This window comes from Bradyrhizobium sp. WYCCWR 12699, assembly GCF_032144035.1.
Taxonomy (GTDB): domain Bacteria; phylum Pseudomonadota; class Alphaproteobacteria; order Rhizobiales; family Xanthobacteraceae; genus Bradyrhizobium.
Genome location: NZ_JAVTJN010000036.1, coordinates 388347 through 443759, shown reverse-complemented (window position 1 = coordinate 443759; position 55413 = coordinate 388347). Strand labels below are relative to the sequence as shown.

The 55413-nt window shown below is 64.7% G+C and carries 60 protein-coding genes (2 of these 60 running past the window's edge); 30 read left to right on the top strand and 30 right to left on the bottom strand.

All coding sequences use genetic code 11. The features are described from left to right. From RPS27_RS26960 to RPS27_RS26950, 3 genes are all read right to left on the bottom strand, one after another. Positions 1-1720: the 5' portion of an RNA degradosome polyphosphate kinase gene (locus RPS27_RS26960; protein WP_212066630.1), read on the bottom strand. The gene continues 473 nt to the left of window position 1, outside the view; 1720 of the gene's 2193 nt are visible here — the first part of the coding sequence; the start codon lies at positions 1718-1720; the stop codon falls past the left edge of the window. A 157-nt stretch (positions 1721-1877) separates the two neighbouring features. After that, on the bottom strand, positions 1878-2555 hold the full coding sequence (locus RPS27_RS26955; protein WP_212066142.1) for a DnaA ATPase domain-containing protein: 678 nt from the start codon (positions 2553-2555) through the stop codon (positions 1878-1880). Between the two features lie 133 nt (positions 2556-2688). Then, positions 2689-3231: a CDP-alcohol phosphatidyltransferase family protein gene (locus tag RPS27_RS26950; RefSeq protein WP_025035876.1), complete on the bottom strand. Its 543-nt coding sequence runs from the start codon at positions 3229-3231 to the stop codon at positions 2689-2691. A gap of 157 nt (positions 3232-3388) precedes the next feature. Here RPS27_RS26950 and purM point away from each other — a divergent pair, with 157 nt between their 5' ends. After that, the gene (gene purM, locus RPS27_RS26945; protein ID WP_211417335.1) at positions 3389-4462 is read left to right on the top strand and encodes a phosphoribosylformylglycinamidine cyclo-ligase; all 1074 of its coding nucleotides are present in this window, start codon (positions 3389-3391) and stop codon (positions 4460-4462) included. Between the two features lie 14 nt (positions 4463-4476). Beyond that, positions 4477-5130 (top strand): phosphoribosylglycinamide formyltransferase, encoded by a 654-nt coding sequence (gene purN, locus RPS27_RS26940; RefSeq protein WP_194402425.1) that lies wholly within the window; start codon positions 4477-4479, stop codon positions 5128-5130. Between the two features lie 93 nt (positions 5131-5223). On the opposite strand, the gene RPS27_RS26935 is transcribed toward purN, so the two are convergent. Further along, entirely contained in the window at positions 5224-5430 is a 207-nt protein-coding gene (locus RPS27_RS26935) for a cold-shock protein (protein WP_018645416.1), read from the bottom strand. A gap of 370 nt (positions 5431-5800) precedes the next feature. Between RPS27_RS26935 and RPS27_RS26930 the strand changes: the two genes are divergently transcribed. Continuing rightward, positions 5801-6958: an autotransporter outer membrane beta-barrel domain-containing protein gene (locus RPS27_RS26930; protein WP_212066143.1), complete on the top strand. Its 1158-nt coding sequence runs from the start codon at positions 5801-5803 to the stop codon at positions 6956-6958. A 21-nt stretch (positions 6959-6979) separates the two neighbouring features. On the opposite strand, the gene RPS27_RS26925 is transcribed toward RPS27_RS26930, so the two are convergent. After that, entirely contained in the window at positions 6980-8020 is a 1041-nt protein-coding gene (locus RPS27_RS26925) for a LysR family transcriptional regulator (protein ID WP_212066145.1), read from the bottom strand. Positions 8021-8090: 70 nt separating this feature from the next. Between RPS27_RS26925 and RPS27_RS26920 the strand changes: the two genes are divergently transcribed. The 5 genes from RPS27_RS26920 (at position 8091) to RPS27_RS26900 (ending at position 11703) form a co-directional block, all read left to right on the top strand. Next, on the top strand, positions 8091-8708 hold the full coding sequence (locus tag RPS27_RS26920) for a hypothetical protein (protein WP_212066147.1): 618 nt from the start codon (positions 8091-8093) through the stop codon (positions 8706-8708). Next, complete coding sequence (locus tag RPS27_RS26915) at positions 8695-9315, top strand: GNAT family N-acetyltransferase (protein WP_212066149.1); 621 nt, start codon at positions 8695-8697, stop codon at positions 9313-9315. Before RPS27_RS26920 ends, RPS27_RS26915 begins: the two co-directional genes overlap by 14 nt. Before the next feature lie 25 nt (positions 9316-9340). Further along, the gene (locus RPS27_RS26910; RefSeq protein WP_211417330.1) at positions 9341-9904 is read left to right on the top strand and encodes an isochorismatase family protein; all 564 of its coding nucleotides are present in this window, start codon (positions 9341-9343) and stop codon (positions 9902-9904) included. 30 nt (positions 9905-9934) lie between these two features. After that, complete coding sequence (locus RPS27_RS26905; RefSeq protein WP_164718707.1) at positions 9935-10105, top strand: hypothetical protein; 171 nt, start codon at positions 9935-9937, stop codon at positions 10103-10105. Positions 10106-10320: 215 nt separating this feature from the next. Then, positions 10321-11703, top strand: a complete 1383-nt coding sequence (locus RPS27_RS26900; protein WP_194402419.1) for an aspartate aminotransferase family protein — start codon at positions 10321-10323, stop codon at positions 11701-11703. A gap of 133 nt (positions 11704-11836) precedes the next feature. Here the strand turns inward: RPS27_RS26900 and rnd are convergent, their stop codons facing one another. Next, the gene (gene rnd, locus RPS27_RS26895; RefSeq protein ID WP_211417328.1) at positions 11837-12985 is read right to left on the bottom strand and encodes a ribonuclease D; all 1149 of its coding nucleotides are present in this window, start codon (positions 12983-12985) and stop codon (positions 11837-11839) included. 353 nt (positions 12986-13338) lie between these two features. Continuing rightward, positions 13339-14238, bottom strand: coding sequence for a LysR family transcriptional regulator (locus RPS27_RS26890; RefSeq protein ID WP_212066153.1), 900 nt, complete (start codon positions 14236-14238; stop codon positions 13339-13341). Positions 14239-14341: 103 nt separating this feature from the next. Between RPS27_RS26890 and RPS27_RS26885 the strand changes: the two genes are divergently transcribed. Then, positions 14342-15331, top strand: coding sequence for a zinc-dependent alcohol dehydrogenase family protein (locus RPS27_RS26885; RefSeq protein ID WP_212066155.1), 990 nt, complete (start codon positions 14342-14344; stop codon positions 15329-15331). Between the two features lie 74 nt (positions 15332-15405). Here RPS27_RS26885 and RPS27_RS26880 read toward each other — a convergent pair whose 3' ends face one another. The 5 genes from RPS27_RS26880 to RPS27_RS26860 all read right to left on the bottom strand — a co-directional run bounded on the left by RPS27_RS26880 (position 15406) and on the right by RPS27_RS26860 (position 21101). Then, entirely contained in the window at positions 15406-16740 is a 1335-nt protein-coding gene (locus RPS27_RS26880; RefSeq protein WP_212066157.1) for an ABC transporter substrate-binding protein, read from the bottom strand. An 11-nt stretch (positions 16741-16751) separates the two neighbouring features. Beyond that, a complete protein-coding gene (locus RPS27_RS26875) occupies positions 16752-17621 on the bottom strand; it encodes a carbohydrate ABC transporter permease (RefSeq protein ID WP_212066159.1) in 870 nt (289 codons plus the stop codon). Next, positions 17618-18568, bottom strand: coding sequence for a sugar ABC transporter permease (locus RPS27_RS26870; protein WP_313754715.1), 951 nt, complete (start codon positions 18566-18568; stop codon positions 17618-17620). The genes RPS27_RS26875 and RPS27_RS26870 overlap by 4 nt, the downstream gene beginning before the upstream one ends. Position 18569: 1 nt before the next feature. Beyond that, complete coding sequence (locus tag RPS27_RS26865) at positions 18570-19421, bottom strand: phosphodiesterase (RefSeq protein ID WP_212066162.1); 852 nt, start codon at positions 19419-19421, stop codon at positions 18570-18572. A gap of 207 nt (positions 19422-19628) precedes the next feature. Next, on the bottom strand, positions 19629-21101 hold the full coding sequence (locus RPS27_RS26860; protein ID WP_212066164.1) for a protein adenylyltransferase SelO: 1473 nt from the start codon (positions 21099-21101) through the stop codon (positions 19629-19631). A 196-nt stretch (positions 21102-21297) separates the two neighbouring features. Between RPS27_RS26860 and aspS the strand changes: the two genes are divergently transcribed. Beyond that, positions 21298-23070 (top strand): aspartate--tRNA ligase, encoded by a 1773-nt coding sequence (gene aspS, locus RPS27_RS26855; protein ID WP_194402409.1) that lies wholly within the window; start codon positions 21298-21300, stop codon positions 23068-23070. A gap of 154 nt (positions 23071-23224) precedes the next feature. Here the strand turns inward: aspS and RPS27_RS26850 are convergent, their stop codons facing one another. Further along, the gene (locus RPS27_RS26850) at positions 23225-25192 is read right to left on the bottom strand and encodes a hypothetical protein (protein WP_212066167.1); all 1968 of its coding nucleotides are present in this window, start codon (positions 25190-25192) and stop codon (positions 23225-23227) included. A gap of 246 nt (positions 25193-25438) precedes the next feature. Between RPS27_RS26850 and RPS27_RS26845 the strand changes: the two genes are divergently transcribed. Together RPS27_RS26845 and RPS27_RS26840 are read left to right on the top strand one after the other, a co-directional pair. Next, positions 25439-27748, top strand: coding sequence for an NADP-dependent malic enzyme (locus tag RPS27_RS26845; RefSeq protein ID WP_211417318.1), 2310 nt, complete (start codon positions 25439-25441; stop codon positions 27746-27748). A gap of 296 nt (positions 27749-28044) precedes the next feature. Continuing rightward, a complete protein-coding gene (locus RPS27_RS26840) occupies positions 28045-28497 on the top strand; it encodes a DoxX family protein (protein ID WP_212066169.1) in 453 nt (150 codons plus the stop codon). A 122-nt stretch (positions 28498-28619) separates the two neighbouring features. Here the strand turns inward: RPS27_RS26840 and RPS27_RS26835 are convergent, their stop codons facing one another. The 4 genes from RPS27_RS26835 to RPS27_RS26820 all read right to left on the bottom strand — a co-directional run bounded on the left by RPS27_RS26835 (position 28620) and on the right by RPS27_RS26820 (position 32641). Then, positions 28620-29177, bottom strand: a complete 558-nt coding sequence (locus RPS27_RS26835) for a dihydrofolate reductase (protein WP_212066171.1) — start codon at positions 29175-29177, stop codon at positions 28620-28622. A gap of 7 nt (positions 29178-29184) precedes the next feature. Beyond that, positions 29185-30207, bottom strand: coding sequence for a polysaccharide deacetylase family protein (locus tag RPS27_RS26830; protein ID WP_212066632.1), 1023 nt, complete (start codon positions 30205-30207; stop codon positions 29185-29187). Between the two features lie 164 nt (positions 30208-30371). Then, positions 30372-30941: a glutathione peroxidase gene (locus RPS27_RS26825; RefSeq protein ID WP_194402404.1), complete on the bottom strand. Its 570-nt coding sequence runs from the start codon at positions 30939-30941 to the stop codon at positions 30372-30374. A 92-nt stretch (positions 30942-31033) separates the two neighbouring features. Further along, positions 31034-32641, bottom strand: coding sequence for a L,D-transpeptidase (locus tag RPS27_RS26820; RefSeq protein WP_212066172.1), 1608 nt, complete (start codon positions 32639-32641; stop codon positions 31034-31036). 208 nt (positions 32642-32849) lie between these two features. On the opposite strand from RPS27_RS26820, the gene RPS27_RS26815 reads away from it, so the two are divergent. Beyond that, a complete protein-coding gene (locus tag RPS27_RS26815; RefSeq protein WP_212066174.1) occupies positions 32850-33398 on the top strand; it encodes a CreA family protein in 549 nt (182 codons plus the stop codon). Here the strand turns inward: RPS27_RS26815 and RPS27_RS26810 are convergent. Further along, complete coding sequence (locus RPS27_RS26810) at positions 33388-33573, bottom strand: hypothetical protein (RefSeq protein ID WP_211417312.1); 186 nt, start codon at positions 33571-33573, stop codon at positions 33388-33390. The genes RPS27_RS26815 and RPS27_RS26810 overlap by 11 nt on opposite strands. A gap of 188 nt (positions 33574-33761) precedes the next feature. Here RPS27_RS26810 and RPS27_RS26805 point away from each other — a divergent pair, with 188 nt between their 5' ends. After that, positions 33762-34157, top strand: a complete 396-nt coding sequence (locus RPS27_RS26805; RefSeq protein ID WP_212066674.1) for a hypothetical protein — start codon at positions 33762-33764, stop codon at positions 34155-34157. Positions 34158-34191: 34 nt separating this feature from the next. Further along, positions 34192-34557, top strand: a complete 366-nt coding sequence (locus RPS27_RS26800) for a hypothetical protein (protein WP_313754714.1) — start codon at positions 34192-34194, stop codon at positions 34555-34557. On the opposite strand, the gene RPS27_RS26795 is transcribed toward RPS27_RS26800, so the two are convergent. Together RPS27_RS26795 and RPS27_RS26790 are read right to left on the bottom strand one after the other, a co-directional pair. After that, positions 34558-34803 (bottom strand): DUF6719 family protein, encoded by a 246-nt coding sequence (locus tag RPS27_RS26795; protein ID WP_212066178.1) that lies wholly within the window; start codon positions 34801-34803, stop codon positions 34558-34560. 67 nt (positions 34804-34870) lie between these two features. After that, entirely contained in the window at positions 34871-36343 is a 1473-nt protein-coding gene (locus tag RPS27_RS26790; RefSeq protein WP_212066180.1) for a PLP-dependent aminotransferase family protein, read from the bottom strand. A 73-nt stretch (positions 36344-36416) separates the two neighbouring features. Between RPS27_RS26790 and RPS27_RS26785 the strand changes: the two genes are divergently transcribed. The 5 genes from RPS27_RS26785 to kynU all read left to right on the top strand — a co-directional run bounded on the left by RPS27_RS26785 (position 36417) and on the right by kynU (position 41634). After that, complete coding sequence (locus tag RPS27_RS26785) at positions 36417-37142, top strand: pyridoxamine 5'-phosphate oxidase family protein (RefSeq protein ID WP_211417309.1); 726 nt, start codon at positions 36417-36419, stop codon at positions 37140-37142. A gap of 53 nt (positions 37143-37195) precedes the next feature. Continuing rightward, entirely contained in the window at positions 37196-38473 is a 1278-nt protein-coding gene (locus tag RPS27_RS26780; RefSeq protein ID WP_212066181.1) for an ArgE/DapE family deacylase, read from the top strand. A 252-nt stretch (positions 38474-38725) separates the two neighbouring features. Continuing rightward, positions 38726-39535 carry an alpha/beta hydrolase gene (locus tag RPS27_RS26775; RefSeq protein ID WP_212066183.1) on the top strand — a complete coding sequence of 270 codons (810 nt, stop codon included), beginning with the start codon at positions 38726-38728 and terminating at the stop codon, positions 39533-39535. Positions 39536-39571: 36 nt separating this feature from the next. Beyond that, a complete protein-coding gene (gene kynA / locus RPS27_RS26770) occupies positions 39572-40411 on the top strand; it encodes a tryptophan 2,3-dioxygenase (RefSeq protein ID WP_194402394.1) in 840 nt (279 codons plus the stop codon). A gap of 20 nt (positions 40412-40431) precedes the next feature. Then, positions 40432-41634 (top strand): kynureninase, encoded by a 1203-nt coding sequence (kynU, locus tag RPS27_RS26765; RefSeq protein ID WP_212066185.1) that lies wholly within the window; start codon positions 40432-40434, stop codon positions 41632-41634. Positions 41635-41723: 89 nt separating this feature from the next. Here the strand turns inward: kynU and RPS27_RS26760 are convergent, their stop codons facing one another. After that, a complete protein-coding gene (locus tag RPS27_RS26760; RefSeq protein WP_212066634.1) occupies positions 41724-42503 on the bottom strand; it encodes a cobalamin-binding protein in 780 nt (259 codons plus the stop codon). Between the two features lie 119 nt (positions 42504-42622). Here RPS27_RS26760 and RPS27_RS26755 point away from each other — a divergent pair, with 119 nt between their 5' ends. Beyond that, the gene (locus RPS27_RS26755; protein ID WP_194402392.1) at positions 42623-43021 is read left to right on the top strand and encodes a PaaI family thioesterase; all 399 of its coding nucleotides are present in this window, start codon (positions 42623-42625) and stop codon (positions 43019-43021) included. A 152-nt stretch (positions 43022-43173) separates the two neighbouring features. Then, complete coding sequence (locus RPS27_RS26750) at positions 43174-43779, top strand: GNAT family N-acetyltransferase (RefSeq protein ID WP_194402391.1); 606 nt, start codon at positions 43174-43176, stop codon at positions 43777-43779. An 84-nt stretch (positions 43780-43863) separates the two neighbouring features. Here the strand turns inward: RPS27_RS26750 and RPS27_RS26745 are convergent, their stop codons facing one another. Both RPS27_RS26745 and RPS27_RS26740 read right to left on the bottom strand, forming a co-directional pair. Continuing rightward, on the bottom strand, positions 43864-44163 hold the full coding sequence (locus tag RPS27_RS26745; RefSeq protein WP_063194198.1) for a hypothetical protein: 300 nt from the start codon (positions 44161-44163) through the stop codon (positions 43864-43866). 77 nt (positions 44164-44240) lie between these two features. Continuing rightward, positions 44241-44945, bottom strand: coding sequence for a DUF2161 domain-containing phosphodiesterase (locus RPS27_RS26740; RefSeq protein ID WP_212066186.1), 705 nt, complete (start codon positions 44943-44945; stop codon positions 44241-44243). 129 nt (positions 44946-45074) lie between these two features. Between RPS27_RS26740 and RPS27_RS26735 the strand changes: the two genes are divergently transcribed. Further along, entirely contained in the window at positions 45075-45422 is a 348-nt protein-coding gene (locus RPS27_RS26735) for a GrlR family regulatory protein (protein ID WP_212066188.1), read from the top strand. On the opposite strand, the gene RPS27_RS26730 is transcribed toward RPS27_RS26735, so the two are convergent. Both RPS27_RS26730 and RPS27_RS26725 read right to left on the bottom strand, forming a co-directional pair. Next, a complete protein-coding gene (locus RPS27_RS26730; protein ID WP_212066190.1) occupies positions 45423-46103 on the bottom strand; it encodes an SDR family oxidoreductase in 681 nt (226 codons plus the stop codon). A 23-nt stretch (positions 46104-46126) separates the two neighbouring features. Then, positions 46127-46870: a tyrosine-protein phosphatase gene (locus RPS27_RS26725; RefSeq protein ID WP_212066635.1), complete on the bottom strand. Its 744-nt coding sequence runs from the start codon at positions 46868-46870 to the stop codon at positions 46127-46129. A gap of 86 nt (positions 46871-46956) precedes the next feature. On the opposite strand from RPS27_RS26725, the gene RPS27_RS26720 reads away from it, so the two are divergent. Continuing rightward, entirely contained in the window at positions 46957-47283 is a 327-nt protein-coding gene (locus RPS27_RS26720; RefSeq protein WP_212066192.1) for an MliC family protein, read from the top strand. A gap of 110 nt (positions 47284-47393) precedes the next feature. Here the strand turns inward: RPS27_RS26720 and RPS27_RS26715 are convergent, their stop codons facing one another. Next, a complete protein-coding gene (locus RPS27_RS26715; protein WP_212066194.1) occupies positions 47394-47597 on the bottom strand; it encodes a DUF2735 domain-containing protein in 204 nt (67 codons plus the stop codon). Positions 47598-48137: 540 nt separating this feature from the next. On the opposite strand from RPS27_RS26715, the gene RPS27_RS26710 reads away from it, so the two are divergent. The 3 genes from RPS27_RS26710 (at position 48138) to RPS27_RS26700 (ending at position 50774) form a co-directional block, all read left to right on the top strand. Beyond that, entirely contained in the window at positions 48138-49172 is a 1035-nt protein-coding gene (locus RPS27_RS26710; RefSeq protein ID WP_211417298.1) for a glutamine synthetase beta-grasp domain-containing protein, read from the top strand. Positions 49173-49370: 198 nt separating this feature from the next. Then, complete coding sequence (locus RPS27_RS26705; RefSeq protein ID WP_211417297.1) at positions 49371-50072, top strand: GrlR family regulatory protein; 702 nt, start codon at positions 49371-49373, stop codon at positions 50070-50072. A gap of 18 nt (positions 50073-50090) precedes the next feature. Further along, positions 50091-50774, top strand: a complete 684-nt coding sequence (locus RPS27_RS26700) for a substrate-binding domain-containing protein (protein ID WP_212066197.1) — start codon at positions 50091-50093, stop codon at positions 50772-50774. Positions 50775-50813: 39 nt separating this feature from the next. On the opposite strand, the gene RPS27_RS26695 is transcribed toward RPS27_RS26700, so the two are convergent. After that, a complete protein-coding gene (locus RPS27_RS26695; RefSeq protein WP_212066198.1) occupies positions 50814-51272 on the bottom strand; it encodes a hypothetical protein in 459 nt (152 codons plus the stop codon). 100 nt (positions 51273-51372) lie between these two features. On the opposite strand from RPS27_RS26695, the gene RPS27_RS26690 reads away from it, so the two are divergent. Together RPS27_RS26690 and RPS27_RS26685 are read left to right on the top strand one after the other, a co-directional pair. Further along, positions 51373-51522: a hypothetical protein gene (locus RPS27_RS26690; RefSeq protein WP_194402381.1), complete on the top strand. Its 150-nt coding sequence runs from the start codon at positions 51373-51375 to the stop codon at positions 51520-51522. Between the two features lie 284 nt (positions 51523-51806). After that, positions 51807-52511 (top strand): hypothetical protein, encoded by a 705-nt coding sequence (locus RPS27_RS26685; RefSeq protein WP_212066200.1) that lies wholly within the window; start codon positions 51807-51809, stop codon positions 52509-52511. A 103-nt stretch (positions 52512-52614) separates the two neighbouring features. Here RPS27_RS26685 and RPS27_RS26680 read toward each other — a convergent pair whose 3' ends face one another. Continuing rightward, entirely contained in the window at positions 52615-53346 is a 732-nt protein-coding gene (locus RPS27_RS26680) for a DUF3750 domain-containing protein (RefSeq protein ID WP_211417293.1), read from the bottom strand. Between the two features lie 148 nt (positions 53347-53494). On the opposite strand from RPS27_RS26680, the gene RPS27_RS26675 reads away from it, so the two are divergent. Continuing rightward, complete coding sequence (locus RPS27_RS26675; RefSeq protein ID WP_212066202.1) at positions 53495-53749, top strand: hypothetical protein; 255 nt, start codon at positions 53495-53497, stop codon at positions 53747-53749. A 564-nt stretch (positions 53750-54313) separates the two neighbouring features. On the opposite strand, the gene RPS27_RS26670 is transcribed toward RPS27_RS26675, so the two are convergent. Both RPS27_RS26670 and RPS27_RS26665 read right to left on the bottom strand, forming a co-directional pair. Then, positions 54314-55207: an SMP-30/gluconolactonase/LRE family protein gene (locus tag RPS27_RS26670; RefSeq protein ID WP_212066203.1), complete on the bottom strand. Its 894-nt coding sequence runs from the start codon at positions 55205-55207 to the stop codon at positions 54314-54316. Continuing rightward, positions 55204-55413, bottom strand: partial view of a Xaa-Pro peptidase family protein gene (locus RPS27_RS26665; protein WP_212066205.1) — the end only. It continues 957 nt past the right edge of the window; the window shows 210 of its 1167 coding nt (coding positions 958-1167); its start codon lies off the right edge, out of view — the gene reads right to left on this strand; the stop codon is at positions 55204-55206. The genes RPS27_RS26670 and RPS27_RS26665 overlap by 4 nt, the downstream gene beginning before the upstream one ends.

Here is a 55413-nt window from a genome sequence, read left to right as displayed (position 1 = left end):
GCACGCCGGCCTGGGAGGCCTCGTAGAGCGCGTCGATGATGTCGGGATCGACCAGCGCATTCATCTTCATCCAGACCGCACCGTGGCGGCCGTGCCGCGCATGCGCGGTCTCGCCCTGGATGTGCTCGATGATGCGCTTGCGCAGGGTGAGCGGCGACACCGCCATCTTTTCCAGATCGCTCGGCGCGGCATAGCCGGTGATGAAATTGAACACGCGCGCGGCATCGCGGCCGATGGTCGGATCGGAGGTGAAGTAGGAGAGATCGGTGTAGATGCGCGCGGTGACGGGGTGATAGTTGCCGGTGCCGGTATGGACATAGGTGGTGAGGCTGCCGCCCTCGCGGCGCACCACCATCGAGAGCTTGGCGTGCGTCTTCAGCTCGAGGAAGCCGTAAACGACCTGCACGCCGGCGCGTTCGAGGTCGCGCGCCCAGCGGATGTTGGCTTCCTCGTCGAAGCGCGCCTTCAGCTCGATCAGCGCCGTGACCGATTTTCCGGCCTCGGCGGCTTCGGCGAGCGTGCGCACGATCGGCGAGTTGTTGGAGGTGCGGTAGAGCGTCTGCTTGATCGCGACGACGTCGGGGTCGCGCGCGGCCTGCTGCAGGAACTGCACCACGACGTCGAAGGATTCGTAGGGGTGATGGACGACGAGGTCCTTCTGACGGATCGCGGCAAAGATGTCGCCGCCATGCTCGCGCACGCGCTCGGGATGTCGCGGCACGTAAGGGGTGAATTCGAGGTCGGGGCGGTCGAGGCGGGTGAGCTGCGAGAGCTCGTTCATCGCCTGCACGCCGTCGACCAGGAAGACCTCGTCGTCGGCGGCCGAGAGTGCGTGCTGGACGAAGCTGCGCAGCTGCTCCGGCATCTTGGCGTCGATCTCGAGCCGGATCACCGACCCGCGGCGGCGGCGCTTCAGCGCGGTCTCGAACAGGCGGACGAGGTCTTCCGCCTCTTCCTCGATTTCGAGTTCGGAGTCGCGGATGATCCGGAAGGCGCCCTGGCCGTGCAGATTGTAGCCGGGGAACAGGCGGTTGATGAACAGGGCGGTGGCCTGCTCCAGCGAGATCAGCCGAACGGTCTTGCCCTCGGCCGGCAGGCGGATGAAGCGGTCGATCTTGCCGGGCATGCGGATCAGCGCGTTCATCTGCCTGCCGTCGGCGGCGCGCGTGAGCTGGAGCGCGATGGTGAAGCCGAGGCTCGGGATGAACGGGAAGGGGTGCGCCGGGTCGATCGCCAGCGGCGTCAGCAGCGGGAACACGTTGTTGAGGAAGTAGTCCTCGATCCAGGTCCGTTCCGCCTTGGTGACGTCCTTGCCGTCCACCAGCACGATGCCGACATCGGCCAGCGTGCCGCGCAGGTCGCGCCAGATCGCCTGCTGGTCGGAGGCGAGTTCGGAGACGGTGCGATTGATCAGGGCGAGCTGCTCGGATGGCGTCAGGCCGTCGGGGCTGCGTTCGGCGATGCCCTCGCGGATCTGCGCCTTGATGCCGGCGACCCGGACCATGAAGAACTCGTCGAGATTATTCGCGGAAATCGACAGGAATCGCACCCGCTCGAGCATGGGGTGGCTGGGATTGACCGATTCCTCCAGGACGCGGCGGTTGAAATGCAGCCAGGAGAGCTCGCGATTAATGAACCGTTCGGGGCTCGATGCGATCGCCGGCGGGCCTTCGGCTTCCGGGGCTTTTTCTTTAGTTTCAATAGCTTGCGCAGAGTCCATCAGAAGCCGGTCCATCCTGTCTCGCCTCACTTTGCGATCTATGCGCAAAACCTGCGGGAGCATGTGTTAGAGCGATGACGTTTCGATGACATTGATGTTCCGCCGCTTGGCGGCGTCAAGCGGGCTTCGTCCGGCCGTGGTGCGGGGTAGACCGGGGTCAGGCGTCCCGGAGCAGCTCGGCGGCCAGCGCCCTGGTGACGGGGCGGCCGAGCCGCAGGGCCTCGCTGTCGAGCAGTTCCACGGCCTGGCGGGCCGCGGCCGAGGACCGCTCCAGGCGGGTGGCGAGGTAGCCGACCACGCTCTCGTCCACATTGAGCTGGCGGTCGGCGCAGAATTTGACGATCAGGCCGCGGAAGAGCTGGTCGTCGGGGGGCAGCAGCGTGACAACAGGCACCGCGCGCAGGCGCGAGCGCAGGTCGCGAAGCTCGATCTCCAGCGCCGCCGGCACCTCGCGTCCGGTGAACAGCACATAGGCGCCGTCCTCGCGGGCGAGGTTCATCAGGTGGAAGAGGGCGCGTTCGTCGAAGTCCTTGGCCCTGTTATCCTCGACCACCAGCGCGCCGGTGGCGAGCGCGCCCGGAACGCCTGCGGCCGTCAGGGCGTTGGCGACGGTCGAGCGTGCCCCCGACATTTCGGCCCAGATCGCCGCGAGGTGGCTCTTGCCGCTGCCTTCCGGGCCGGCCAGCCACATGATCCGGTTCGGCCATTCCGGCCAGCGTTCGATCAGGGCCAGACCAGCCGCGTTGGCGGGGCCTTCAAGGAAATTGTCCCGGCTGAGGCTCTCCGCATGCGGAAGCGAAAACGCCAATTGTCGGGGATGGACGCGGCCTGCCACGCTTGCTTTGCTCCATGCCGGCGTGCCGGCCCGTTTGAAGAATGCGACTTGATCGAGCGGAGTTGGCCTTTTGCGCGGCCGCTTCTCCTCTCACTTGGTCTGCTCTTACTTGGCCACTCTTACTTGGCCACTCTTACTTGGCCTCGATCGTGCTCATGTGCCGCAGCCACTCGACGAGATAGAGCGACACCGAGGAGAGCGTGAAGACCGTGACGAGGCCCATCAGGATGATATCATAAGGGGCCGGCTTGAAGCCGAAGGCAAGCGCCGCCAGCACCAGCGCCGCGAACGCCACTTGCGCAACGGTGTTGAGCTTGGACACTTTCGACGGCTTCATCTCGACGGGCCGGTCGAACAGCCAGGACACGATCACGGCGGCGACGATCATGATGTCGCGCGAGACCACCAGGATCACGATCCAGCGCGGAATCGCCCCCCAGATCCCCAGCGCCATGTAGATCGAGACCAGCAGGGCCTTGTCCGCGAGCGGATCGAGCAGGGCGCCGAGTTCGCTCGTCATGTTGAAGCGCTTGGCCAGGAAGCCGTCCACGGCATCGCTGATACCGGCGATCAGGAAGACGGCGAACGCGACCTCCATTTGGCTCGACACGATGGCCCAGACGATGATCGGGACCAGCATGATGCGGCCCAGGGTAATGATGTTCGGAATACTCACGAAAGCGCTTCCCGGCACCCGGTCTGACCTCGAATCCGGCCTCTCGGGAGGCTGAACCGGTTGATATCTCTACATAGTATATGGCGGTGCGCCATGCGAGCCATTGCGCGTCCCCGGAATTCGACGTAACCAGCCGCAAACCCACTGGAAATCGGGCATGACCGACCGCAAAAACGGCCTCACTTACGCCGATTCAGGCGTCGATATCGACGCGGGCAACCGCCTGGTCGATCTGATCAAGCCGATGGTGCGCGCCACGGCGCGGCCCGGCGCCGACGCCGAGATCGGCGGCTTCGGCGGGCTGTTCGACCTCAAGGCGGCCGGTTTCAAGGACCCCGTCCTGGTGGCCGCGACCGACGGTGTCGGCACCAAGGTCAAGATCGCCATCGAGACCGGGCTGCATGGCGGGATCGGCATCGACCTCGTCGCCATGAGCGTCAACGACCTCGTGGTGCAGGGCGCCGAGCCGCTGTTCTTCCTGGACTATTTCGCCTGCGGCAAGCTCGACCCCGAGGCCACGGCCTCGATCGTCGCGGGCGTCGCGGAAGGCTGCCGCGAATCCGGCTGCGCGCTGATCGGCGGCGAGACCGCCGAGATGCCAGGCCTCTACAAGGACGGCGATTACGATCTCGGCGGCTTTGCCGTCGGTGCCGCCGAGCGTGGTACGCTGTTGCCGCGCAAGGACATCGCGGCGGGCGATGCGGTGATCGGCCTCGCCTCGTCGGGTGTGCATTCCAACGGCTTCTCACTGGTCCGCAAGATCGTGGAACAATCGGGCCTCGGCTTTGCCGCACCGGCGCCGTTCGCCCCGGTCATGACGCTCGGCGGCGCGCTGCTGACGCCGACCAAGCTCTACGTCAAATCCTGCCTGCGGGCGATCCGCGAGACCGGCGCGGTGAAGGGCCTTGCCCACATCACCGGCGGCGGTTTTACCGACAACATCCCGCGGGTGCTGCCGAACGGCCTCGGCGTCGGCATTGATCTGGCGCGCCTGCCGGTGCTGCCGGTGTTCAAATGGCTGGCAGCGCAGGCCGGCATCGCCGAGCTGGAGATGCTGCGCACCTTTAATTGCGGCATCGGCATGATCGCGATCGTCGAGCCCGACAAGGTCGAGCAGGTCATGCAGGTCTTTACCGAGGCCGGCGAGACGGTGGCGCAACTCGGCACGGTGATCCCGGCCGACGGCGAGCACCGCGTCGTCTATAACGGCCATCTCGACATGGCATTGTGATGACTGGCGCTGTGATGAAGCGCCGCGTCGCCATCCTGATCTCCGGCCGCGGTTCCAACATGGCCGCGCTGATCAAGGCCGCAAGCGCGGCGGATTTCCCGGCCGAGATCTCGCTTGTCATCTCGAACAAGGCCGATGCGCTCGGGCTCGAACGTGCCAAAGCGGCCGGCGTGAATACGCTGGTGATCGAGAGCAAGCCGTTCGGCAAGGACCGCGCCGGCTTCGAGAAGGTGTTGCAGGCCGCCCTCGACCAGCACGGCATCGAGCTGATTTGCCTCGGCGGCTTCATGCGCCTGTTCACGGCCGAGTTCACGAGGGCCTGGTACGGGCGGATGCTCAACATCCATCCCTCGCTGCTGCCGTCCTTCCCCGGCCTCGATCCACACGGCCAGGCCTTGCGCGCCGGCGTCAAGCTGTCTGGCGCGACGGTGCACTTCGTGATCCCCGAGACCGATGCCGGCCCGATCGTGATGCAGGGCGCGGTTCCCGTCAGCGACCACGACACGGGGGATACGCTGTCCGAGCGCATCCTCGAAGTCGAACACCGCATCTACCCTGAGGCGCTGCGGCTGCTTGCGACCGGCAAGGTCCGGATCGAGGGCGATGTGTGCAGGACGGAAGGAAGCGGGCCGTCGGAGAATTTTCTGGTTGCGCCGGTGGTGCGCTGAAGCGCTGTCCTCGCGGCGGTTCTTTCCAAACGAAATCCCCCGGCGGAGCCGGGGGCAACGTCATGATCTCTCGCATGTCGGTCTTGAGAGAAATCAGGAGACCTTGAGGTTCTCCGCGGAGGCTTTGCCGCGGTTCTCCACGAGGTCGTATTCAACCACCTGGTTTTCGTTGAGGGTGGAGAGTCCGGCACGCTCGACGGCGGAGATGTGGACGAAGACGTCCTTGTCGCCGCCATTCGGCTTGATGAACCCATAGCCCTTGGTCGGGTTGAACCATTTGACGGTGCCCTTTTGCGGCATCGCTAGTCTCCTCCACTAGGTATAAAAAAGACGCGGCCGCTGTTTCGCGTGCCACGCCACAAACGGGCTTCCGAAGTCTGTTCGAGTCTCAACGTCGCGAAACGCACAGCGAGCGGCCAATTCCGATTGTGTCCAATATTGCAACATGAAAATCGCGCGTTAGCAAGCAGTGCGCGAATTTCAAGGGCGGGCAGGGCGTGCCGCCCTGCAATTTCCGACCTGTGGCCGCGGAACCACAATCGAGGCAATAGCCTCGGTGACAGCGTGCTCAGCGGTTGACCCTCCGCAGCAGTTCGGCACAAATCGCGACATGCGCGCGCCGCGCGTGTTGCATTTTTGCGCGCCGCCTTTTGCTTCGGGATTTGTCGTCATGTGCTGCACATCGCAGCCCTCCGGGACACGGCAGACGATCGGGCTGGACCGCGTCCGCAGGGTCGCGGCCGCGATCGCGGTGGCGTTTGCGCTTGTCCTGATGATGTCGGCGACCGCGCCGGTCTTCGCGCAAAGCCCGACGCCGACGCCGACCCCGACACCCACGCCGTCACCGACCCCGATGCCGTCACCGACGGCGACCAATTACGACCAGTCGGTCGGCAACAGCGCGCTCAATCTCGGCTCCAACTTCCTGGAGCGGCTCGGCAACCAGGCTTCGGGCGGTTTCAACCGGGCGTCCCGCACCAATCCCGGCGGCGGCGGCGCGTCGGCGAGCACGGAAGATCCGCGCTATCGCACCTGGTTCGAGGGCTACGGCATCTCTGTGCGCTCCGACGCACAAGGCGACTTTGTCGGCGACAAGCGCAAGACGGCCGGCGGCGTCGCCGGCTTCGGCGCGCGCGTGGCACCGGGTGTCAATCTCGGCTTCTCCGTCGACCAGAGCCATACCGACATCGACGTGCCGCTGGCGCTGCAGTCGGCGACGCTCGACCTGACGCAAATCGGCATCAACGGTTCGGTCGACAAGGGCCCGTGGACCTGGGCCTTTGCCGTGGTGCACGGCTTCGGCAAGGTCCGCTCCAGCCGCGACACCGGCGTCGGCCTTGCGACTGCGGGCTATCGCGCCGCGATCGACGGCGCACTGACCGAGATCAGCTATTACTGGACCAAGGACCAGATGCGTATCGTGCCGAAGGGGGCGCTGGAATATGTGCGCGCCACCAGTGCGGCGTTCCAGGAGACCGGCGGCCTCGACCCGCTGAACGTCGGCTCGACCGCGCTCTCACGCGCGCGCGTGATGATCGGGGCCGAGATCGGCCGCTACTTCATCATCGACCAGAAGATCCTCGACCTGTCCGCCTACGGCAAATTCGTCGACAATTTCCATCAGGATCTCGGATCGATCCAGGTCAGCCTGGGAACCCAGAGCATCGTCGTTCCCGGCATCGGCGAGAGCCGCTACGGCGCGGATGCCGGAGCCTCGGCTTCGCTCAGCCTGACCAACGTGGCGCGGCTCTACGTCAATTACGACGGCAAGTTTCGCAGCTTGCTGACGTCGCACCAGGGCACGTTCGGTTTCGAATACAAATGGTGAGCGGAAAGCTCGCCTGGCTGTTCAGGCCGGCGTCGCCGCGACATATCCCGTCAGGCCAAAACCCTCCCGCGCGGCCGTCATCATCGGCACCAGCGCGTTCGGATGGATGAACTCGTCGCGGAAGCAGGGATAGGCCTTGGGATCGAAGATCTTCTTCAGCCAGTCGACCACGATCTTGTGGCGCTCGGAGGTTCGGAACTCCTTGTGATAGGTGAGCCAGAGATCGGCGTGGTGGCTGACGCCGAGATCGACGGCGACCAGCGGCGCGCCAAGCGCGATCGAGACCGTCGGCAGGAAGCCGATGCCGGCGCCTCGTTCGACGGCGTATAGAACGCCGACCGAGGAATTGGTCTTGATCCCGACGATACCCTCCAGCGACTTCAATCCGAGCACACGGGCATAGGCGCCGTCGTCGACCTGCGGTGCGCTCTGCTTGATGATGCGGTGGTTCTTCAGCTCCGCAAGGGTCGCGGGCACACCGTAGAGGTTTTCGTATTCCTTGGAGACGAAGGGATAGATGTGGAGACGGCCGAGCTTGGCGACGATCAAATCGGGATTGGTCGGCGGCTCGAGCTGGATCGCGATGTCAGATTCAAGCCGTGCGACGTCGGCCTGCTCCATCGCGCAGCGCAGGTCGACGGTGATCCTGCGGTAGGTCTTCTGGAAGTCGATCAGTCGTGGCAGGATCCAGAAATTGCCGGGGCCCTCCGTCACCGCGACGCGCACGATGCCCGAGGTGTCGTTCGACGACCGCGACGCGCGCCGGAAGACGTTGAAGGCATGACGCTCCATATGCGCAACGTCGGCGATCATCGCGGTGCCTTCATCGCTGAGCGTGAGCCCGCTCTGGTCGCGCAGGAACAGCTTGCAGCCGATGCTCTCTTCGAGCCGGTCGACCCGGCGCATCAGCGTGGTCGAGGTGAGCCCGAGCTCCTCGGCGGCATTGCGAAAACTTTTATACTTTGCGCACGCTAAAAACAGTTTCAAATCGTCCCAGGACGCATCCAGGGCTTCTTCACGGTGCTGCATCATCGCAGCACCCCGGTGCAATAACTGCTGCATACTCCTGATCCCCAGCCGCTAAGCTCGATGGCATAGCGGGGCACGAAGCCTCGAACGATAGAGGCGTGACATGGGTATGGAAAGGGGCTCGTTTGCCGCAAGGCATGATTTCGATGCCTTGCCGCTGAGCGCGGACGTCGATGTCCGCTGCGCGCAATTTTCCGAAATTTCCGCACTTGCGCAGATGGCGCACCGGATGGTGCCGGGCGTGCGGATCGGGACAGAAGAGCTTGCGCGATACTTCACGTTCGATCCCCAGAGCATCCTGACATTCAGCCGAAAGGGCCAGTTCGTCGGCGGTATGGCCTTCCTGTTCCTCAACGACCGCGGGCACGATGCGCTGCTGCTCGACGAGATCTGCCTCACTGCGCCTGAGACGCACTATCTCGCTTCCGCGAAGGAAGAGGTCGCCGCCATCTACATCTGGGCGATCGCGGCGACGGGGCGCGGCATCGCTGGTCTCGGCAAGGCGGCTGCACACCTGCGACAGCTAAGGTTTCGCGGCGCGGATTGCTATGCGCAGCCGTCAACGGTGGCAGGACGCGACATCATGAAGGCGACCGGCTTCGCGCCGGTCCCGAGTTTCCAGCCCGACCTCTGGTGCTACGAGCGGCCCTGGCATCGGCAACCCATGCGTATGGCGGGCCCGATCATTCAAGCAAGGAGTTTTGCAGATGCACGGTACTAGGATTCCCGTCGCCAAGCCCTGTTCCCGCGCCATCACCATCCGCCTTGCGCGCGATCCAAACGATCTCATGCTGGTCACCGCCATTCGTTCCGCGGTCTATCTCGCCGAGCAGGATTGTCCCTTCGAGGAGGAGTTCGACGGCAACGACATGGTCGCGGCGCACTTCATCGGCTTCGTCGGCAACGAACCTGCGGGCTGTCTGCGGGTGCGCTTCTTCGGCGATTTCGCCAAGGTGGAGCGGCTCGCGGTGCGTCACCAATACCGGCGCTCGCGCGTCTCGTTCAAGCTGGTGCAGGCCAGTGTCGACTACGTGAAGCGCAAGGGATTTCGCAAGATCTACGGTCAGGCGCAGGACAGGCTGGTCGACTTCTGGGCGCATTTCGGCGCCAAGCCGCTCGGCCATAATCGCAAGATCACGTTCTCGGATTTTTCCTACACGGAGATGCTGTTGGAGATCGAGCCGGGCCCGGACGCGATCACGCTGGACAGCGATCCCTATGTGATCATCCGTCCCGAGGGCGATTGGGACCGGCCGGGCGTGCTCGACGCCTCGGCGGGGCGGGCGGTGACCTCACCGCTGCGGGACCTCGCGCCCGCCGACCGCTGAAATTGGTGCAGCCTGGCGCAAGACAATGCTGGCTTCCATCCACGACGATCCGCCGCTCTTGGTCTGTGCGGATCTTCAGGTCGAATATCTGACCCCCGGGCGTCGCCATGTCATCCTCGACGGCGACGCAGCGACCGCACGCTGCCTGGAACTGTTGATGCTTTGGCGCGGCAATCTGTGGCCCGTGATGCATCTGAAGCGTATTGCGCAGGCCGCGTGGTTCAATCCGGCATCAAGGCTGACCGATTGGATTGCGGAGATGAAGCCGCGGCCGGGCGAGCTGACGTTCGAGCATCCGCTCCCGTCCGCCTACAGCTCGTCGCGGTTTGTGGACTACATGTCCAATATCCGCAATGTCCGCTGCATTCTGATCGGTTTTTCCCTCGACGAGACCATCCTGGCCACCGCCGCCGACGGGTTTCACCGCAGCCATCGCTATCAGGTCGTCGCCGACGCCGTTGCTTGCCGGCAGCCGGCCACGGGCGATGCCGCCGCCTATAAGCATGCGGTAGTGAATGTCATCGGGAATTTTGCTACAATCCAGTCCAGCGCCGAACTGATCAGAACCAGCGGCGCCGTTGCGGTGTAGGCGGCCGCGACCGGCGGATGGGGTGAGAGATTGTCACGGGGAGACGAGCTCAAGGAGCTGGCGAGCGACCTGTCGCATGCCGCCGAGAAGGCGCGCAGGCTTGGCCTGCCGACGACGGTCTATCTGCTTTCGATGGCGCTGGTGGAGGTGAGGGAAGCCGCAGCCGGCGCCGACGACGGGCATGACGACGACGCGGCGTGAGAGCTGGCCCAGCGGCTCTCCGACCCGCGGTCTTGTGACGTGCCCTTCCGTGATGCGCGGCTTTGTCATCTGCGGCTTTGTGCAACGCTGCTGAGCGCTTGCTGCCGACGAATTGGCGTTGCAAGTTCTGCGCTGTCGCAATAGCCAAGGTACTCGATCATCGAGTGATGACGCCGGCTATGCCTGCGACGTGACGCTTTCAAGGATCTCTAGCAATGTCCATGCTGCCCAATTCGCAAGAGGCCCGGGATGTGGCCTATCAGCTCCATCCCTACACCAACGCGCGCACGCATCAGCAGGCCGGTCCCCTGGTGATCGAACGCGGTGATGGTCCTTACGTCTTCGATGCATCGGGCAAGCGCTATTTCGAGGCGATGGCCGGTCTATGGAGCGTCGGGCTCGGCTTCAACGAGAAGCGGCTGGTCGAGGCCGCATACAAGCAGATGCAGGCGCTGCCATTCTATCACACGTTCTCCGCCAAATCGCACGGGCCCTCGATCGACCTCGCCGAGAAACTGGTGGCGCTTGCGCCTGTGCCGATGAGCAAGGTGTTCTTCACCAATTCCGGCTCGGAAGCCAACGACACCGTGTTGAAGCTGATCGCCTATCGCTCCAACGCGCTCGGCCAGCCGCAGCGCAAGAAGGTGATCAGCCGGATGCGCGCCTATCACGGCGTCACCATTGCGTCGGCCAGCCTCACGGGCCTGCCGAACAATCACCGCTCGTTCGACCTGCCGCTGCCGAACATCCTGCACACGGGCTCGCCGCATTTCTACAAGGACGGCGCTGCCGGCGAGAGCGAGGAGGCGTTTGCGACGCGCCGGGCGGAGGAGCTCGATGCCCTGATCCAGAAGGAGGGACCCGATACGATCGCGGCGTTCTTCGGCGAGCCGGTGATGGGGGCAGGCGGCGTCATCGTGCCGCCGGCGACCTATTGGGACAAGATCCAGGCGGTCCTGAAGAAGTACGACATCCTGCTGGTCGCCGACGAAGTGATCTGCGGCTTCGGCCGCACCGGCAAGATGTTCGGCTGCGAGACCTACGGCATCAAGCCGGACGTGCTCGTGGTCTCCAAGCAGATCACCTCGAGCTATTTCCCGTTCTCGGCGATCATCATGAACGACCGCATGTTCGAGCCGATCGCGGACGAGAGCAACAAGATCGGCGTGCTCGGCCACGGCTTCACCGCGGGCGGCCATCCGGTCGGCTCGGCGATCGCGCTGGAGAATCTGAAGATCATCGAGGAGCGCGGCCTGGTCGCGCATGCCGCCGAACTCGGTGCCTATATGCAAGGCAAGCTGCGCGAGCTCACCAGCCATCCGCTGGTCGGCGAGGTCCGCGGCGTCGGCATGATCGCGGCGATCGAGCTCGTGCTGGACAAGGGCCGCAAGACGGCCGCCAGCACGCCCGGCGCGGTCGGCGGCATCGCCAGCCGCATGCTCCAGGAGCGCGGCGTGATCTCGCGCAACATGCTGGATGCGATCGCGATCTGCCCGCCGTTGATCGTCAACAAGTCCCACATCGACGATCTGGTCGCAGCGATTACCGGCGTGCTGAACGACATGAAGCCGGAAGTGGCCAAGCTGACGCCGGCGTAAGCCGAGCCACGGCCTCAAATTCCGTCATTGCGAGCGCAGCGAAGCAATCCAGAATCCCTCATCGGAAACAGTCTGGATTGCTTCGGCGCTAGAGCTCCTCGCAATGACAGTGGAGAGGCGGTGCGGCTGACCGTTACGCCCGCTGAACTCCGATCACGCGGCCTTTCTCGACCGCCAGCGCCAGCTCGCCGCGCTTCAGCTTCAGCGCGGCGTCACCGAACAGCTCGCGGCGCCAGCCGCGCAGGGCGGGGACGTCGGCCTCGTCGTCGGCTGCGATCTCTTCGAGGTCGTCGACCGTCGCGATCACCTTGCTGGCGACCGCATGCTTCTCGGCGGTCATGCGCAGCAGCACCTTCAGGAGCTCGACGATGGCCGCGCCATTGTTGTTGTTGCGCGGCTTCTCCAGCTTCGGCAGGGTCGCAAAGTCCCGGGCCAGGCCGCGCTCGACCGCGGCGACGATGTCCGCGCCCCATTTGGATTTCTCGAACCCCTTCGGCACCGAGCGCAGATGGGCGAGTTTCTCCAGCGTGGTCGGCGCGTGGGTCGCAATGTCGGTGACCGCCTCGTCGCGCAGCACGCGGCCGCGCGGCACGTCACGGCTCTGCGCCTCCTGCTCGCGCCAGGCGGCGACCTCCATGAGGACGGCGAGATCCTTCGGCTTGCGCACGCGCGTCTTCAGCCGCTCCCAGGCGCGCTCGGGGTGGAAGTCGTAGGTTCTGGGGGAGGTGAGGACCTCCATCTCGATGGAGACCCATTCGCTGCGGCGGCGCTTCTTGAGATCGGCGTCGAGCGCTGCGAACACGTCGCGCAAATGGGTGACGTCGGACACCGCGTAATGCATCTGCTCCTTGGTCAGCGGCCGGCGCGACCAGTCGGTGAAGCGGTGGGTCTTGTCCGGGCGGTGGCCGGTGACCTTCTCGACAAGCGCGTCGTAGGCGATGCTGTCGCCGTAACCGAGCACCATCGCGGCGACCTGGGTGTCGAACACCGGGTGCGGGATGATGTTGGCCTGATGCCAGATGATCTCGATGTCCTGACGGGCGGCGTGGAAGACCTTCAGCACGCTCTCATTGGCCATCAGCTCGAAGAACGGCTTGAGGTCGATGCCGGCGGCCAGGGTATCGATGACGATGGCTTCCTCGGCGCTGGCCATCTGCACCACGCACAGCAGCGGGTAATAGGTGGTCTCGCGCAGGAACTCGGTATCGACGGTAATGACGGGGTGCTTGGCCAGCCGGCTGCAGGCAGCCGCGAGGTCAGCGGTGGTGGTAATTAAATCCATGAACGGCCCATGACACTTGATATCAGCCGTTCTGCCGAAAGTGCTGTGATGTCAAGGGGCTCGATGCGAATTCGAGCCTTGCATTCGGTCCGGAATCGTCTTTTTCCGACGAAATTCCTATTCGTAGCGGACCCGGTGCGAGGATTTGCGGGCGCAGGGCAGCGCCACCACGACCACGCACATGCCGACCAGCGCCAGCCCCAGGAACTCGAAAACCAACAGATCCACGGCGAAATCTCCAGAAACATTGATAGATTTGTCGGGGGCGCGTTGAGGGTCTGTTAATTGCGATGGTTACCGGCGGTGCGACGGGCCGGATGGTGGACGGGGGGTTAATGGGGGCGAGGGCGCCATCACGTCATCAGCTTCGGCAGGGCGGCTGCCAGCACGTCGACCGCCACGCGAAGCTTTGGCGGCATCCGGGGCGAACGTGGCCATAGCGCGTGGCAGTCGTACAGGAATTCCGGCTGGCCATTGAACAAACCGACAAGAATGCCGGCGTTCAGGCGTTCGCGGACTAGCCAGTAAGGCAACCAGGCGAGCCCCATGCCCTGCGCAGCGGCATCGGCGATCGCCTCCAGATCGTCGAACCGCAGTCTGCCGGCGGGCATGATCTCGCGCGGAGGCCCGCTTTGCTGCGGAAACAGCCACGGCCGGACGCGGCCGGAGCGGCGATAGATGACCGCCTGGTGCGCGGCAAGATCGTCGATCGATTTCGGTTTGCCGTTGGCGCGCAAATACGAACGCGCGCTGCATACCACCATGCGCTGGCTTGCGATGCGCCGCGTGATCAGGCCGGATTGGTCATCGAGATCACCGGTTCGGATCGCAAGATCATAGCCGCCCTCCACGATATCTGCGATCGGGTCGCCGAAGGAAAGATCGAGCTCGAGATGCGGATGTCTTCGCGCCAGTTTCGTCAGCACGGGCGCGACGCAGTGCCGTCCGAGCAGGGCCGGCATGGTCACGCGCAGCCTGCCGCGCGGCTCGGACAGCTCGTCGGCAACAACGGCATCGGCCGCTTCAGCCTCGCTGAGCACGGCACGGCAGCGCTCGTAATAGGCCTCTCCCGCCTCGGTCAGGCTCTGGCGACGCGTGGTGCGGTTGAGCAGACGGACGCCGATGCGATCTTCGAGGAAACGTACATGCTTGCCGACCATCGGGCCGGATATCTCGAAGGCGTCGGCGGCGGCTGCAAACGAGCCGAGATCGGCGGCCTTGACGAACACGGCCATGCTGGTCAGGCGATCCATGATTAAAAACTCCTGGTTTCGGCTGTTCGTTTGGTTGGACGGTTTATCGGCTTCGCTGGGACTGGCATAGCTCCATTCGGTTCAACTGTTTTGGAGTATATTCATGCCGCGCGCCGTTCGCTTTCATCAGCATGGTGGCCCCGAAGTCCTGCGCATCGAGACCGTCGGGGTTGCGCCGCCGGCAAGGAACGAGGTGCAGATCCGGGTCAAGGCGCTGGGTCTCAATCGCGCCGAAGCGCTGTTGCGGCGGGGGACCTATATCGAGACCGCAAGCTTTCCGTCCGGCCTCGGGCTGGAGGCTGCAGGGATCGTCGAGGCCGTCGGAGAGGATGTGGCCAACTTGGCGCCTGGCGGCGCCGTCAGCATCGTGCCGCCGATATCGATGGTGCGATGGCCGGCCTATGCGGAGCTTGCGAACTTTCCCGCCGCACTCGTCGTGCGGCATCCGCCCGAGCTCGGCTTCGAGGCGGCCGCGGCGGTGTGGATGCAGTATCTGACGGCATACGGAGCGCTGGTCGACATCGCCGGACTTGGACGAGGGGACGTCGTCGCGATCACGGCGGCGTCGAGCAGTGTCGGACTTGCCGCCATTCAGATCGCGAAGCGGATCGGCGCTGTCCCGGTTGGCCTGACACGGACCTCGGCCAAACGGCAGGCCTTGCTAGACGTCGGCGCGGCCCAGGTTGTCGTCACGGAGGAAGAGGACATCCGCGCACAGCTTGCGGACATCGCCGGCGCAAATGGCGTGCGGGTCGTGTTTGACGCGGTTGGTGGCCCCGCCTTCGAGCCGCTGACTGCGGCCCTGTCGCCGGGCGGCATTTTGATCGAATATGGCGGGCTGAGCCCTGAGCCGACGCCGTTTCCTCTGTTCAACGTCCTCGGCAAGAGCCTGACGCTGCGGGGCTATCTCGTGCACGAGATCGTCCGCGATCCCAAGCGGCTTGCGCCCGCGAAGGCATTCATCCTCGGTGGGCTCTCGGACGGCACGTTGAAGCCGATCATCGCCAGGACGTTCCGGTTTGAGGAGATCGTCGAGGCGCATCGCTTCCTGGAGTCGAACACGCAGTTCGGCAAGATCGTTGTGACGATCTGAGCTGGCGTCCCTTCAGAAACGACTTCGGCGCCCCGCACCGCGGAGCGCCGAACGTGGGGGCAATATCGGCGGCCCTACGGCAGCTTTAGCGACGTCTCCGCATTGTAAGGCTTCAGCGTTTCGTCGGCGGCCTTCTGCGCCGCAGCCAACGCTTCCTTGGGCTGCTTCTTGCCGTTGAGGACCAGCATCACCTCGTCTTCGAGGTTCTTGCGCACCGGCACGGTCTTGTAGGTCGCGAACCACGGCTTGGCGACGTCGAGCTGCTCGACGGCGGTCTTGGCGTCGGGGTTCTTGTTCAGGAAGTCGACCATGTCAGGCGTCTTGTACGCCGCCATGTTGGGCGCGAAATAGCCGGTGGCGCGGCTCCACCAGCCGCTCTTCTCGGGCGAGGTCATCCACTTGATCAGCGTCCAGGCGGCCTTTTGCTTCTCGGCTTCGAGACCGGCCGGAACGATCAGCGAGGCGCCGCCGATCGGCACGGCGTTGCGGACGTTGCGCGGGATGAAGGCGACCTTGTAGTTGAACTTGGCGTTGTCGCGCACATAGGTGAGCGAGCCCGTCGACAGCATCATCATCGCGGCATTGCCGGAGATGAACGCGGTGCTGACGGCAGGTCCGGGCGTTGCGCCGGGCGGATGCACCTTGTGCTTGGTGACGAGGTCGTTCCACCAGGAGAGCGCCCCCAGCATCGATGGCGTGTCGTAATAGACCTCGCCGCCGAACTCCTCGTTGTAATAGCGCCCGCCATTGCTCATGGTGAGCGTTTCCATCATCCAGCCGCAATAGTCGTAGGCGCAGGGAATCTCGATGCCCCATTGGGTCACCTTGTCGCCCTCGCGCTTGGTCAGCTTCTTGGCCCAGTCGGTGAGCTCGGCCCAGGTCTGCGGCGGCTGGCTCGGATCGAGGCCCGCTTCCTTGGCCTTGTCGGCGTTGATGTAGAGCAGCGGCGTCGAATTGTGGAACGGCACGCCATAGACCGAGCGGTTGATCACCGCGTTGCCCTGCAGCGCCCGGAAGAACTGGCCCAGAAACTTTTCCTTGGTGGTGCCGTCGGCCTTGATCAGCGCATCGAGATTGGTGAGCTCGTTCTCGATCTGCATGTCGAGCAGGAAGTTGGCGGACATGATGACCGCGGACGGCGGCTTGCCGGCCTTGATCGCGGCGCGCGTCTTGATCAGCGTGTCGTCATAGGAGCCGGTGTAGACCGCGGTCGCCTTGATCTCAGGGTGGGTCTCGTTGAACTCCTTGATCAGGGTGCCCATGTCGCGGGCGAGCTTGCCGTCGACGGGGACTGGGAAGAACAGATCGATCTCGGTCGGGCCTTCGCCGGCGAGAGCGGGAAAGGCGAGGGCGCTTGCCAAAGAGCCTGCCGTGGCAAGGCCCAGCATGAGCCTGCGGGAGAACAGCATCGGAAAATCTCCTATTTGATGCCTGAGGTGACGAAAGAGCTGATGAAGCGCTTCTGGAAGATCAGGAAAGTGACGAGCAGCGGGGCGATCACCATCAGCGTGCCGGCGGCGATGGTGCCCCAAGCCTGCGTGCCTTCGGCGGTCTTGGTGAAGACGGACAGGCCCACGGTGAGCGGCCGCTTGTCCGGCGAGTTGATCACCATCAGCGGCCACAGGAAGTCGTTCCAGTGGCTGGTCACGGAGATGATGGCGAAGGCCGAGAAGCTCGGCATCGACAGCGGCACGTAGATGTGGCGGATACGCTGGATGAGGCTGGCGCCGTCGATCAGGGCCGCGTCTTCCAGCTCGGTCGGAATCGCCTCGAAGGCCTGGCGCATCAGGAAGGTACCGAACGCCGAGGCGAAGAACGGCATCATCACGCCGGTGAGCGTGTCGTAGAGGCCGAGCCGCGCGACCAGCGACAGGTTCGGCACGATCAGCAGCACCGGCACCAGCATCAGCTGCATCAGGAACAAATAGAAGATCAGCGTCTTGCCGACGAAGGCGAGGCGCGCGAAGGCAAAGCCCGCGAGCGTGATCGTGACGAACTGCACCAGCAGGATGCCGGCGCAGATGATCGTGGTGTTGAGCGTGTAGCGCGGGAAATCGCCGATCTCCCAGGCATCCCTAATGTTGTCGAGAGTCGGCTTCAGGCTCGGCATCAGCTCGGCCATGGCGTTGATGCCGTCGGAAGCCGGGCGCAGCGTCGCCACGACCATCCACAGGAAAGGGATGAGCCAGACGATCGCGAGCAGCACGGTCAGCAGAAAGCCGAGCTTTGGGGTGATCTCGCCCCTTGTGGCGAGCGGGGCGTCTTTGTAGAGCCGCTCCATCAGCTTCATGGCCCGCCCTCGCGGTTCGCCATGGTGCGGAACGACAGCGCGGTGAGGCTCATCAGCGCGGCTAGCGTCAGCAGCGTCGCGGCCGAAGCCTTGCCGATGTCGTAATGCTCGACGGCCTGCTGGTAGATGTAGAACAGCACCAGATTGGTCGAATTGGACGGCCCGCCCTGGGTCATGACGAAGACGTGGTCGACCTGCGTCACCGCGTTGAGGATCGCGATGACGGTGACGAACAGGAAGGTGGGCTTGAGCTCCGGCAGAATGATGTGGCGCAGGCGCATAAAGGGCCCGGCGCCGTCGAGATGGGCGGCCTCCATCACGTCCTCCGGAACGGCCTGCAGGCCGGCGAGGAAGAACAGCATGTAATAGCCGGCGTTCTTCCAGATCGTGATGACCATGATCGCGTAGAGCGCGACATCGGGGTCGCCGAGCCAGTTCGGCAGCACCGGAAGCAGGCGGCCGATGTAGAAGTCGAGCAGGCCGACATTGGGCAGGAAGATGAACATGAACAGCGCGGAGGCCGCCACCATCGGGATCAGCACCGGCAGGAACAGCGCGGCGCGCAGCGCGCTGCTGACGGCATGGGTACGCGACAGCGCCAGTGCGAACAGCAGCGCGAGCGCGATGCTCGGGATCGCTGTGCCGACGGCGTAGATCAAATTGTTGACGACGGCACCGGTGAAGGCGGGGTCGGCCAGCACCGCGCTGATATTGTCGAGACCGACGAAACGGACCGGCGCCTTGGGCGTGGCACGCTGATAGAGCGCATCGACCAGCACGCGTCCCATCGCGCCATAGGTGAACAGCGCGAGGAAGATCAGCGAGGGCAGCAGTAGCAGATAGGCCGGCAGCGAGGCTTTGAAGCGGTTGGCAAGGCGCTTCAGGACATCCAGGCGCGGCGCTGCCGAGGTCGCGACCGGGAGAGCCGCGGGTTCAGCGAGGCTCATCTCACCGCGCCGCGAAATTGAGCGCATAGTCGCGGCCGTCCACTCCCGCCGGAGGCTCGAAGGGGAAGCGCAGGCTTTGGTCGAGGAAGTCGTGACTGTGCACGACGAGATTGTCGTCGTCGATCAGCACCACGCCGTAGGCCGGCGGCTCGTGACTCGCCAGATGGTCGGTGGCATTGGCGTCCAGCTCGAACCAGACCTGGTGATTGGTGCCGCGCAGGGTCGAGAACGGGATCTTGCCGTAGCTGCCGAAGATCGGGCGGTGCACATGGCCGAAGAACAGGTGGCGGATGCGCGCGCGATAGGGCGCGATGATTTCGGCGAACTCGGCGCTCTGCTTCAGTCCGATCTCGTCCATCGCGTGGACGCCGACCGGGAAGGGCGGATGATGCATGAAGACGACGAACTCTTGGTCGGCGGGCGCGGCTGCAAGCGTGCTCGCAAGCCAGCCGAGGCGCCTTGCGCACATCTCGCCGGCGTGGCTGGTCTCGTCCAGCGTGTCGAGGAAGACGAACAGGCCGTGCTCGGTGGTCCGCGTGCCCTGCACGAAGCCGTTGGCGTCGCGCGGCGCGGCTTTTAGCGCGTCGAGGCAGGTGACGCGTTTGTCGTGATTGCCGACCATGGCGATGTAGGGAATCTTCAGTGCGGCCATCGCGTCGGCGAAATTGGCGTAGGATTCCGCCTCGCCCCAATGGGTGAGGTCGCCGGTCACGACCGCGAACGCGGCGTTGGACTGATGCTTGTTGATGTCGGCGATTGCCGCGTCCAGCCGGGCGCGCGGGTCAAGGCCGTAAAGCGTCGAGCCGGGGTTCGCCAGATGCGTGTCGGTGAGGTGGATGAATTTGAAGGGCATGCGCGCGCTGTGTCGGGATGGTTGGAGGACGGACGCCTCCGGCAAGACGATCCTGACAGGCGGTTAGAGCGCGTGTGTTTCAGTTTGATGACAGCGGTTCCCGCGCACGGGACATGTCCACAACGCCCGCGGGGCGAAGATGCGCCGCGCAAGGCGCAATCTACGTGGTGAACCAATTAGAGATGGTAGTGCGCGGTCGGACCCGCCTCACGTCCCGCAGAACGTCCGCAGCACCCGCTGGTCCGGCAGCGGCGGATCGGCGTAGGCCGCATACTCCGGCTGGTCCTCGAACGGCTTTGCCAGCACCTGCACCAATTCCTCGAACGGCGCGTAGTCGTTGTCGTGCACGGCAGCCTGGATCACGGCTTCGACGCGATGGTTGCGCGGGATGAAGACCGGATTGACGGCGTGCATCGCGGCTTGCCGCTCGGCTGCGCCTTGCTGCTCCAACGCGATGCGCGCGCGCCAGCGGCCGGCCCATTCGTCGAAGGCCGCAGGCTCCACGAACTGCGCGCGGACGTCGGCGGCGTCGTCGGCCGCGGCGTCGCCAAGCTTGCGGAAGGTGAGGGTGAAGTCGGCCTGGTTCTTGGCCATGGCATCCAGCAGGTCCTGGATCAGGGCCTCGTCGCCGTCGCGCTCCGTGAACAGGCCGACCTTCTTGCGCAGGCCCGCCTGATAGGCGGCACTGAACTGGTCCGAGAAGGCGCCGAGAATGTCCTGGGCTTCGGCGACCGCCTTCTCTTGGTCATCGGAAAACAGCGGCAGCAGGCATTCGGCGAGCCGCGTCAGATTCCACAACGCGATGCGTGGCTGGTTGGCATAGGCGTAGCGGCCCATCTCGTCGATCGAGGAGAACACCTGTGCGGGGTTGTAGGCGTCCATGAAGGCGCAGGGGCCGTAGTCGATAGTCTCACCGGAGATGGAGCTGTTGTCGGTGTTCATCACGCCATGGATGAAACCGACCAGCAGCCAGCGCGCGACGAGCTCGGCCTGACGCGCGACGACGCCGGCGAGCAGGGCATGATAGGGGCGCTCCGCCTCGCGCAGCTGCGGATAGTGCCTGACAATGACATGATCGGCGAGGGCGCGGATCGCGTCGGTGTCGCGGCGGGCGGCGAAGAACTGGAAGGTGCCGACCCGGATATGGCTGGAGGCGATGCGCGTCAGCACGGCGCCGGGCAGCGCGGTCTCGCGGATGACGTGCTCGCCGGTGACGACGGCGGCGAGCGAGCGCGTGGTCGGGATGCCCAGAGCGAACATCGCTTCGCTGACGATGTATTCGCGCAGCACCGGCCCGAGTGCCGCGCGGCCGTCGCCGCGGCGGGAGAACGGGGTGGGGCCCGAGCCCTTGAGCTGGATGTCGCGGCGGACGCCCTCCCGGTCGATGACCTCGCCGAGCAGGATGGCGCGTCCGTCGCCGAGCTGGGGCACGAAATGGCCGAACTGGTGGCCGGCATAGGCCATGGCGATGGGGTCCGCGCCGTCGGGAACTGTCTTGCCGGCCAGGATCGCCGCACCTTCCGGGGTGTCCAGCACATCGGGATCGAGCCCGAGCTGGACCGCCAGCGGCCGGTTCAGCTTGATCAGCCGAGGGGCCGAGACCGGGGTCGGCGCGACGCGGGCGAAGAAGCTGTCCGGCAGCGCCGAATAGGAGTTCTGGAAGGGGAAATGCACTGTCATGGCCTCAAGATAGGGCTGGAACGCCCGATGGCAAAGGCTTGGGCTCCGATAAGCCAAAAATGGGCCCTCCGGGTCCAAAACAGGCCGTTCCCTTGGTTGCCGCCTTGGGCCTCGTCGGGTAAACCCTGCCGCAATCTCGGACCGGCCGTGACAGGCCGTCCGATTCGACCCCTCCGACATTGATTTTGGGACGACCATGCATCGCTACCGGTCACATACATGCGGCGCGCTCCGCGAGAGCAACATCGGCGAGACGGTCCGCCTTTCTGGCTGGGTCCATCGCGTCCGCGACCATGGCGGCGTGCTGTTCATCGATTTGCGTGACCATTACGGGCTGACCCAGTGCGTGGTCGACCCGGACTCGCCGGCATTCGCGCAGGCCGAGAAGCTGCGTTCGGAATTCGTGGTGCGGATGGACGGCAAGGCCCGCCGCCGCCCCGAGGGCACCGACAATGACGATCTGCCGACCGGCAAGATCGAGATCTATGTCACCGAGATCGAGGTGCTGGGCCCGGCCGGCGACCTGCCGCTGCCGGTGTTCGGCGATCAGGAATATCCCGAAGACATCCGCCTGAAGTACCGCTTCCTCGATCTGCGCCGCGAAAAGCTGCACCAGAACATCATGACGCGCGTCGAGATCATCAAGTCGATGCGCCGGCGCATGGAGGGGCAGGGCTTCTTCGAGTTCAACACCCCGATCCTGACCGCGTCCTCGCCGGAAGGCGCGCGCGACTTCCTGGTGCCCTCGCGCATCCATCCCGGCAAGTTCTACGCGCTGCCGCAGGCGCCGCAGCAGTACAAGCAGCTGCTGATGATGTCGGGCTTCGACCGCTACTTCCAGATCGCGCCCTGCTTCCGCGACGAGGACCCGCGCGCCGACCGTCTGCCGGGCGAGTTCTACCAGCTCGACGTCGAGATGAGCTTTGTCACGCAGGAAGACGTGTTTGCGGCGATGGAGCCCGTGATCACCGGCGTGTTCGAGGAGTTCGCCAAGGGCAAGCCGGTGACGAAAGGCTGGCGCCGGATTCCGTTCGCCGAAGCCTTGCGCAAATACGGCAGCGACAAGCCGGATCTGCGCAACCCCATCGAGATGCAGGACGTCTCCGAGCACTTCCGCGGAAGCGGCTTCAAGGTGTTCGCGCGCATGTTAGAGGATCCCAAGAACCAGGTCTGGGCCATTCCCGCGCCGGGCGGCGGGAGCCGTGCGTTCTGCGACCGCATGAACTCGTGGGCGCAGGGCGAAGGCCAGCCCGGTCTCGGCTACATCATGTGGCGCGAAGGCGGCGAGGGTGCAGGTCCCCTTGCGAACAACATCGGGCCCGAGCGCACCGCTGCGATCCGCGCGCAGATCGGCACCAAGGAAGGCGATGCCGCCTTCTTCGTCGCCGGCGATCCCGACAAGTTCTGGAAGTTCTCTGGTTTGGCCCGCAACAAGGTCGGCGAGGAATTGAACCTCACCGACAAGGAGCGGTTCGAGCTCGCCTGGATCGTCGACTTCCCGATGTACGAGTACAACGACGAGGACAAGAAGGTCGACTTCTCGCACAACCCGTTCTCGATGCCGCAAGGCGGCCTCGAGGCGCTGAAGGGCCAGGATCCGCTGACCATCAAGGCGTTCCAGTACGACATCACCTGCAACGGCTACGAGATCGCCTCGGGCGGCATCCGCAACCACGTGCCGGAAGCGATGGTGAAGGCGTTCGAGATCGCGGGCTACGGCGAGCAGGAAGTGGTCGACCGCTTCGGCGGCATGTACCGCGCCTTCCAGTACGGTGCGCCGCCGCATGGCGGCATGGCCGCGGGCGTCGACCGCATCGTGATGCTGCTCTGCGGCACCACCAATCTGCGCGAGATCTCGCTGTTCCCGATGAACCAGCAGGCCATGGACCTGCTGATGGGCGCGCCGTCGGAAGCCACGACCAAACAGCTCCGCGAGCTGCATGTGCGGGTGAACCTGCCGCAGAAGTGAGGCTGCACGCCTGGTCTCGTGCCCGGACGCAGCGCAGCACGCAGTGATGCGCTGCAGAGCCGGGGCCCATGTCGCGGTGAACCGCAAGCTTTCAGGGTCCCGGCTCTGCGTCGCGTCAATTCATGCCGCGCCGCGTCCGGGACACGAGATCAAACTACAACCCCGTCGACGCCTCGATCCTGAACTGCGCCAGCGCGTTCTCTGGGTCGGTCTGGATCAGCTGCATCAATTGCATCAGCGGCACCTTGGCGCGCGGCGCGAGCTTGACGGTCAGCGTCTGACCTGATGTCTCGACGAAGCCGGCGAGCGCATCCACCGCGCCCTTGGCATCGGCGCTGGCCCCCGCGATCTTCTCGCCTTGCGCCCTGATCGTCTCGACGATGGCGCTGCGTGCGGCGTCGCGGCTGACATTCTGCATGCGTGCGAACTGCGCGACGACGAGATCGACGACGCCGCTGTCGCGCAGCGAGAGCTCGATTGCACCGGTCTCGACCTGCGCCGCCTGGCCCATCGCCTGCACCGGATCGGTCGTGAACAGGCCGCGCGGCACGTTGGCGAGCGCGAAGCCGACTTGCGCTTTGGCAAGGTTGCCGAGATCGATCGTGGCCGGCGCAAGCGCGAACGCGCCCGTCGATTCCGTCCAGGCCGCGCCGAGATCGAGGTCGATGGCGAGCTTGTCCACGCCCGCCATGATCAGCGGCTGCAACGCCGGATTGGCGGGATCGGTCGGCGTGACCATCTTCACCACCAGATTGGCTTTGCTCGGGATCGATCCGACCAGTTGGCCCCAGTTCAGGCTGATCGTGTCGATGGTGAAGAGCTGCCGCGTTGTCTTGTACGGCGAGACCACACCCTTGATCTCGGCGCCTTCGAGCACGCGGAACAGGCCGAGCATCTGCTCGGGCGAGGGCGGCTGTCCCGGCGTCTTCAGGCTTGCCGCCCAGCGCATCAGATTTCCCGCGCTGAAGGATTTTAGCGTGAAGCGCTCCATCTTGAGCTGGCCCTGCGGCAATGGCATCTCCAGGCCTTCCAGCGCGATCTTGTCCTGATCGTATTTGACCGCGTTGAGCCGTCCCGTCCCTTGCGGCGTCTCGACCGTTTGCTTGCCGACTTCCGCCTTGCCGATCCGAAAGCCCTCGAAGAAGTCGGCCACCTTCTCGATCATGTCGCGCGATTGCGCCGGCGTCGGGATCGAGCCGTCAGCCGGCACCAGCGCGATGATCTCGGCCGGGCGGAATTTCGAGGGACGGATCGCAATGTCGTCGAAGGTGATGCCGTCGATCAGCACGCGCACGCCTGGCGCCGTCGTCACCACATATGAATTGACTGAAATGCGTCGATAGATCCTGTGAAAATTGTCATCGCTCGACACTTGCTGATCGAGCGCGGCCCTGACAGCGGTCGCGTCGAAATCGTAGATGGCGAGACCTGACATTTCGCCGGTCATTTTCGCGGGCTTGCTCGGCTGGGCCAGGTCGAGTGTAAAGCTGACGCGGTCCGTCTTCGCGGTTTCGATCTTGCCGCGGTTGAGGTTCTGGACCGACAGACCCGAATAAACATAATCGCCGCTGCCGGCATTGCCGCTGCCGGCATCGACGTTGACCGCGATGGTCGGCGCCGTGATCGAGGAAGCCGAGACGGTCGCGTAATGCGCGAGCATGAAACGGTACATGTCGATGATCGAGCCGGACAGCGGCGCGCCGTTTGCACGGGTCGGGCCGTAAAAGTCGCGCGCGCTGATTTGCGGGATCTTGTAGTTCGCTTTCAGCTTCGCCTGCTCGCTGGACGTGTAGGCGACCTCGACGCCGGACAGGTCAATGTTGTCGGCCGAGAAATGGGTCTCGTCTGGCTGGCGGACACCGACGGCCGTGACCTTTGCGACCTTGATTTTGGCGAGCTGTGGCTGGGCGGGTTCGACCGCGATGTCCTGGATGGTCAGCGTCCGGGTCGCGAGCTCGAACGTGACCTTGCCATGGCTCGCCTTGCCGCCGCCCGAGCGGATCCGCTCGAACGCCGCCTCGACCTCGCCGGTCGCCCGGTGCTGGACATAGAAGTTGAAGCCGAACCATCCGCCCGCGCCGAGCCCGGCTGCCACGATCAGGCCGATCAGGATTCGCTTCATTTCCGGCTCCAGTTGCTCGTTCTGCACCGCGCAACCTGCCATATTCGCGAAACGCCGCGCGGTCCAGGGAAAGCTATGGTTTTCAAACATTTGGCCGCACGCCCTGTTGATGGGCGCGCAATCGGATGTTGCCACCGGGGCGCCCGGCGTGCTTCATCCCGGCTCCATGACCCGGAAATACGGTTCGCTTGGACAGCGGCCCCGGATCGTGCATTTTGAGGCGGGTAACGCGAGGCAAGAGACCGCATGTCGTCCTATTCTGATGATCTCCACCAGGCGGCGCTCGCCTACCATCGTCTGCCGCGCCCCGGCAAGCTCGAGATCCAGGCGACCAAGCCGCTTGCCAACCAGCGCGACCTCGCGCTGGCCTATTCTCCGGGCGTTGCCGCGGCCTGTACCGAGATCGCCAAGAACCCGGCGGAAGCCGCCACCTTGACGACCCGCGCCAATCTGGTCGCCGTGGTCTCCAACGGCACCGCGGTGCTCGGCCTCGGCAATATCGGCCCGCTGGCCTCCAAGCCTGTCATGGAAGGCAAGGCGGTCCTGTTCAAGAAATTCGCCGGCATCGACGTGTTCGACATCGAGATCGCCGCCGACACGATCGACCGCGTGGTCGAGACTGTCGCGGCGCTCGAGCCGACCTTCGGCGGCATCAATCTGGAGGACATCCGGGGACCCGAGTGCTTCGAGATCGAGACGCGCTTGAAGGAGCGCATGAAGATCCCGGTCTTCCATGACGACCAGCACGGCACCGCCATCATCGTCGCCGCCGCCATCACCAATGGTCTCAGGCTGAACGGCAAGAAGCTGTCCGACGTCAAGATCGTGGCATCGGGGGCAGGGGCCGCGGCCATCGCGACGCTCAATCTCCTGGTGTCGATGGGCGCGCAACGCAAGAACATCTGGGTCTGCGACATCGACGGGCTCGTGCACGAGGGCCGCAACACCACGATGGATCGCTGGAAGGCGGTCTATGCGCAGAAAACCGACAAGCGTACGCTCGGCGACGTCATCGGCGGCGCCGACATCTTCATCGGTCTCTCGGCGCCGGGCGTGCTGACGCCTGACATGGCCAAGGCGATGGCGGACAAGCCGTTGATCATGGCGCTCGCCAATCCGACACCGGAGATCATGCCGGAGGAGGCGCGGAAGGCGCGGCCCGACGCCATGATCTGCACGGGGCGCTCCGATTATCCGAACCAGGTCAACAACGTCCTCTGCTTTCCCTTCATCTTCCGCGGCGCGCTCGACGTCGGCGCGACCGCGATCAACGAGGAGATGAAGCACGCCGCGGTCGAGGCCATCGCGCAGCTCGCGCGCGAGGCGCCGTCGGATGCGGTGGCGCTCGGGGTCGAAACCAGCGAGGCGGGCGGTTTCGGCCCGGGCTCGCTGATCCCGAGCCCGTTCGATCCGCGGCTGATCCTGCGCGTGGCGCCGGCGGTTGCGAAGGCAGCGATGGAGTCCGGCGTCGCGACGCGTCCCATCACCAATTTCGACGAATATGCCGCGCAGCTCATGCGCTTCGCGTTCCGCTCCGGCCTCGTCATGAAGCCGATGTTCGCCAAGGCCAAGACCCAGCCGGTGCGCGTGATCTACGCCGAAGGCGAGGACGAGCGCGTGCTGCGCGCCACGCAGGTGGTGCTGGAGGAGAATTTGGCGCGGCCGATCCTGGTCGGCCGCCCTTCGGTCGTGGAGGCGCGCATCAAGCGCTTCGGCCTCTCGATCCGCGCCGGCAAGGATTTCGACCTCGTCAATCCCGAAGACGATCCGCGCTACCGTTCCTATGTGCAGTCCTATGTCGAGGTCGCCGGCCGCCGCGGCGTGACGCCGGATGCGGCCCGCACCGTGGTGCGGACCAACAACACGGTGATCGCCGCGCTCGCGGTCACGCGCGGCGAGGCGGACGCCATGCTGTGCGGCGTCGAAGGCCGCTATATGAGCCATCTGCGCCATGTCCGCGAGATCGTCGGATTCTGTCCGGGCATCAGCGACTATGCGGCGCTGGCGCTGCTGATCACGAGCAAGGGCGCCTTCTTCATCGCCGACACGCAAGTTCGCCCCAATCCGAGCGCGGAAGAGCTGGCCGAGATCGCATCGCTCGCGGCGGTCCACGTCCAGCGTTTCAACATCAAGCCGAAGATCGCCTTCATCTCGCATTCGGATTTCGGCAGCTACGACACCGACTCCTCGCGCAAGATGCGCCTGGCGACCCAGCTGTTGAAGGACAAGCATCCCGAGATCGAGGCCGACGGCGAGATGCAGGGCGATACGGCTCTCTCCTCGGCTGCGCGAAAAATGGTGCTGCCGCATTCCAAGCTGGAGGGCGAGGCCAACATCCTGATCATGCCGACGCTGGACACCGCCAACGTCGCCTACCAGATGATCAAGTCGCTGGCGGACGCGCTGCCCGTCGGTCCGATCCTGATCGGCCCGGCGCGCCCCGCGCACATCCTCACCCCGTCGGTGACGGCGCGCGGCATCCTCAACATGACGGCGGTCGCGGTGGTCGAAGCGCAGGAGCGCGCGGCGCGGCAACAGCCGACGTTGTTTACGTAACGGCGAAGCGCGCTGCTCTTCCCCTCTCCCCTTGCGGGAGAGGGTGGATCGTCGCGGAGCGGCGAGACGGGTGAGGGGTATCGGTCCGCGAGTCCTCTCTGACATTGAGCTTGCGGATAGATACCCCTCATCCGGCGCTTCGCGCCACCTTCTCCCACAAGGGGAGAAGGGACACCGCCCGCGCCGCCTGCTTTTGAATTCCTTTCGCTTCTCCATTTCGCTGTTTGTAAACCGGCGCACGACTCTCCATAATCTGCTCACGCGTTCCGCGCTTTGAACTTGCCAAGAGGCCGATCATGCCAGCGTTCGTGACTTTCGGGCGAATTCTGTTCGCCGTGCTGTTCATCTACACGGGCGCGACCAAGCTCTTTGCCATCCAGGCGACGGCCGACTTCATCTCCAGCAAGGTCGTGGTGCCCGACATCGTCGCGCCCTACGCCAAGCAGCTCGAGACGGCGACCGCCATGACCACGCCGCAGTTGCTGGCGATCGCCGTCGGCGGGCTCGAGATCATCGCGGGGTTGATGATCGCACTGAATTTCGGCGCGCGGTTCTTCGCGATGCTGATGATCATCTACGTCGCGGTTGCGACGGTGGTGCTCGATGACTTCTGGAACCAGGCTGCGCCCGACAATGCCAAGATGGTGGTCGACGCGCTGAAGAACCTCTCGATCATCGGCGCCTTGTTCATGCTGATGGGTTATGGCCGCACCACGCGTCCAGCCGAGGCCGCCTACGGGGACGTCTAGCCGCGAGCCAACAGCCGAACGTCAGCTCCCGAGTTCCCAAGTTTGATGTGATCATTCCGCGGGGTAGTCACCGGTAACAAGATGCCGGTACTGTGCATGGGGTTGATCTTCGGTTTTTAACTTCAGGCCTGGCGTCGACGCCACGGCGTCACCGTCACCTCGTGCTCGAAGTCGAGGAGATACGATGCGCCCGGCTTCAGTCCGTGCGAGGCCAGCACCTCGTGCGCCGTCCGCTGGGGCACGCCGACGAAACAGCCTTCGCCGCCGGGCAGGCGCACATGCGGGGCTTCCGACAGCCAGAACGTGTCATAGCGGTCCATGAACAGGTCGAACACGACGGGGCCGCCGATGATTGCGACCGTGCCGGAGGCGACATCTGCATAGGCGCAGGCCTCTTCGAAGCTCGCATGATCCGGATTCCACAGCGTCGCGTTCGGTATCTCGGGATCGACGGTGAGGGCCTTGATCTTGCGCGTCAGGATCAGCCGCTTGCGCTTCGGCGAGTTCGGCTGCTGCTCATGCGAGTTGCGGCCGTGCACGATCAGCGCGGCGCGATCGAGGGCCTGCTCGAAGAACAGCTTGTCGCCGTCGAACTTCAGGCTGTCGGGCATGACATGGCCGGCGTCGGCGAGCATGCCGTCCGCCGAGACGATGACGTAGCCTTCGATCTGGAAAGACAATGGCCGTCTATTCGGAAACCGTCGTCACCACGGAATTGACCGGGCGCTGGCTCACCGTCGGCAGCTTGGCGTCCTTGAGCAGCTCCTGGTCGTATTCGGGCAATGACGACGCCGGGAATTTGGCACGCATCGCCACCACCTTGTAGCCGCCGGCCTTGAGGCGCTTGAGCAACTCGGGCAGGGCTTCCGCGGTGTGCTTCTGGAAGTCGTGCATCAGGATGATGCCCTTGCCCTTGGTGTCGAGCTTCTTCATCACGGTCTCGACCACCTTCTCGGGCTTGGAGGCCTTGAAGTCGAAGGAGTCGATGTCGCAGGAGAAGATCGCGGTGTTGCGGTTGCCGAGATAGGTGACCATCTCCGGCGGATGCTGGAGCGCCGGGAAACGGAAGAACGGCGAAGGCGAGATGCCGCCGAGCGCCCACTTCACCGCGGACAGGCCCTTCTCGATCTCTTCCTTGCGCTGCGCTTCGGTGAGCTTCTTGTTGTTGAGGTTGGCGTGCGACCAGGTGTGGGTGCCGACGGTGTGGCCGGCGGCGTAGACCTGCTTCAGGATCTCCGGCTCGTAGGTCGCGTGCTTGCCGATCGAGAAGAAGATGCCGGTGGTGCATTCATCGGCGAGCGCCTTCAGCACCGCGGGCGTGTTCTTCGGCCAGGGGCCGTCGTCAAAGGTCAGCACCACCTCCTTGTCGCGCAGGAAGTCGAGCTCCTTGAAATGCTCGAAGCCGAAGCCGGGACCGCCGGTGGTGTCGATCTCGACGGTGCGGGCGACACCGAGCGCGCCTTGCGTGTTGCAGGCCGCGCGCGCCGGCTGCGGGGCCTGCTTGGGCGGGGGCGGATTGACGAAACCGGCTGGCGCCGCCGCTGCCGCTGGAGCTGGGGGCGGAGCAGCAACGGGTGCAGCTGCCGGCGTTGCCGCCGGTGCGGCTTGCGTCGCGGCTGCGGGCTTCGCGGCCGGGGTCTGCGACCACGCCGCGCCCGTCATGGCCAGAGAGATCGCGCTTGCCAAAATCAGTCCTGCCGCCACGCGCATGGTGTTGTCCTCGAGATTGATCCCGTTGTTCCGCCGCGGCTTTTCGCCTTCGGCCAAACCGTCCTGCCCTTACGATCCTAGCCTAGATGGTGGCCCATCGCCATTGCAACGGCTGTTTGGCATCCCGCCACAATTGTGCCCAGCCGGATGGGCTGCGCCTCGGGTCAGCTGTCGGCCAGCGCCTTGGCAATTGCCGTCTTGATCCGCGTATCGGCCGGCTCGACCGCTGACGGAAACACGTCGGCGATATAGCCGTCGCGGCCGATCAGGTATTTGTGGAAGTTCCAGCGCGGAACTTCCCGAGGCCGCGCATCGGCGGCCCATTTGTAGAAGGGATGCGCCTTGGCGCCGACGACGGCAGCCTTGGCCGTGATCGGAAAGGTGACGCCATATTGGTGGTGCGCGGTCGCCGTGATCTCGCTGGTGCCGCCGGGCTCCTGGCCGCCGAAATCGTTGGAGGGCACGCCGATCACGGTGAGTCCGCGTTCGCGAAACTCGCTCCAGAGCTCCTGCAGGCCGGCATATTGCGGTGTGTAGCCACACAGCGAGGCGGTGTTGACCACAAGCAGCGGCTTACCGGTGAAAGCGGCGAGGCGGATGTCGTCGCCCGACAAAGCGGGGAAAGAAAACGCATAGGCCGAGATCCGGCTCATGCCGCCATCGGCAAACGCACGCGTCGCCGGCGCGAGCACGCCCGCCAGCGCCACGGTGAGCACGGTCCTGCGGTTCATCATGACGGCATCCCCCGAAATGATCCGGGCCGCATGTTACTCCGCCGGTGCGCCCGGCCTCGTCAACACCGCGTTATCGGCCACAGTGAAGCAGGTCAGTACAGACGAACGATGAAGTCGGTGCCTTCGCCGGTCTCGCCCTGGTTGATGCCCTGGTCGGAGATGATGATGGAGCCGCCTGATGTCAGCATCTCGTTGATCTTCGCCATGGTGTCGGCGGGGATCGAGATGCGGTCGAGCGCCGCGGCCGGGCTGTCCGGCGTGACGACAGGCTTGGCAGCAACGAGCTTGGCGGCAACGGGGATCACGGCAACGCCAGCCTTGCGGCGGGTGAGGCGGCTGTCGTCCTCGCGTGCCGCAGAACGGGCGGAGACGGGCAGCGACACCACCGACCAGCGCAGCGCATTGGTATCGGTCTTGTCGAGCTCGGCGGTGAAGATGTGCGTGCCGAGCGGACGGTCGCTCGTGGCGATCGTGACCGGGACCTCGAACAGCGGCGCAAAATTCTGCCGCACGTAGAGCTTGGAATCCTTGCGGCTGATGAAGACGGCGATCTGGCCGGCCCGCTTGGGTGTGTCGGGCTTGGCGGCCGGTGCGGGATCGGCGACGCGAGTCTCGTCCTTCTTCACCTCGGGGGCGGCGGCGACCGCAGGTGCCGGTGCCTCGGGCGTCTTCGCGGAGCCCGCGGCTTGCGTCTTGACCGGCTCGGCCTTGTCGGCGGGCTTGTCCTCGGTCGCCGGCTTGGCGGCTTCTTCCGACGCAGGCTTGGCCCCGTCGGATGCTTCGGCCGTCTTGGCCTCGTCGGCGGGCGCGGCGGCTTCCTCATGCGCCGGCGCATTGCCCGTGGTCACATCCGACATCACGGTGTGGCCGACGGAGGCGCGCAGCTCGAGCACCGCGTCGGCGCTGGCGGTCTTGGTTTCGACAGGCTTGGTCTCGGCGGGCTTAGTTTCAGCGGGCTTGGCTTCGGCGGCTTTGGTCTGCGCTGCGCCCTTGTCTGCCTTGTCGCCGACATTGGTCTGCGGCTCGAGGCTGGCGGCGGGCTGCGGCGGCACGCGCAATGAGGCGAGCATGGGATGAGAGAAGCTGTGCGGCGACATCTCGCCGGGCGCGACGATGACGCGTGCGCCCATCTTGGTCCAATTCCACATCTTCACCGCGAACGCCATCGGCATCCGGATACAGCCATGCGAAGCCGGATATCCCGGCAGAACGCCGGCGTGCATGGCGACGCCGGACCAGGTGATCCGCTGCATGTACGGCATCGGCGCGCCGCTATAGATGTTGGAATGATGGAACTTGTGCTTCTGGATGACGCTGAACACACCCATCGGCGTCGAATGGCCCTTCATGCCCGTCGACACCGGAGATTCCGCGAACACGCCATTGGTGTCGTAGACCGTGACCTTCTGCCGGTCGATCGAGACGACGATGACCAGCGGCCCTTGCGGCTTGGTGCCGGCTTCCTTTTGGGCAACAACTTCCTTCTTGCCGGTCGCGCTGCGCTTCTGCGGCTTCTGGCGCGGTATCTCGGGATGCCGGTCCTGTCGGCCGTAATAGGAGCCGTCGGAATAATCCGTCCAATAGTAATATGCTGCGTCTGCCTGGCTGGTCGCGCCGATCGCACTCGCCGCCGTCACAATGGCGACCTGCCAAAGCCGCGCCGGCTTGGCAGAGAAACCCGACCCGTTCACGCTGTTCATCCTCGAATCCATAATCCAAATCAGACGTTAGTCTCGCAAAGGGGATACGCGTTCACCAGCAGCGCGGTTCTGCCATCAGCTACTTTTGTCCAAGACGTAACAAAAAAGCCTCACAGAGCGGTAAACGGCGGCCGTGCCCGTCCGCTCGTCGTCTTCCTGAGCGGCGGCCTCATACCTACATTGTGGGGACTTGTTACCGGAGAACTTCATGTCATCTCGTTTCCCTGGTCTTGGCGGCATCCGCTTGAAAGGCCTCGCCTTATTCCTCCTGGCCTTGGCTGTGCCGGCGGCGTCCGCGCAAGCTGCCGACGAGCCCGATCTGATCTTCCGTCGCTCCACCGTGTTCAAATGGATGAGCCCGAACGACAAGCTCGCGACCTATGGTCTCGACGATCCCGAGGTCGAGGGCGTCGCCTGTCATTTCACGGTGCCGGAGAAGGGCGGCTTCAAGGGCTGGCTGGGCCTTGCCGAGGAGGTCTCGGACATCTCGCTGGCCTGCCGCCAAGTCGGCCCGATCAAGTTCAAGACCAAGATGGAGCAGGGCGACGACATGTTCCGCCAGCGCCGTTCGCTGTTCTTCAAGAAGATGCAGATCGTGCGCGGCTGCGACACCAAGCGGAACGTGCTGGTCTACATGGTCTATTCGGACAGGCTGATCGAGGGCTCGCCGAAGAACTCGACCTCGACCGTCCCGATCATGCCGTGGGGACCGGCAGACGCAAACGTCCAGAAATGCGGCGAGTTCTTCACGCAGTGACGCGTTTGACGAGATGCGAGCCGGTCAGCCGCACGAATGCTTGTGGCGCGGCCTCAAAGCCGCGGCCGGACTGCAGCGACATCACGCCGGCCGAGGCGACGCGCCTCGGTCGTTGATCTCCGCCGTCGGTCCGCTGGTCCGCCTCGCGCGGCGTTGCGCGATCCTGCATCGTCATGATGGCCATCCCTCAACTGAACGCGCCCGGTGATCCCGGGCGTCTTGGTTTCGATGGCTTGGGTCGCAACCGACGCGCCCCCGGTTCGACCGGACCCAGCCTTCGTTTGACATCCTCTTCAGCAGAAAAACGTAAAATGCGTGTGAAGCGCGCAATGCGTTACGGTGACGGCGGCGGCGCGGAGGCGGTTGCGCGGCTGGATCAGGAGCCTGGCAGGCCGCTTTCAGCTCCGGCGCGACCTGACTGAAATGATTGGCAGTTTTGGAGAATTGTGTCGTCGCCCCGCATGCGACGAAACAATTCTCACGCCAGATGAAACCATTTTGCGTTTTTGGCGCATCACGGGCGAAACCGCCCATGGTTATCAGCTTCACAACGACGACGGCGCACCGCCGGCCAGGGAATTCGGAGACAAGACCATGCGCGCGCTCAGCTTCATCCTTGCTTTCGCTTTCGTGGTTGCCGGTTCCTCGTTCGCGGGCTCGCCGGACGGCAATCTCCCCGGTATCGGCACCTTCCAGTACAGCGGCTCGCCGATCACCACCGCGACGTCGCAGCCGATCGTGGTTGCCGCGCGCTTCTGATCGATAACAAGAAAATCAGCCGATAAAGGCCATCATGCTCGTTAGATTTTGCGCTGCTGCGTTCGCGTCCGTCCTGACGATCAGTGCCGCCGAGGCGCAGGTACGCGCGCCCTCCAGATTACCGGATCCGCGCACCGAGTTCGTGCGCCAATGCGCACCACGGATGATCGGACGCTGGGAACATCCCGAGGAAGTCTGCGGCTGCCTGCACGATCACGCCGCGGCGGCCGTCGAGGACCGCGATCTGCGCGAGGCGCTGTTGCGCGGCATCAGCGAAACCGGCGTACCCACCATCGAGACCGACTGGGTGCCGGCTTCCAAGCAGGGCGAAATCGGCCCGACCTTCACCAAGATCGCCAAGCCGACCTTGCAGTGCATGTTCGATCGAGCGAAGCAGTAGCTATTTCGTCTTCGGGCCGTAGCGCGGCACGCAAGCGGCGGTGCGCACGACGCCCTTGTCCGACATCTTCGCCCCCCGCACTTCCTTGACCTGTCCGGCGGGACAGGTTCCGTCGTCCACCTGCACGCGCTGACCCAGCTTGAGATCGCCGATGTCTTGCTCGCGTCCCACCGAGCCGGCATGTGCCGTCGCGGCAAGGGCGATGGACATCAGGAATGAGAGGCGGATCGTGCGGCGTAGCGGCATGGCGAAAGGTCTCGGAGACGATGCCGCAATGTAGGGACTGGCCGGCGATTCTCATAGTGAACGTTCGTCACGCGCCCCTGGCCGCCTTGGCCCTCGCGCGCAGGGCCGCGCGCGACCCCCTCGCCAACCGTTCGGCGGAGGCCTTGAGCTGTGGAACCGGATGGCCGGAGAATCCCAGCACGAAGCCGGGCAGAGGCCGCGCGCGCGAATAGGTGTCGGCCAACAGCCAGCCTTCCGCGCCGGCCGCCTGCTTGGCCCGCGCGGCCACCGACAGGTCGACCGACGGATCGAACCGGGCGACCAGATGCAGGCCTTGTGAGGGCACCGGCACCGAGAGCACGCCATCCGACGCGGCTTCCAGCGTTTGGGCCAGCACATCGCGTGCGTCGCGATAGAGTTTTCGCACGCGCTTGAGGTTTGCGGCGAACGCGCCTGAATTGAGCATGTCGGCCACGGCGCCTTCCATCAGCGTGGCGGGGAAGCGGTCGAGCGCCGCGCGCGCCGCCGTCACGTCCGCGATCAGGCGTTCGGGCAGGGCGCAATAGCCTATGCGCAGGCCCGGAAAGAGCGTCTTGGCGAACGTGCCGAGGTAGATCACGCGCTGGAGACGGTCGATGCCGGCGAGCGACATCAACGGTGCGCCGTCATAGCGAAACTCGCTGTCGTAATCGTCCTCCAGCACGAAGGCGCCGGCCTGCCTGGCCCAGTCCAAGAGCTCGAGGCGCCGCGGCATCGACATCTGCACGCCCAGCGGAAACTGGTGCGAGGGCGTGACATAGGCCGCGCGTGCGTCGGGCGCCGCGGTGCGGCCCTTGGCGATCCGCATGCCGTGCTCGTTGACGGGAACGGGCACGGCGCGATAGCCGCAATGCACGATGGTTTTTCGCGCGGCCGGATAGCCGGGGTCTTCGCACCAGACCTGGTCGCCCGGCCTCAGGATCGCGCTCAGCACGATGCGCAGCGCGTGCAGGGTACCAGACGTCAGCATGATCTGATCGGGATCGCAGCGCAGCCCCCGCGCCGACAGTAGATGATCGGCGATGGCCGCGCGCAGCTCGCGGCTGCCGCGCGGGTCGCCATAATGCAGATGTTCCGACCCGAAGGCGCGCATGCGCCGGCCGACGAAGGCGCGGAAGCGCTGCACCGCGCGTTCGTCGATATGCGTGCAGCCGAGCGCGAACGCGCCTTGTCCGGGCGTTTCGACAATCGCCTTGGGCTTGTTCGGCGCGGTCGCGCGCGCCGGGATACGCGCGGCGACGAAGGTGCCGGAGCCGACAGTGGCCTCGGCAAAGCCATCGGCGATCAGTCGCTCATAGGCGATGACGACGGCGTTGCGCCGAAAGCCCGTTTGTTTCGCCAGCGTGCGAGACGGCGGCAGCGGCTCGCCCGGTTTCACCAGGCCGCCGACGATCGTCTCGCACAGGGCCTGATAGAGCCGGTGCGCCGACGAGGCGCCGGCCGTGATGTGGGGACCGGTGAGGTCGAGCGGCAGTTCGGCCTTAACCGGCGAGGGGATGGAATTGGTCGGAATTTTTCGCATGGAATTGGAACTATCGCAGACCAAATGCGCCGCTACAACTGCGCCCGTTCTTTCCAATCCGATCAGAGCGGCCGTGAGCCAGACCGAGACCACCAATTCCTATCCGACCTCCGCGCGCAACCAGGTGAAGCGCCGGCACGACCGCGGCTTCTACGATCACGACACGGTCCATCGCATCCTGGATTCCTCGATGCTCTGCCACGTTTCCTACGTGATCGACGGACAGCCCTATTGCACGCCGACCTTCTTCTGGCGCGAGGGCACCAAGCTCTACTGGCACGGCTCGAGCGCCAGCCGGATGTTGCGCAATCAGACCAGGGGCGAGCGCGTGTGTCTCACGGTGGCCCATCTCGACAGCCTCGTGCTGGCGCGCTGCGGCTTCAACCATTCCGCCGACTACCGTGCGGTGATGGCATTCGGCACCGCCTATCTCGTTACCGATCCAGCGGAGAAGGAGCGCGCGGTTATCGCGATGGTCGACCGCTTCTTCCCGGATCGCACCGCGAGCCTTCGGGCCAGCAACACCCAGGAGATCAAGGCGACGTCCTTCATCGCGATGGAGATCGAGGAAGCCTCGGCCAAGATACGCGCCAAGGGTGTTGCCGACGACGAGGAGGACTATGAACTGCCTGTTTATGCCGAGCGCATCCCGGTTCGCACGGTGCTCGGCGCGCCCGAGCCGTGTCCGCGCCTGCTCGACGGCGTCAGCCGGCCTGCGTCGCTAAATGGTTATTCCGAAGGCCGCCTGCTCGAAGATGCATTGCGGGATGCATATTTTGTGGAGTACCCGAATGGCTGAAATCGGCTAGCCTGCGCACTCCTTGGGACCATTGGAATGCCTGGAGTTGCCTGATGAATGCCGAAACGCAGCAGAGGATTCTCGACGCCGTCGATGCTGGCTTCGAAGCCCAGCTTGCAACCACACGAGATTTCGTTGCGATCCCTTCGACCCGCGGGGCGGAGGGGCCGTGCCAGGACATGATCGGCGACCTCCTGCGCGAGCGTGGCTATGAGGTCGATGACTGGCACATCAACGTCGACGATCTCAAGGATCTGCGCGGCTTCGGCCCGATCGAGCATGATTTCTCCAAGGCGCGCTCGGTGGTGGGGACCTATCGTCCGCAAACGAACGGCGGCAAGTCGCTGATCCTGCAGGGGCACTGCGATGTGGTGCCCGCCGGCCCGCTGGAATTGTGGGACACGCCGCCGTTCTCGCCCGTCATCAAGGACGGCAAGATGTTCGGCCGCGGCGCCTGCGACATGAAATCGGGCACGATCGGCGCGCTCTATGCGCTGGACGCAATCAAGGCCGCGGGCTTCAAGCCGACGGCGCGGATCCATTTCCAGTCCGTCATCGAGGAGGAGAGCACCGGCGTCGGCGCGCTCTCGACGCTGCAGCGAGGCTACCGCGCGGACGCCTGCTTCATCCCGGAGCCGACCGGCGGCAAGATGGTGCGCTCGCAGGTCGGCGTGATCTGGTTCCGCCTGCGCGTGAAGGGGCATCCGACGCACGTGGCATTCGCCGGCTCCGGCGCCAACGCCATCATGGCCGCCTATCATCTGATCCAGGCACTGCAAAAGCTCGAGATCGAGTGGAACGAGCGCGCCAAGGCCGACAAGCACTTTAGGACGTTGAATCATCCCATCAATTTCAACCCCGGCATCATCAAGGGCGGCGACTGGGCCTCCAGCGTGCCGGCCTGGTGCGACGTCGATTGCCGGATCGCGGTGTTGCCGGGCTGGTCGATCGCCGATCACCAGAAGGAGATCATGGCCTGCGTCGCGGCCGCCGCGCGCAACCACCGCTTCCTCGCCAACAATCCGCCCGAGATCGAGTGGTCGGGGTTCCTGTCGGAAGGCTATGAGCTGACCGACGCCGCCGCGCCGGAGGCCGCGTTCAGCAAAGCGTTCGGCAAGGTCTATGGCGGCACGCCGGAGGACCTCGTCTTCACCGCGCTCACCGATACCCGGTTCTACGGCCTCAATGCGGGCATCCCGAGCCTCTGCTTCGGCGCCAGCGGCGGCGAGATGCATGGCTTCAACGAATTCGTCGAACTGGAGTCGCTGAAGAAGACGACCAAGGCGATGGCGCTGTTCATCGCGGAATGGTGCGGAGTGGAGAGGGCGTAGCGGCCACCTCGATCGCGGCTCTCGTAAGGGGTGGCAAAGGCGCTCTTGCGCCGTGCCCACGAATTTTCTCTGACATGACCAAATGCGTGGGCACGCTGCGCTTTGCTCACCCCACGATATCCCGGCTGGAGCGGCTGTTGCCCGAAACAAGGGCTCTCCAAAATCCTTTAAGCTTAAAATAAGTACTAGGACGCCACCTGCTCTGGTGGCAGACTGGCGCCCATCGCAAGGCCTGAGTCCTCGGGAGTGACAATGCGCGATTGGGATGATGCTTACGCCAATTCGGCCCATATCTCGGGGTCGGACAAGATGCCGGGGCTGTGGGCGGAGCGGGCGGGGGCCTACCGAGCAGGGCTGACAAATTTTCGCGCTGATATCGCCTACGGCGCCGGTGAGCGCCAGAAGCTCGACCTGGTCCTGCCCGACGGCGACAGCGAAGGCCTCGTGGTGTTCGTCCACGGCGGCTACTGGATGCGCTTCGACAAATCGACCTGGACTGATCTGGCCGAAGGCGCACGGCAACACGGCTGGACCGTGGCGCTGCCGAGCTACACGCTGACGCCGGCCGCGCGCATCTCCGACATCACTGCCGAAATCACCGCCGCGATCGCCAAGGCGGCTTCGCTCGTCGCAGGACCGATCCGGCTTGCCGGGCACTCCGCCGGCGGTCATCTCGTCACGCGCATGTTGTGCGACGACAGCCGGCTGGAGCCCGCCGTCTTCAACCGCATCGCCGGCACCCTCTCGATCAGTGGCCTGCACGATCTGCGTCCGCTGCTGAAGACCAAAATGAACGACACGCTGCGCATGACCGTGGAAGAGGCGGCGCTCGAAAGTGCTGCGCTGCATCTGCCGCGCGGACATTCGCCTGTCACCGCCTGGGTCGGCGGCGGCGAGCGGCCCGAATTCATCCGCCAGTCCGACCTGATGGCCAATGTCTGGACCGGTTTCGACGTGCCGACCCGTCTTGTCGTCGATCCCGGGCTGAACCATTTTACCGTGATCGACGGACTGAAGGATCCGGCCTCGCCGATCACCGCACGCCTGATCGGCCTCGACTGAGCACGACCGGGGAAGATCGATCGAAAGGGCCTGCCCATGACCTCCAGCGATTACGATCCCACGAGGGAAGGCGCCGAGACCGATTTCGCGCGGCGCATGTCCTATGCCGACTATCTGTCGCTGGACGCGATCCTGGGCGCGCAGCATCCGTTGTCGGAAGCGCATGACGAGATGCTGTTCATCATCCAGCATCAGACCACGGAACTGTGGATGCGCCTCGCCATCCACGAGCTCAGTGCCGCGCGCCGCGCCATCGCCAGGGACGAAGTGTCGCCCGCCATGAAGATGCTGGCGCGGATGTCGCGCATCTTCGAGCAGCTGAATAACGCCTGGGATGTCTTGCGCACGATGACGCCGAGCGAGTACACGCGCTTCCGTTCGCAGCTCGGACAGTCCTCGGGCTTTCAGTCGCGCCAGTACCGGCTGATCGAATTCCTGCTCGGCAACCGCAACCACGCCATGCTCAAGCCGCACGCGCACGATGTGGAAACGACAAAACTGCTTGAGGCCGAACTGGCGACGCCCAGCCTCTATGATGAGGTGCTCAGGCTTGCCGACCGCCATGGGCTGAAGATGCCGGCGGCCGTGCTCGCGCGCGATGTTCGCGAGACCCACAGTTTCAACGAAGGCGTGCTGCAGGCCTGGCGCGTCGTCTACGAGGCGCCGGAGACGCATTGGATGCTCTACGAGCTCGCCGAGAAGCTGGTCGACTTCGAGGATTATTTCCGGCGCTGGCGCTTCAACCACGTGACCACGGTCGAGCGCGTCATCGGCTTCAAGCGCGGTACCGGCGGCACCGGTGGGGTCAGTTATCTCAAGCGCATGCTGGAGGTGGAGCTGTTCCCCGAGCTCTGGCGCGTCCGCACCATCCTGTAGAAATGTCCAAAGAAGTGTCTATGACCAGATATCGCGTCTACGTCGACACCAAGGCCCTGTTTCATCTGCCGGACGGCGTGATCTATCTCGACGGCAATTCGCTCGGCGCGCTGCCGCTGGGCGTTGCCGAGCGGGTCAACCGCGTCATCACGACGGAGTGGGGCAATGAGCTGATCCGTGCCTGGAACACCGCGGGCTGGTATGCCCAGCCGCGCCATGTCGGCGACCGCATCGCCCGGCTGATTGGCGCGGAAGCAGGCTCGGTGATGGTCGGCGACACGCTGTCGCTCAAGGTCTACCAGGCGCTTGCCGCTGCGCTCGACATGAACGCGTCGCGCAAGATCGTCTTGTCTGATACCGGCAACTTCCCGACCGACCTCTACATGGCCGAGGGCCTCATCGAGACGCTCGGGCGCGGCCATCGATTGCGCCTGGTGGCACCGGAGGAGATCGAGGCGTCGTTGTCAGAGGAGGTCGCGGTCCTCTACATCACCGAGGTCGACTATCGCACCGGCCGCCGCCACGACATGGCGGATCTGACCGCGAAAGCCCATGCGCTCGGCATTGTCACGGTCTGGGATCTCGCCCATTCCGCCGGTGCGCTGCCGGTCGATCTTGCCGGGAGCGGCGCGGATTTTGCGGCGGGGTGCACCTACAAATATCTCAACGCCGGCCCCGGCGCGCCGGCCTTCCTCTACGTCGCGCCGCGCCACGCCGATATGGCGCGGGCTGCGTTGTCGGGATGGATGGGCCACGTCAAGCCGTTTGCGTTCGAGCTGGCCTATGCGGCTGCCGGCGGCGTCGAGCGCATGCGCGTCGGCACCCCACCGGTGCTGGCGATGGCGGCTCTGGAGGCTTCGCTCGACATCTGGGACCGCGTCGATATCGCGGAGGTCCGTGCGCGATCGCTGGCGCTCGGCGATCTCCTGATTGCGGAGGTCGCGCGCCGCTGTCCGTCCTTGAAGCTCGTCACCCCGCGCAGCCATGAGCGCCGCGGCTCGCAGGTGTCGTTTGCCTTCGAGGGCGGCTACGCCGCCATGCAGGCGTTGATCGCCCGCGGCGTCATCGGCGATTTTCGCGCGCCTGACATCATGCGGTTCGGGATCACGCCGCTGTATATCGGTGAGAGCGAGATCGTGCGGGCGGCGGAGATCATCGAGGAGGTGGTCGCAGGCGAGGTGTGGCGGCGGCCGGAGTATCAGGTCGTGAATGCCGTGACGTGAGGAAGTCCGCGCCCGGACGCAGCGCAGCGACGCTGAAGCGTTGCAGCGCGTCCGGGACAGGAGAGTGTCGGCGGCCCCTCTATCCGCGTTCATCCCCACAACGCCGTCACGATCGCGTCGAGCCCGTCCGTCAGCGCTGCCGGTCCCGGCTGCAGGATGATTGGTGACTTGATCTCGACGATACGATCCTCGCGCACGGCCGGGATATCGCTCCAACCATCACGCTGTTTTATACGAGCGGGGACGACCTTCTTGCCGCACCAGGAGGCCAGGATCACGTCCGGTGCGGCCTCGCGCACCGCCTCCGCCAGGACGATGCGATCCTTCGCTGCCTGCCGGTGCCGCAGGTCCGGAAACACATCCTCGCCGCCGGCGATCTCGATCAGCTCGGACACCCAGCCGATGCCGGAGATCAGCGGATCGTTCCACTCTTCGAAGTAGACCCTCGGCCGGGGCGAGGGGCGGGGCGTTGCGGCGATCGCTGCCAGGCGCCGTTCCAGACCTTGTGCGAGGGCCTGCGCGCGCTCCATCGCGCCAACCAGCGCACCGAGCGTGCGGATCATCGCGAGGATGCCGGCGATGTCGCGCTGGTTGAAGACATGGACGTCGACGCCGGCGCGGACGAGGTCGGCGGCGATGCCGGCCTGGAGATCGGAGAAAGCCAGCACGAGGTCCGGTTCCAGCGCTAGGACCTTCGGGATGTCCGCGGAGACGAAGGCCGACACCCGCGGTTTCTCGCGCCGCACCTGCGGCGGGCGGACAGCGTAGCCGGAGACGCCGACGATGCGGTCCTGCTCGCCGAGCAGATAGAGCGTCTCGACCGTTTCCTCAGTCAGGCAAACGATGCGGCGGGGCGGGAAGTGGCGCATGGCGGGACCATATGCGCTCATGCGGCTGACAATGTCACGGTGACGATGACCTTCGACGTCATTGCCTTGCCGCACAAAGCAATTCACGCTGAGGCAGCAAGGAATTGGGAGGAGATCTGATGACGCCGCTCGAAAAACTTAAAGCAATGAAGATGCCGTTCGCCGAGCTCAAGGGCGTCGAGTTCATCGAGGCGGGCAAGGACCGCGTGGTGGCGCGGATGACGGTCCGGCCCGATCTCTGCACGCTGCACCACACCATCCATGGCGGGGCAGTGATGGCGCTGGCCGATTCCGTGGGCGCGGCGGCGACCGTGATCAACTTGCCGGAGGACGCCAAGGGCACGACCACGCTGGAGAGCAAGACCAATTTCATCGGCGGGGCCAGGGAGGGAACAACGGTCATTGCCACCGCGACGCCGGTCCATCGTGGCAGGCGGACCCAGGTCTGGACCACCCGGCTGGAAACCGAGGACGGCAAGCTGGTGGCCGTGGTGACCCAGACCCAGCTTGTCCTGTAGGACTACGGAGCTTTGATTTTATCAACGAATTGGTCGTTCCCCATGCCTCTAAGTTGGGCAGGTCCTCGTCTTGCAAAAGATGCTGCGATGCACAATATAGGGGGCCTAGGGATTCGAACGCCTCCTCGAGGGACACCAAGAGGAGTTTTGACGTGGTACTTGAAGAGACCGTCCGCACGGCCCCGGGCTATGTGCGGACCTTGATCCAGCAGGAAGAACTACCGCTCCTGCGTGATCACCTGCTGAGGCTCGATGCCGCAAGCCGGCACGACCGTTTCAACGGTTTTCTCGACGACAGCTTCATCGAGCGTTACGCCGCCCGCTGCGCCGAGGACGGCACCGTGATCGTGGCCTATATCGTCGACGGCGTTGTCCGCGGTGCGGCCGAGCTGCATCCGCCGGAAGATGAGGCTCTGCCTGAAGTCGCCTTCAGCGTGGAAGCCTCTGCGCGGCGCCAGGGTGTCGGCACCGTTCTGTTCCGCCGCTTGATCGCGGAGGCGCGCTGGAAGGGCTACAAGCGTCTGCGCATCACGACGGGCGCCGAGAATCACGCGATGCGGGCGCTCGCCAGGAAGTTCGGAGCGCATCTGGCCTTCCGCCATGGCGAATCGACCGGCACGATCGATCTTGCCAAGACACCAGAAGCCGAGCTCGCCGATCTCGCGGCGTCGCCGTTCACGGCTGGGCGCGCGCTTCTCAGCCTCAATTCGACCTGCTGGAAGATCATCTCCAGCATGTACGACAATCGCGCGGCCTGATCTTAAATCGCAGGCTGAATCAAAAAGCGGACCGGCATCGCCGGTCCGCTTTCGTATTTGGGTCCTGGTCCTGGAACGAATGCTTCAGGTGCCGGTGCGCGTACCGAAGCGGCGGACGACGCGGCGTTCAACCACGACGGAGCGCTGCGCACCCTGTTCGCCGGCGATCACGCGCGTCGCAGTGATGCGGCTGTTGGTGCGCGCCTGCTTCTTCACCTCGGCCTGCACGACATCGAGCGGCATCCCCATCAAGGCTGCGGCGATCTCGGCCTGCTGCTCATGATCGTCGGTGATGCCGATGGCGGCGAAGATCGCCTCGTCCAGGGTCGGCGGATCATGGCGGACGCGCCGCGTGCCATATTTGGTATTCCAGTCTGCGCTCATAACGGCCTCGTTTTGATGCCGGGATACCTAGTGCCACCAATGTTGCATTGCAATATGAAATTGGTGTGGCATCTCAGCTATGCACCGGTCGGGTGTCGCAGCAGTGACGCACCACCGGTATCGACCTCAATCCGCTGCTGGGGCCAGCGTTTCAGGGCGGCGTGCCCGGCCTCGGTAAGCCCGTAGATTCCCCGGTCGGCCCGTTCGAACCAGCCGTACACATTGTTAAGCAAAATCTTGCCAGCATCAGGACAGCGTTCGCGCAGGTCGCGCACGCGCCGCGGCCCGTCGGCGAGCGCCGAGGCGCAGGCCAGCGCCTGCTGCCGGTAGGCCGTCATGATCGGCGCGCGGGTGCTGCCGCCGAGCACGGGATCGCCCTGGCGGCGCTGATGCTCGGTGACGAGGCGCGATCGCAACTTCGGCTCGCGGCGCGGCGCCGCCGTCGGCGGCTTCACCAGCACCTCGACCTGTCCGCCGTCGGTGACGCCGAGCATGCCGAAGCCGAGGCGACGGCAGAGGTTGCGATAGCGCGCATCGCTCTCGCGTCCCTTGCCCCGGATCGACATCTTCGCCGCAATCCAGATCTCGTCACCGGCCGGCGCGCGGTCGACCGCTTGCAGGATCAGCTCGAGATTGAAGGCGAGCTTGAGCTCGCCGATCACAACGATCGGCGGATCGCCGGCGCTGAGGCCGACGAGATCGCAGCCGCCGATCTCGCCCTTCACGGTGAAGCCGAGCTCTTCGAGGAAGCGTTTGACGGGCAGGTAGAGCGCGGTTTCCACGGGACGTCCAATCGGAGAATCAGTTGCGGAAGTCTAGCCCGGATCGGACCTCGGCCTCGGCGCGATTTGATCCGGAACAGTTGGTGCGATTATCCTGCGACCGGAACCAACCGGGGCGCCTTCACGAAGATGACGATCAGGAACGGGCTCTATCACATCCGCATCGAGATGCTGGACGCCGTGCAGGGCGGCAATCAGGGCGTGATGGTGCTGCGCGATGGCACGATGCGCGGCGGTGATTCATTCTTCTTCGCTTACGGCACTTACTCCGCGACCAACGGCAAGTGGAAGGGCGAACTGACCAACGAGGAGCACTCGCCTTCGTTCGACGAGCGCCCCGTGTGGGGCCGCAAGGTGGTGACCATCGGCTTCAGCGGCACCTATACCGACGAGACCGCCTATGGCGAGGGAATCGCGCTCGCCGGCAAGCAGAGCATCCGTTTCAAGGGCAGTCTGCGGCTGCTGGTTCCAGATTGATCACACCCGCCCGCCCACGGGGATCAGCGCGCCCGTGACGCCGCTCGCGGCGTCGCTGGCGAGGAACAGGATGATTTCGGCGAGTTCCTGCGGCGTCACCCATTTGGAAAAGTCCGCCTTCGGCATGTCGGCGCGGTTGGCGGCGGTGTCGATGATCGACGGCAGCACCGCGTTCACCGTGACCTTGCCTTTCCACTCCTGGGCGAGCGCCTCGGTGAGCCGATGCACCCCCGCTTTCGATGCCGCATAGGGTCCCATGCCGGAGCCTGCCTGCAGCGCGCCCATGGCGCCGATATTGACGATGCGGCCGGCCTTGGACGCGGCCAGGTGCGGCAGCGCCACGCGCGAGGCGTTGAGCGCGGTAAGCACGTTCAGCGCATGCATGCGCTGCCAGGTCTTGATGTCGCCGTCGCCGACGGTTTCGAAAGCGAAGCCGCCGGCGATGTTGATCAGTGCGTCGAGCCGGCCGAAATGCTTGGCCGCCGCCTCGACCGCGGTCTTTGCCTGCGCCGCGTCGGTCAAGTCGACGCCGCCGATCTCGATGCGGTCGGGCGTCGCGGGCACTTGTGAGGGTGCATGATCGATACCGGCCACGCGCGCGCCGCGCGCCTGCGCGATCTCTACAACCACCTTGCCGAGCGCGCCGCGCGCGCCTGTCACGACCAGAACCTTGTCTTGCATCATCGCTCTCCGGGCGTTGTGACTTACGCTTGCAGATAGCGCGCCTGCAGTGCAGTCCGCTCTGCTGTGCCGAGCTTGAGCCCATCGCGCAAGTAGGTTTCGAGATCACCGTATTCCTCGCCGACCGCTTCGAACGCTGCGGCAAGATAGGAGGTCTCGACGCTGCCGATGGCGTTGCGGACGTCATCGGGCAGGTCGGTGGCAGCCGTCGCGTCGCGCTTGTAGTGCTGGTTGGTCAAGAGGTAATCCTCGGCGATGATGTCATCGGGCACGCCGAGCGCATGCAGGATCAGCGCGCTGGCAAAGCCGGTGCGGTCCTTGCCGGCGGTGCAGTGGATCACCAGCGGCGCGCGGTCTTCGAGCAGATGTCCGAACAGCTCACGAAAGCTGTGCGTGTGGTGGCGGACATAGTTGCGATAGGACTCCCGCATCAGCTCGAGCGCGACCGCTCCTGTCAGGGTGCCCCTGGCGAGTTCGGCCCGCAGCGCGGCGACCACGCTAGGCTCGATCGGCAGCGAATGAACCGTGATCTCGTTCACGACGCAGACGCCGGCCGCGCGCTCCTCCAGCCCGCGGAAGTCGAATGCGCTTCGCACGCCCAGCGCGCGGACGACCTCGACATCGGCAGCGGTGAGCTGACCGAGATGGTTGGAGCGGAAGATGTGCCGCCAGCGCGTGGTGCGGCCATCGGCGGTCGGATAACCGCCGAGGTCACGAAAATTACTGGCGCCTTGCAGGGCGAGGTGGCGGGCAGGGGAGTCTCTCAGAGAAGAGTCTTGCATGGGATCGGCTTCGGTTATGGTTCCATTGGACGCACGAGGGGGCGTCCTTGGGGTCTATACAGGGGGTGATCATGAGCCGGCACAAGACCATTCTTTTGGGAATCACCATGATGTCGGTCGGAGTTGGCAGCGTGCCGCAGGCTGATGCGCAGACATTCCGGACCTATCGATGCGCCGATGGTACGCAGTTCATCGTTGGGTTTTATGACCTCGACAAGCGGGCCTTTCTCCAGATCGACGGCGAGCCGATCACGCTGGCCAGGCGGCTGTCAGTCTCGGGTGCGCGCTATTCGGGAGCTGGCGTCACGCTGAAGATTCCCAAGAGCGGGCCCACCACGGTGAAGCACCTGAGGCGGCCCGTCACGACCTGCGCGGTGGCCGAACAGCCTGGCATCTAGCCGCAGGCGCAGCCGGAATCAAAAAGGGCCGAAACATTGCTGTTTCGACCCTTTTTCAACTGCCGCCAAGCGCTTGCGCGAGCGCGGCGGTTTCAAACCAACCACAGGCATCAGCGATCCCATTTCGGCTTGGCGTCATCGACCGCGTCCTGGTGATACCAGCTGTCGCTGCAGATCGAGACGTTCGCGGGTAGCGTGGCGGGATCGGCAGGAAGGCGGGTTTCGCCATAGCGGCGTCCGGCGAGAGCTGCGCGGCCCCCGACCGGGAATTGGTAGATCGTTGCCGATCCGTGACTCAGACCATTGTTCATCATTGCGATTCTCCTGGGTCGAAGCGCATTGGCCTCCATGGTGCGCCCGACTCGTTCGATTGTGGTTACCGGAATCCTCATATCGGCCCCGCCCCCCGAATTGGAAAGTGCTGAAAAGGAAATCAGTTGCCGCCTAATTTGTGGGCAGCGGAAGGTCTGCATCCCCTAAGGCACCCTGTCGGTGACCAACGCCCAGGCCATTCCAAAGGTTGCTCGGCAGGGGCAGGCGACTTTGCAAAAATTGCTGGCGGGTGATGCGCGTTTCATCGTCAGCTTCCGTCACCGCGCCGCCTGCTTGAGAAACGAGCGATTTCCTCGGGGTTTTTGCGCTGCAGCTACACGCAAAGGTGCGCGGCTATGACGCATATCGCCGGGGTCCGTCTGCTCGCGGCGAGGCGAGCTCGGCGGCCGTGGAAAACCTTCTGCACTGCGGCCTTTTGGCACGCAAAATGCTTGTAAAGGGCCGGCCGATGATGGCCGGGTACAAAACGTTCAGGGGCCCCCGGGCCCCCAAACCTTTCGCATCATCTACAGAGAGGCTCAATGACCAAGTATAAGCTCGAGTACATCTGGCTCGACGGATATACGCCGACTCCGAATTTGCGCGGCAAAACTCAGATCAAGGAATTCGCGTCGTTCCCGACGCTCGAGCAGCTTCCGCTCTGGGGCTTCGATGGCTCCTCCACCCAGCAGGCCGAAGGCCACAGCTCCGATTGCGTGCTGAAGCCCGTCGCCGTCTTCCCGGACGCGGCGCGCACCAACGGCGTGCTGGTGATGTGCGAAGTCATGATGCCTGACGGCAAGACCCCGCACGCCTCCAACAAGCGCGCCACCATTCTCGATGACGCCGGCGCCTGGTTCGGCTTCGAGCAGGAGTACTTCTTCTACAAGGACGGCCGTCCGCTCGGCTTCCCGTCGTCCGGCTATCCGGCGCCGCAGGGTCCGTACTACACCGGCGTCGGCTACTCCAACGTCGGCGACGTCGCCCGCAAGATCGTCGAAGAGCATCTCGACCTCTGCCTCGCGGCCGGCATCAACCATGAAGGCATCAACGCGGAAGTCGCCAAGGGCCAGTGGGAATTCCAGATCTTCGGCAAGGGCTCCAAGAAGGCCGCTGACGAAATGTGGATGGCCCGCTACCTGATGCTGCGCCTCACCGAGAAGTACGGCATCGACATCGAGTTCCATTGCAAGCCGCTCGGCGACACTGACTGGAACGGCTCGGGCATGCACGCCAACTTCTCCACCGAGTACATGCGTACGGTCGGCGGCAAGGAGTATTTCGAAGCGCTGATGGCCGCCTTCGACAAGAACCTGATGGACCACATCGCCGTCTACGGCCCGGACAACGACAAGCGTCTGACCGGCAAGCACGAGACCGCGCCGTGGAACAAGTTCAGCTACGGCGTTGCCGACCGCGGCGCCTCGATCCGCGTTCCGCACTCCTTCGTCAATAACGGCTACAAGGGCTATCTGGAAGACCGCCGTCCGAACTCGCAGGGCGACCCATACCAGATCGCTTCGCAGATCCTGAAGACGATCGCGTCCGTGCCGACCGACAAGAAGGCCGCGGCCTAAGATCCTCCCGGCCCGGGCTGGGGGGCTGGCCCGGGTTGGTGCTCAATCCGCCGGAGCTGCAAGGCTCCGGCGGATTTTTGCATTTGGATGACAGTTGCTCGGGCGCTCCCGCAATCTCGGAGGCGCGAGACTTGTCCATCGCCCCGGAAAACGGGATAGAGTGCGCCAGGATGCGCGCGAGGGCCGGGGACACGGCTGGTGTTTGAGGGCTTCTACAAGGTGAAGTTTCAGCTCGGCGACGCGGTCGGCCGCAGCGTGATGCATGCCGGCAATGGCAAGATGCTCGGCGGCAATTCGGCCTTTGCCCATATCGGCACCTATGAGAAGACCGACAGCGGCGTCGACGTCGTGATCAGCACCGTCCGCCACAACCCCGATCCGAACTACCGCGCCATGGCGGGCACCGATGATGCCACCTTGCTCGCCAAGGGCTGGGCCGACGGCGATCTCTATCGCTTCAAGGGCGAGCTGAAGGAGCTGCCGGGCGTTCCCTTCCAGTCGGTGATGACGCCGATCACGGACGACGAGGTGCCGATCGCCGGTGGCGTCGGCGAAGCCGGCATCGCCGACGGTCTCTACTCCATCCATCTGCGGATGCTCGACGGTCTCGACGGCGGCCTCACCGGCGTGATGCTGCTCAACCAGGGCCGCATCCTCGGCGGCGATGCGGCGTTCTACTATCTCGGCAGCTACGCCGCCGCGAACGGCCGCTGGAAGGGCCAGATCCTCAACCAGGAGCATACGCCGGCCAAGGACGATCCGATCTTCGGCGGCCACGAGGTCGGCATCGGTTTCTCCGGCCGCTACGACGCGCAGGAGGCGGTGCTGGAGGCGACCGCGCTCGCCGGCAAGCGCAGCCTGCGCCTGACCGCCGCGCTCAAGCTGATGCACCGCGCCTGATCGCACTGGGAAGCGCACATGGAAAAGCTCCGCATGCTTTCGACGCTCGGCCTGATGGGCGCGATGCGCAGCCTGTCCTCCGCCTTCGCGGCTGAAACGGGCATCCATGTCGATGCCGACTTCGCGCCCACCCTCGCCCTGCTGAAGCGCTTGCGCGACGGCGAGGCTGCCGATCTCGTGATCCTCACGCGCGAGGGGCTGGACGAGGTGATCGCGGAGGGCCGCGTGCTCGCAGGCGGCGCTGCCGATCTGGCCCGCTCCTATGTCGGCATCGCCGTGCGGGCAGGGCAGGCGCATCCCGACATCGCAAGCGAAGCGGCACTGCGCAAGACGCTGCTCGCAGCACGGTCCGTTGCCTATTCGCGGCTGGGGGCGAGCGGCGTCTACTTCGCCCAGTTGATCGTACGGATGGGGATCGCGGCCGAGATCAACACCAGGGCCACCATCGTCGAGCAGGGCTTTACCGCCGAGCGCCTCGTCAGCGGTGAGGCTGATCTCGCCGTGCAGCAGATCAGCGAACTGAAGCAGGTCGAAGGCATCGAGGTGGTCGGCCCGATCCCGCACGATTTGCAGACGCCGGCGGTGTTCTCGGCCGGCCGTGTCGCGAACGCGAGACATGCCGACGCCGCTGGCCGCCTGCTGCGCTATCTGGCTTCGCCGGAGGTCGTGCCCATCCTGCGCCAATCGGGGCTCGAGCCCTAGAGTTGCCGGGGCGTGGACGCAGCGCAGACCTCGCGCGGCTCACTTCATGTAATAAGCGAGATTGTTGCGGGCGTCGCGATAGGTCGTCTCGAGGAAGCCGGGATATTCGGCGGCGGCCTGCGCGACGGCACGGACGACGCAAGCCCAGAAATCGCCGTCCCATTTGAAATGCGCTTCCGCCGCGCCCTCGAATTTGACAGCGGTGATGATCGCCTGCCGGATCGCATCGTCGTCGGCGTGCGGGTGGGCGCGCTTGACGTACCCGAACATCGGCCCCTCATGGGCATGATCGCGATCGTAGCGATATCGCTCGGCCATCTGCTGCGGCGTGAAGGTGCGATAGATGCGAACCTCTTCGGCGGTCGGGCGCCCTTCGATCGAATCCAACCGGTAGCGCCAGCGCCAGAGTTCGAACGCGGCATCGAGCAGCGGCTGCTTCGCCGCGCTGGCGACGAATTCGGCGATCTGCTCTTCGGCGGATGGCTCTGTCTGGTTCATGCCACTTGGTCGCAGGCTCGTGCCGGCGGGTTCGAGGAGGCTCGATCAGGAACCAGCTCCGGCACCGGCCGTTGAATCGGAGGAAGCGGGAGGCCCGATCATGATCCGCAAACTGGCATCCGGCGAATATCGCCTCTATTCACGCAAGGTCGATCCGAAGACCGGCAAGCGCCGCAACCTCGGCACCTTCAGGAGCCGGGCGGCGGCCGAGAAGCACGAGCGCGAGGTGCAGTATTTCAAGCGTCATTGACGCGTGAACAAGGCCGTTCGGCACCGGCCAGGCAAAAGTCGAAAAACAACCCCATGCACAGTAGCCAAGTGGTTGAAATCGCTCGGTCGCTGAGATCACTTGTCGGGCGACGTCGCGTCCTGAGGTTTCGGCAAAAAGTGTCTTGTCCCGCCGGGCAAAACAGCACCGATGCATCGCGGCCGCGGCTATCCGCAACGCCCCTGCGCGGAAAAACCGGATGGCCGAGATGCGGCAGCAATGCTAGGTAGCCCGCGATCCTTTTCCGATTTTGCGGGTTCATTGCGTTGCTGGACGGGCTCTACAAAGTAGAATACGGCGTCAACGATGCGTTCGGGCGCAGCATCATGTGCCTGCATGACGGCAAGATGCTGGGCGGCAATTCGGGCTTCGCGCATCTTGGCACCTATTCAGAGCGTGACGGCGAGATCGTCGCCGAGGTGATCACCGAGCGGCACAATCTCGATCCCAACTACAGGCCGCTGATGGGCGCCGACGTCGCCTCGATCGGCGCGCGCGGCCGGCTGGTCGGCAACGAGATCCGTCTTCAGGGTGGCGCGAACACGATGCCGGGCGCGCATTTCTGGGCCAATCTCACCCGGCTCGACGACGGGGCCTTGCCGCCGCGCGGCACGATCGGGCAGGGCGGCATCGCCAACGGGCTCTACGGCATGAGCCTGCGCGCGCTCGACGGCGTCGATGCCGGCCTCTCCGGCGTGATGCTGCTGATCGACGGCCGCATCCTCGGCGGCGATGCGTTCTTCTACTATCTCGGCTCCTATTCCTCCGCCGACGGCCGCTGGAAGGGCGAGATGCTGAACCAGGAGCACACGCCGGCGAAGGGCGAGAACCCCGTCTTTGGCGGGTTTGAAGTCGGGATCGGTTTTTCCGGAACGTGCACGGCCGACAGCGGCGAGCTCGAAGGCATCGCGCTCGCTGGCAAGCGCAGCCTGCGCCTTGCCGCCTCGCTCAAGCTGATGCGGAAGGCTTAGGAACGCATTCACAAATCTCGGATGTCCGCTTTCCGGGATGAAGCGAACCTCACGCGAGGTCTTGCGCGAACGAGCCAATCGCTCCGCAGTCAGGCTCCCGCTTTCACACGCCGGTGGACATGCCAACGCGGCCGAGGCCTGGCAATTTGAGCGCGGGGCGTCGGATGTCGAAACCGAGCACGGCACCGAAGAAGTTGACCTCCAGGCCTTCGACCCAGCCGATCGAAACCCCGATATATCCGGCCAGCGACGCATAGAGGCCCGTGCCGGACGCCGTCATGCCGACCCATCTGCCGGTGTACGGGAAGTCCTTGCCGATTGCGGTCGGAGGCAGGACGGCTCGAAGCTCGGGGACGGAGTCGAGGGCAGCCTGCACGAAGGTGTTGGAATTGGGGCCCGGCCAGACGCTGTAATCGCCATAGGATCGAAACTTGTAGTTTTCAATCACATCCCGGATTTTGGGGATCAACGCCTCCGCGCGCGCTCCGTCGACCGCCACGATGATTTCCGGCGCAGCGCCGAACCATCGCCCGTCCGGAGCAAAGCCGTTGGTGCGGATCGGCTCGCCCCAGGCCGTGTAGTCGTACCTCGTGTAGGTCGTCGCATTGTTCTCTTTGACGACGATCCAGGTGTGAACCGCGAAGATGCTGCGCCACCTGACCGTTCTCGCTCCGAACACTCGTACGACGGCTTCGGGATGGTCGGCGGCGGCGGGCAGAAGACCAGCGCTCGACCGATCAGCGGTTTGCCAATTCTCGCGGCCATCGCCCAGCCAGAAATATCTCGCCGCTGAGACGGCCAGCGGTGCGAAGACGAGGAACAGAAAGATCAGCAAGGGCTTCTTCAAGGGAGTGGGTACGGCGGGGCGTGTGACAAACATATAGTTCGCATGAGTGCTTCTGCCAGAGCTGCTCCCATCGGCGGAGCCGAAGGCACTTGGATCAGTCATTGTTCCGCAACCTCTACAGGATTGGAGTTCACGCATGGACATCAAGGAAGCTGAGGCGATGACAGAAGCCTCCGGATTGACGGACGATCAGGGCGGCATGGCGCGAGCCGCCAAGGAGCGGTCGAGTTCCGCCGCGCCTAAAGCGGCTTCCAGTGCGCAGCACAATTCGCCTTCTTTTGATTCCGCGGCGCGATGGGCTGACCAGTTGCGCGAGATGGCGGTGAAGGCGCCGTTACGGTCGTTGCTCGTGGCCTTTCTCGCCGGAGCCTGGATCGCTCGCCGCCGATAGGAGCTGCGAGCTTGCGCGTTTACGACAGTGCAGCGATCTGAGAGCTTACTGGTGAATGGAGGGGACAGAGATGAGGTGTCTAGCGATCGCGGCGACTATCCTGCTGAGCACCATTTCGGTCTCGATGGCGCAAAGCTCGGGGGGCGCCTCAGGCGGGTCTTCATCCGCTGGCGGCGCGGGCGCAGCTGGCCCGGGCGGCACGGGTGGTTCGACGCTCTCGAACGGGACCACGCTCAGCGGAACCGGCGGTTCCCCAGGACCCAACACGTCCAATGCGAAAAAGCAGGGCACGACAGGTGAGAGACAGGGCGCCGCGACGTCTGGGCAGGACGGCGGGGGATCTCGACCGACCTACAACACGCCAGCCGCAAATAGTGCTGTCCAGCAGCTTGGAAATACGGATACGGGCATCCTCAGGAAGTGACGATCATCATGCAGCGCGCTGCCGGCTTGATGCGGCGGGCGTGAGCTGCTGGTAATTCTTTACGTCTGCTCGCCCCATCAAGAGGCGACTTTGAAGTGATGGTGGGATGTCGGCCTTGGCCGTGAGCCGACGTGCAGTCTTTAGGGGGAGCTGCGCACGAAACGATGTTCAAGGAGGCCTTCCGCGACGCCATGGATCGCAAGAAGTTGGCCGGCTTGAGGCTCATCTCGCAACTGCCGCGGATTCAGGAATTTCCGGGCCGTCGTGACGTATAGCGTCTTGAGATCGCTGCCGCCAAAGCACAAGCACGTGGGATTGGTCACGGGCAAGGTCACGACGGTATCGATCTGCCCGTCCGGCCGATAGCGCACCAGGCGGCCACCCGAGAAAAAGGCCGTCCAGAGCCCTCCTGCGACATCAACGCACGCGCCGTCAGGTCGCTCCTTCGTCGCCATATAGTCGGCAAACAGGCGCCGATTGCGGATGGTGCCATCGTCGAGATCGAAATCGAACTGCCAAGTGCGGTACCGCCGTGTGTCCGTGAAATAGAGCGTGCGGTTGTCCGGCGAGAATGCGATCCCATTGGTCACGATGACATCGCCGAACATGCGTGTCACCTCACCGCCTCCGGTCACCCGGTAGAGCGAGCCCTGCGGACGATGCAATTCGTTATCCATGGTGCCGATCCACAGGCGCCCGCGCGCATCCACGCGGCCGTCGTTGAGACGATTGTCCAGACCACTTTCGACTTCAATGACCCGTCCCGCGATATCGCCCAAGCGGTGGAGGCTCAAATCCTGCGCGAGCAAATGCGAGCCGTCTGCTGTCATGGCTTGACTGCCAAGGAACCGACAATCGTAGGAGGTTACTTGGTGCGCGCCCGTCGCTGGATCGAAGGATTGATGCAGCCTGCCGTCGATATCGATCCACCACAGCTTGCGGGTCCGATCGCACCACAATGGCGTCTCGCCGAGAATATCAGCAGCAGCGACCGCGGTCTCGACCTTGGTGGGGGAGATCAGATTGATGCTCATGACGGAATTGGATTCCAACCGCGTCCGCTGTCACCAAAGGCCTGATATCCGCTCGCCGTGACGGCAATTGTATCCTCGAGCTTGATGAAACCGCGCGCGTGGGGCAGCGTCGTTTCGATTGAGACGACCATGCCGGCCTCGAGCGGCGCATCGGCGTCGTCGGCGGGATAAGGGATTGGCCCGCTCGCTGTCAGGCGCGGCGCTTC

Excerpts from the sequence above, each read along its gene's own strand:
- purM (WP_211417335.1), top strand. The coding sequence starts at position 3,389 with ATGACCGACCGCAAAAACGGCCTCACTTACGCCGATTCAGGCGTCGAT.
- purN (WP_194402425.1), top strand. The coding sequence starts at position 4,477 with ATGAAGCGCCGCGTCGCCATCCTGATCTCCGGCCGCGGTTCCAACATG.
- RPS27_RS26935 (WP_018645416.1), bottom strand. The coding sequence starts at position 5,430 with ATGCCGCAAAAGGGCACCGTCAAATGGTTCAACCCGACCAAGGGCTAT.
- RPS27_RS26930 (WP_212066143.1), top strand. The coding sequence starts at position 5,801 with ATGTGCTGCACATCGCAGCCCTCCGGGACACGGCAGACGATCGGGCTG.
- RPS27_RS26925 (WP_212066145.1), bottom strand. The coding sequence starts at position 8,020 with ATGCAGCAGTTATTGCACCGGGGTGCTGCGATGATGCAGCACCGTGAA.
- RPS27_RS26920 (WP_212066147.1), top strand. The coding sequence starts at position 8,091 with ATGGGTATGGAAAGGGGCTCGTTTGCCGCAAGGCATGATTTCGATGCC.
- RPS27_RS26915 (WP_212066149.1), top strand. The coding sequence starts at position 8,695 with ATGCACGGTACTAGGATTCCCGTCGCCAAGCCCTGTTCCCGCGCCATC.
- RPS27_RS26910 (WP_211417330.1), top strand. The coding sequence starts at position 9,341 with ATGCTGGCTTCCATCCACGACGATCCGCCGCTCTTGGTCTGTGCGGAT.
- RPS27_RS26900 (WP_194402419.1), top strand. The coding sequence starts at position 10,321 with ATGTCCATGCTGCCCAATTCGCAAGAGGCCCGGGATGTGGCCTATCAG.
- rnd (WP_211417328.1), bottom strand. The coding sequence starts at position 12,985 with ATGGATTTAATTACCACCACCGCTGACCTCGCGGCTGCCTGCAGCCGG.
- RPS27_RS26890 (WP_212066153.1), bottom strand. The coding sequence starts at position 14,238 with ATGGATCGCCTGACCAGCATGGCCGTGTTCGTCAAGGCCGCCGATCTC.
- RPS27_RS26885 (WP_212066155.1), top strand. The coding sequence starts at position 14,342 with ATGCCGCGCGCCGTTCGCTTTCATCAGCATGGTGGCCCCGAAGTCCTG.
- RPS27_RS26880 (WP_212066157.1), bottom strand. The coding sequence starts at position 16,740 with ATGCTGTTCTCCCGCAGGCTCATGCTGGGCCTTGCCACGGCAGGCTCT.
- RPS27_RS26875 (WP_212066159.1), bottom strand. The coding sequence starts at position 17,621 with ATGAAGCTGATGGAGCGGCTCTACAAAGACGCCCCGCTCGCCACAAGG.
- RPS27_RS26870 (WP_313754715.1), bottom strand. The coding sequence starts at position 18,568 with ATGAGCCTCGCTGAACCCGCGGCTCTCCCGGTCGCGACCTCGGCAGCG.
- RPS27_RS26865 (WP_212066162.1), bottom strand. The coding sequence starts at position 19,421 with ATGCCCTTCAAATTCATCCACCTCACCGACACGCATCTGGCGAACCCC.
- RPS27_RS26860 (WP_212066164.1), bottom strand. The coding sequence starts at position 21,101 with ATGACAGTGCATTTCCCCTTCCAGAACTCCTATTCGGCGCTGCCGGAC.
- aspS (WP_194402409.1), top strand. The coding sequence starts at position 21,298 with ATGCATCGCTACCGGTCACATACATGCGGCGCGCTCCGCGAGAGCAAC.
- RPS27_RS26850 (WP_212066167.1), bottom strand. The coding sequence starts at position 25,192 with ATGAAGCGAATCCTGATCGGCCTGATCGTGGCAGCCGGGCTCGGCGCG.
- RPS27_RS26845 (WP_211417318.1), top strand. The coding sequence starts at position 25,439 with ATGTCGTCCTATTCTGATGATCTCCACCAGGCGGCGCTCGCCTACCAT.
- RPS27_RS26840 (WP_212066169.1), top strand. The coding sequence starts at position 28,045 with ATGCCAGCGTTCGTGACTTTCGGGCGAATTCTGTTCGCCGTGCTGTTC.
- RPS27_RS26830 (WP_212066632.1), bottom strand. The coding sequence starts at position 30,207 with ATGCGCGTGGCGGCAGGACTGATTTTGGCAAGCGCGATCTCTCTGGCC.
- RPS27_RS26825 (WP_194402404.1), bottom strand. The coding sequence starts at position 30,941 with ATGATGAACCGCAGGACCGTGCTCACCGTGGCGCTGGCGGGCGTGCTC.
- RPS27_RS26820 (WP_212066172.1), bottom strand. The coding sequence starts at position 32,641 with ATGAACAGCGTGAACGGGTCGGGTTTCTCTGCCAAGCCGGCGCGGCTT.
- RPS27_RS26815 (WP_212066174.1), top strand. The coding sequence starts at position 32,850 with ATGTCATCTCGTTTCCCTGGTCTTGGCGGCATCCGCTTGAAAGGCCTC.
- RPS27_RS26810 (WP_211417312.1), bottom strand. The coding sequence starts at position 33,573 with ATGACGATGCAGGATCGCGCAACGCCGCGCGAGGCGGACCAGCGGACC.
- RPS27_RS26800 (WP_313754714.1), top strand. The coding sequence starts at position 34,192 with ATGCTCGTTAGATTTTGCGCTGCTGCGTTCGCGTCCGTCCTGACGATC.
- RPS27_RS26795 (WP_212066178.1), bottom strand. The coding sequence starts at position 34,803 with ATGCCGCTACGCCGCACGATCCGCCTCTCATTCCTGATGTCCATCGCC.
- RPS27_RS26790 (WP_212066180.1), bottom strand. The coding sequence starts at position 36,343 with ATGCGAAAAATTCCGACCAATTCCATCCCCTCGCCGGTTAAGGCCGAA.
- RPS27_RS26780 (WP_212066181.1), top strand. The coding sequence starts at position 37,196 with ATGAATGCCGAAACGCAGCAGAGGATTCTCGACGCCGTCGATGCTGGC.
- RPS27_RS26775 (WP_212066183.1), top strand. The coding sequence starts at position 38,726 with ATGCGCGATTGGGATGATGCTTACGCCAATTCGGCCCATATCTCGGGG.
- kynA (WP_194402394.1), top strand. The coding sequence starts at position 39,572 with ATGACCTCCAGCGATTACGATCCCACGAGGGAAGGCGCCGAGACCGAT.
- kynU (WP_212066185.1), top strand. The coding sequence starts at position 40,432 with ATGACCAGATATCGCGTCTACGTCGACACCAAGGCCCTGTTTCATCTG.
- RPS27_RS26760 (WP_212066634.1), bottom strand. The coding sequence starts at position 42,503 with ATGCGCCACTTCCCGCCCCGCCGCATCGTTTGCCTGACTGAGGAAACG.
- RPS27_RS26755 (WP_194402392.1), top strand. The coding sequence starts at position 42,623 with ATGACGCCGCTCGAAAAACTTAAAGCAATGAAGATGCCGTTCGCCGAG.
- RPS27_RS26745 (WP_063194198.1), bottom strand. The coding sequence starts at position 44,163 with ATGAGCGCAGACTGGAATACCAAATATGGCACGCGGCGCGTCCGCCAT.
- RPS27_RS26735 (WP_212066188.1), top strand. The coding sequence starts at position 45,075 with ATGACGATCAGGAACGGGCTCTATCACATCCGCATCGAGATGCTGGAC.
- RPS27_RS26730 (WP_212066190.1), bottom strand. The coding sequence starts at position 46,103 with ATGCAAGACAAGGTTCTGGTCGTGACAGGCGCGCGCGGCGCGCTCGGC.
- RPS27_RS26720 (WP_212066192.1), top strand. The coding sequence starts at position 46,957 with ATGAGCCGGCACAAGACCATTCTTTTGGGAATCACCATGATGTCGGTC.
- RPS27_RS26715 (WP_212066194.1), bottom strand. The coding sequence starts at position 47,597 with ATGATGAACAATGGTCTGAGTCACGGATCGGCAACGATCTACCAATTC.
- RPS27_RS26710 (WP_211417298.1), top strand. The coding sequence starts at position 48,138 with ATGACCAAGTATAAGCTCGAGTACATCTGGCTCGACGGATATACGCCG.
- RPS27_RS26700 (WP_212066197.1), top strand. The coding sequence starts at position 50,091 with ATGGAAAAGCTCCGCATGCTTTCGACGCTCGGCCTGATGGGCGCGATG.
- RPS27_RS26695 (WP_212066198.1), bottom strand. The coding sequence starts at position 51,272 with ATGAACCAGACAGAGCCATCCGCCGAAGAGCAGATCGCCGAATTCGTC.
- RPS27_RS26690 (WP_194402381.1), top strand. The coding sequence starts at position 51,373 with ATGATCCGCAAACTGGCATCCGGCGAATATCGCCTCTATTCACGCAAG.
- RPS27_RS26675 (WP_212066202.1), top strand. The coding sequence starts at position 53,495 with ATGGACATCAAGGAAGCTGAGGCGATGACAGAAGCCTCCGGATTGACG.
- RPS27_RS26670 (WP_212066203.1), bottom strand. The coding sequence starts at position 55,207 with ATGAGCATCAATCTGATCTCCCCCACCAAGGTCGAGACCGCGGTCGCT.